Origin of the sequence: Streptomyces sp. NPDC101191, assembly GCF_044767915.1 — a bacterium.
Classification (GTDB): Bacteria; Actinomycetota; Actinomycetes; order Streptomycetales; family Streptomycetaceae; genus Streptomyces.
The window spans coordinates 97141-151544 of the sequence record NZ_JBIWOU010000010.1; the positions used below are offsets into that span (position 1 = coordinate 97141).

Annotated in this window: 55 protein-coding genes (2 of these 55 only partly in view); 35 read left to right on the top strand and 20 right to left on the bottom strand. The window is 72.1% G+C overall.

Translation table 11 applies throughout. The features are described from left to right. From ACIRQF_RS32130 to ACIRQF_RS32145, 4 genes are all read left to right on the top strand, one after another. Window positions 1–393, top strand: partial view of a 16S rRNA (uracil(1498)-N(3))-methyltransferase gene (locus ACIRQF_RS32130; protein ID WP_376630327.1) — the 3' portion only. The gene continues 351 nt to the left of window position 1, outside the view; the window shows 393 of its 744 coding nt (coding positions 352–744); its start codon lies off the left edge, out of view; it ends in the stop codon at window positions 391–393. Window positions 394–712: 319 nt separating this feature from the next. Beyond that, complete coding sequence (locus tag ACIRQF_RS32135; RefSeq protein ID WP_376630679.1) at window positions 713–1072, top strand: histidine triad nucleotide-binding protein; 360 nt, start codon at window positions 713–715, stop codon at window positions 1070–1072. A gap of 15 nt (window positions 1073–1087) precedes the next feature. After that, entirely contained in the window at window positions 1088–2002 is a 915-nt protein-coding gene (locus ACIRQF_RS32140; RefSeq protein ID WP_404097692.1) for a ribonuclease Z, read from the top strand. Next, window positions 2002–3000: an adenosine deaminase gene (locus tag ACIRQF_RS32145; RefSeq protein ID WP_404097695.1), complete on the top strand. Its 999-nt coding sequence runs from the start codon at window positions 2002–2004 to the stop codon at window positions 2998–3000. The genes ACIRQF_RS32140 and ACIRQF_RS32145 overlap by 1 nt, the downstream gene beginning before the upstream one ends. A gap of 207 nt (window positions 3001–3207) precedes the next feature. On the opposite strand, the gene ACIRQF_RS32150 is transcribed toward ACIRQF_RS32145, so the two are convergent. Beyond that, the gene (locus tag ACIRQF_RS32150) at window positions 3208–4554 is read right to left on the bottom strand and encodes an MFS transporter (protein ID WP_404097698.1); all 1347 of its coding nucleotides are present in this window, start codon (window positions 4552–4554) and stop codon (window positions 3208–3210) included. A gap of 252 nt (window positions 4555–4806) precedes the next feature. On the opposite strand from ACIRQF_RS32150, the gene ACIRQF_RS32155 reads away from it, so the two are divergent. The 5 genes from ACIRQF_RS32155 (at window position 4807) to ACIRQF_RS32175 (ending at window position 9352) form a co-directional block, all read left to right on the top strand. Continuing rightward, entirely contained in the window at window positions 4807–5925 is a 1119-nt protein-coding gene (locus tag ACIRQF_RS32155; RefSeq protein ID WP_404097700.1) for a carbohydrate kinase family protein, read from the top strand. A 177-nt stretch (window positions 5926–6102) separates the two neighbouring features. Next, entirely contained in the window at window positions 6103–7176 is a 1074-nt protein-coding gene (locus ACIRQF_RS32160; RefSeq protein WP_389750106.1) for a PhoH family protein, read from the top strand. Window positions 7177–7188: 12 nt separating this feature from the next. Then, a complete protein-coding gene (gene ybeY, locus ACIRQF_RS32165; RefSeq protein WP_382479829.1) occupies window positions 7189–7686 on the top strand; it encodes an rRNA maturation RNase YbeY in 498 nt (165 codons plus the stop codon). Between the two features lie 8 nt (window positions 7687–7694). Further along, window positions 7695–9002, top strand: coding sequence for a hemolysin family protein (locus ACIRQF_RS32170; protein ID WP_376630313.1), 1308 nt, complete (start codon window positions 7695–7697; stop codon window positions 9000–9002). Further along, the gene (locus tag ACIRQF_RS32175) at window positions 8999–9352 is read left to right on the top strand and encodes an MmcQ/YjbR family DNA-binding protein (RefSeq protein WP_376630311.1); all 354 of its coding nucleotides are present in this window, start codon (window positions 8999–9001) and stop codon (window positions 9350–9352) included. The genes ACIRQF_RS32170 and ACIRQF_RS32175 overlap by 4 nt, the downstream gene beginning before the upstream one ends. Before the next feature lie 3 nt (window positions 9353–9355). On the opposite strand, the gene ACIRQF_RS32180 is transcribed toward ACIRQF_RS32175, so the two are convergent. Next, window positions 9356–10795 carry an MFS transporter gene (locus ACIRQF_RS32180; protein ID WP_404097704.1) on the bottom strand — a complete coding sequence of 480 codons (1440 nt, stop codon included), beginning with the start codon at window positions 10793–10795 and terminating at the stop codon, window positions 9356–9358. A gap of 188 nt (window positions 10796–10983) precedes the next feature. On the opposite strand from ACIRQF_RS32180, the gene ACIRQF_RS32185 reads away from it, so the two are divergent. From ACIRQF_RS32185 to era, 7 genes are all read left to right on the top strand, one after another. Continuing rightward, window positions 10984–11805, top strand: a complete 822-nt coding sequence (locus tag ACIRQF_RS32185; RefSeq protein ID WP_376630677.1) for a helix-turn-helix transcriptional regulator — start codon at window positions 10984–10986, stop codon at window positions 11803–11805. 164 nt (window positions 11806–11969) lie between these two features. After that, complete coding sequence (locus ACIRQF_RS32190; RefSeq protein ID WP_389750104.1) at window positions 11970–12704, top strand: hypothetical protein; 735 nt, start codon at window positions 11970–11972, stop codon at window positions 12702–12704. Between the two features lie 26 nt (window positions 12705–12730). Further along, window positions 12731–13093 (top strand): cytidine deaminase, encoded by a 363-nt coding sequence (locus ACIRQF_RS32195; protein ID WP_376630305.1) that lies wholly within the window; start codon window positions 12731–12733, stop codon window positions 13091–13093. Window positions 13094–13305: 212 nt separating this feature from the next. Beyond that, complete coding sequence (locus ACIRQF_RS32200) at window positions 13306–13785, top strand: hypothetical protein (RefSeq protein ID WP_382479836.1); 480 nt, start codon at window positions 13306–13308, stop codon at window positions 13783–13785. Window positions 13786–13974: 189 nt separating this feature from the next. Further along, a complete protein-coding gene (locus tag ACIRQF_RS32205) occupies window positions 13975–15324 on the top strand; it encodes a beta-xylosidase (RefSeq protein WP_382479838.1) in 1350 nt (449 codons plus the stop codon). Window positions 15325–15362: 38 nt separating this feature from the next. After that, window positions 15363–16325: a WxL protein peptidoglycan domain-containing protein gene (locus tag ACIRQF_RS32210; protein WP_404097708.1), complete on the top strand. Its 963-nt coding sequence runs from the start codon at window positions 15363–15365 to the stop codon at window positions 16323–16325. Between the two features lie 21 nt (window positions 16326–16346). Next, window positions 16347–17297 (top strand): GTPase Era, encoded by a 951-nt coding sequence (gene era, locus ACIRQF_RS32215; RefSeq protein WP_376630298.1) that lies wholly within the window; start codon window positions 16347–16349, stop codon window positions 17295–17297. Window positions 17298–17461: 164 nt separating this feature from the next. On the opposite strand, the gene ACIRQF_RS32220 is transcribed toward era, so the two are convergent. Both ACIRQF_RS32220 and ACIRQF_RS32225 read right to left on the bottom strand, forming a co-directional pair. Then, entirely contained in the window at window positions 17462–17728 is a 267-nt protein-coding gene (locus ACIRQF_RS32220; protein WP_376630296.1) for a protealysin inhibitor emfourin, read from the bottom strand. Between the two features lie 20 nt (window positions 17729–17748). After that, window positions 17749–18813 (bottom strand): M4 family metallopeptidase, encoded by a 1065-nt coding sequence (locus ACIRQF_RS32225; protein WP_404097712.1) that lies wholly within the window; start codon window positions 18811–18813, stop codon window positions 17749–17751. Window positions 18814–19145: 332 nt separating this feature from the next. Between ACIRQF_RS32225 and leuA the strand changes: the two genes are divergently transcribed. The 3 genes from leuA (at window position 19146) to ACIRQF_RS32240 (ending at window position 22236) form a co-directional block, all read left to right on the top strand. After that, window positions 19146–20909, top strand: a complete 1764-nt coding sequence (gene leuA / locus ACIRQF_RS32230; RefSeq protein WP_404097715.1) for a 2-isopropylmalate synthase — start codon at window positions 19146–19148, stop codon at window positions 20907–20909. Window positions 20910–21254: 345 nt separating this feature from the next. After that, entirely contained in the window at window positions 21255–21410 is a 156-nt protein-coding gene (locus tag ACIRQF_RS32235; RefSeq protein WP_404097717.1) for a hypothetical protein, read from the top strand. A gap of 103 nt (window positions 21411–21513) precedes the next feature. Then, window positions 21514–22236 (top strand): TerB family tellurite resistance protein, encoded by a 723-nt coding sequence (locus ACIRQF_RS32240; RefSeq protein WP_376630288.1) that lies wholly within the window; start codon window positions 21514–21516, stop codon window positions 22234–22236. 229 nt (window positions 22237–22465) lie between these two features. Here ACIRQF_RS32240 and ACIRQF_RS32245 read toward each other — a convergent pair whose 3' ends face one another. Beyond that, complete coding sequence (locus tag ACIRQF_RS32245) at window positions 22466–23998, bottom strand: LuxR family transcriptional regulator (protein ID WP_404097720.1); 1533 nt, start codon at window positions 23996–23998, stop codon at window positions 22466–22468. 61 nt (window positions 23999–24059) lie between these two features. After that, entirely contained in the window at window positions 24060–25433 is a 1374-nt protein-coding gene (locus ACIRQF_RS32250) for an FAD-dependent oxidoreductase (protein ID WP_376630284.1), read from the bottom strand. A 199-nt stretch (window positions 25434–25632) separates the two neighbouring features. On the opposite strand from ACIRQF_RS32250, the gene ACIRQF_RS32255 reads away from it, so the two are divergent. Then, complete coding sequence (locus ACIRQF_RS32255; protein ID WP_404097722.1) at window positions 25633–26103, top strand: hypothetical protein; 471 nt, start codon at window positions 25633–25635, stop codon at window positions 26101–26103. A gap of 71 nt (window positions 26104–26174) precedes the next feature. On the opposite strand, the gene ACIRQF_RS32260 is transcribed toward ACIRQF_RS32255, so the two are convergent. Beyond that, window positions 26175–26909 (bottom strand): helix-turn-helix domain-containing protein, encoded by a 735-nt coding sequence (locus tag ACIRQF_RS32260; RefSeq protein WP_376630280.1) that lies wholly within the window; start codon window positions 26907–26909, stop codon window positions 26175–26177. Between the two features lie 248 nt (window positions 26910–27157). Between ACIRQF_RS32260 and ACIRQF_RS32265 the strand changes: the two genes are divergently transcribed. The 4 genes from ACIRQF_RS32265 (at window position 27158) to ACIRQF_RS32280 (ending at window position 30636) form a co-directional block, all read left to right on the top strand. Then, complete coding sequence (locus tag ACIRQF_RS32265; RefSeq protein WP_404097724.1) at window positions 27158–27829, top strand: DUF4097 family beta strand repeat-containing protein; 672 nt, start codon at window positions 27158–27160, stop codon at window positions 27827–27829. 116 nt (window positions 27830–27945) lie between these two features. Further along, window positions 27946–28749, top strand: coding sequence for an alpha/beta fold hydrolase (locus tag ACIRQF_RS32270; protein WP_404097727.1), 804 nt, complete (start codon window positions 27946–27948; stop codon window positions 28747–28749). Between the two features lie 451 nt (window positions 28750–29200). After that, window positions 29201–29959 carry a TOPRIM nucleotidyl transferase/hydrolase domain-containing protein gene (locus ACIRQF_RS32275; RefSeq protein WP_404097730.1) on the top strand — a complete coding sequence of 253 codons (759 nt, stop codon included), beginning with the start codon at window positions 29201–29203 and terminating at the stop codon, window positions 29957–29959. A 56-nt stretch (window positions 29960–30015) separates the two neighbouring features. Next, complete coding sequence (locus ACIRQF_RS32280) at window positions 30016–30636, top strand: ClpP family protease (protein ID WP_404097732.1); 621 nt, start codon at window positions 30016–30018, stop codon at window positions 30634–30636. Here the strand turns inward: ACIRQF_RS32280 and ACIRQF_RS32285 are convergent. The 3 genes from ACIRQF_RS32285 to ACIRQF_RS32295 are packed head-to-tail and all read right to left on the bottom strand — an operon-like array spanning window position 30599 to window position 32513. Continuing rightward, complete coding sequence (locus ACIRQF_RS32285; RefSeq protein ID WP_404097734.1) at window positions 30599–31432, bottom strand: hypothetical protein; 834 nt, start codon at window positions 31430–31432, stop codon at window positions 30599–30601. The genes ACIRQF_RS32280 and ACIRQF_RS32285 overlap by 38 nt on opposite strands. Beyond that, window positions 31429–31698: a DUF397 domain-containing protein gene (locus tag ACIRQF_RS32290; RefSeq protein ID WP_404097736.1), complete on the bottom strand. Its 270-nt coding sequence runs from the start codon at window positions 31696–31698 to the stop codon at window positions 31429–31431. Before ACIRQF_RS32290 ends, ACIRQF_RS32285 begins: the two co-directional genes overlap by 4 nt. Beyond that, window positions 31680–32513, bottom strand: coding sequence for a Scr1 family TA system antitoxin-like transcriptional regulator (locus ACIRQF_RS32295; RefSeq protein WP_404097738.1), 834 nt, complete (start codon window positions 32511–32513; stop codon window positions 31680–31682). Before ACIRQF_RS32295 ends, ACIRQF_RS32290 begins: the two co-directional genes overlap by 19 nt. An 84-nt stretch (window positions 32514–32597) precedes the next feature. Here ACIRQF_RS32295 and ACIRQF_RS32300 point away from each other — a divergent pair, with 84 nt between their 5' ends. Beyond that, window positions 32598–32852, top strand: coding sequence for a hypothetical protein (locus ACIRQF_RS32300; RefSeq protein ID WP_376630266.1), 255 nt, complete (start codon window positions 32598–32600; stop codon window positions 32850–32852). Then, complete coding sequence (locus ACIRQF_RS32305; protein WP_376630264.1) at window positions 32849–33064, top strand: hypothetical protein; 216 nt, start codon at window positions 32849–32851, stop codon at window positions 33062–33064. The genes ACIRQF_RS32300 and ACIRQF_RS32305 overlap by 4 nt, the downstream gene beginning before the upstream one ends. A 33-nt stretch (window positions 33065–33097) precedes the next feature. Here ACIRQF_RS32305 and ACIRQF_RS32310 read toward each other — a convergent pair whose 3' ends face one another. Next, window positions 33098–33763 (bottom strand): hypothetical protein, encoded by a 666-nt coding sequence (locus ACIRQF_RS32310; RefSeq protein ID WP_404097741.1) that lies wholly within the window; start codon window positions 33761–33763, stop codon window positions 33098–33100. A gap of 74 nt (window positions 33764–33837) precedes the next feature. Here ACIRQF_RS32310 and recO point away from each other — a divergent pair, with 74 nt between their 5' ends. Genes recO through ACIRQF_RS32325 form a run of 3 tightly spaced genes read left to right on the top strand, consistent with a single transcriptional unit; the run spans window position 33838 to window position 35954 of the window. Continuing rightward, window positions 33838–34587: a DNA repair protein RecO gene (gene recO, locus ACIRQF_RS32315; RefSeq protein WP_376630260.1), complete on the top strand. Its 750-nt coding sequence runs from the start codon at window positions 33838–33840 to the stop codon at window positions 34585–34587. 13 nt (window positions 34588–34600) lie between these two features. After that, the gene (locus ACIRQF_RS32320) at window positions 34601–35425 is read left to right on the top strand and encodes an isoprenyl transferase (RefSeq protein WP_376630258.1); all 825 of its coding nucleotides are present in this window, start codon (window positions 34601–34603) and stop codon (window positions 35423–35425) included. Window positions 35426–35447: 22 nt separating this feature from the next. After that, complete coding sequence (locus ACIRQF_RS32325) at window positions 35448–35954, top strand: YcxB family protein (RefSeq protein WP_404097745.1); 507 nt, start codon at window positions 35448–35450, stop codon at window positions 35952–35954. Window positions 35955–36044: 90 nt separating this feature from the next. On the opposite strand, the gene ACIRQF_RS32330 is transcribed toward ACIRQF_RS32325, so the two are convergent. From ACIRQF_RS32330 to ACIRQF_RS32345, 4 genes are read right to left on the bottom strand one after another with little or no spacing between them, the layout of a single operon-like run. Then, a complete protein-coding gene (locus ACIRQF_RS32330) occupies window positions 36045–36455 on the bottom strand; it encodes a Fur family transcriptional regulator (RefSeq protein ID WP_376630254.1) in 411 nt (136 codons plus the stop codon). Window positions 36456–36515: 60 nt separating this feature from the next. After that, window positions 36516–37409, bottom strand: coding sequence for a metal ABC transporter permease (locus ACIRQF_RS32335; RefSeq protein WP_376630252.1), 894 nt, complete (start codon window positions 37407–37409; stop codon window positions 36516–36518). 1 nt (window position 37410) lies between these two features. Beyond that, window positions 37411–38187: a metal ABC transporter ATP-binding protein gene (locus ACIRQF_RS32340; protein WP_376630250.1), complete on the bottom strand. Its 777-nt coding sequence runs from the start codon at window positions 38185–38187 to the stop codon at window positions 37411–37413. A 35-nt stretch (window positions 38188–38222) separates the two neighbouring features. Continuing rightward, on the bottom strand, window positions 38223–39221 hold the full coding sequence (locus ACIRQF_RS32345) for a metal ABC transporter substrate-binding protein (RefSeq protein ID WP_404097749.1): 999 nt from the start codon (window positions 39219–39221) through the stop codon (window positions 38223–38225). A 74-nt stretch (window positions 39222–39295) separates the two neighbouring features. Between ACIRQF_RS32345 and ACIRQF_RS32350 the strand changes: the two genes are divergently transcribed. Both ACIRQF_RS32350 and ACIRQF_RS32355 read left to right on the top strand, forming a co-directional pair. Further along, complete coding sequence (locus tag ACIRQF_RS32350) at window positions 39296–40765, top strand: hypothetical protein (RefSeq protein WP_404097752.1); 1470 nt, start codon at window positions 39296–39298, stop codon at window positions 40763–40765. Between the two features lie 66 nt (window positions 40766–40831). After that, window positions 40832–42211, top strand: coding sequence for a glycine--tRNA ligase (locus tag ACIRQF_RS32355; protein ID WP_404097754.1), 1380 nt, complete (start codon window positions 40832–40834; stop codon window positions 42209–42211). Between the two features lie 142 nt (window positions 42212–42353). Here ACIRQF_RS32355 and ACIRQF_RS32360 read toward each other — a convergent pair whose 3' ends face one another. The 3 genes from ACIRQF_RS32360 to ACIRQF_RS32370 form a co-directional block, all read right to left on the bottom strand. Further along, window positions 42354–42947, bottom strand: coding sequence for a TetR family transcriptional regulator (locus ACIRQF_RS32360; protein WP_376630242.1), 594 nt, complete (start codon window positions 42945–42947; stop codon window positions 42354–42356). Window positions 42948–42978: 31 nt separating this feature from the next. Continuing rightward, the gene (locus ACIRQF_RS32365; RefSeq protein WP_404097757.1) at window positions 42979–44013 is read right to left on the bottom strand and encodes an aldo/keto reductase; all 1035 of its coding nucleotides are present in this window, start codon (window positions 44011–44013) and stop codon (window positions 42979–42981) included. Between the two features lie 87 nt (window positions 44014–44100). Further along, a complete protein-coding gene (locus ACIRQF_RS32370; protein WP_389750087.1) occupies window positions 44101–45543 on the bottom strand; it encodes an MFS transporter in 1443 nt (480 codons plus the stop codon). A 101-nt stretch (window positions 45544–45644) separates the two neighbouring features. On the opposite strand from ACIRQF_RS32370, the gene ACIRQF_RS32375 reads away from it, so the two are divergent. Continuing rightward, window positions 45645–46640, top strand: coding sequence for a helix-turn-helix domain-containing protein (locus ACIRQF_RS32375; RefSeq protein ID WP_404097761.1), 996 nt, complete (start codon window positions 45645–45647; stop codon window positions 46638–46640). Between the two features lie 41 nt (window positions 46641–46681). On the opposite strand, the gene ACIRQF_RS32380 is transcribed toward ACIRQF_RS32375, so the two are convergent. Next, on the bottom strand, window positions 46682–48154 hold the full coding sequence (locus tag ACIRQF_RS32380) for an MFS transporter (RefSeq protein ID WP_404097763.1): 1473 nt from the start codon (window positions 48152–48154) through the stop codon (window positions 46682–46684). A gap of 52 nt (window positions 48155–48206) precedes the next feature. Here ACIRQF_RS32380 and dusB point away from each other — a divergent pair, with 52 nt between their 5' ends. The 3 genes from dusB (at window position 48207) to ACIRQF_RS32395 (ending at window position 54383) form a co-directional block, all read left to right on the top strand. Further along, on the top strand, window positions 48207–49343 hold the full coding sequence (gene dusB, locus ACIRQF_RS32385) for a tRNA dihydrouridine synthase DusB (protein WP_404097766.1): 1137 nt from the start codon (window positions 48207–48209) through the stop codon (window positions 49341–49343). 730 nt (window positions 49344–50073) lie between these two features. After that, window positions 50074–52785, top strand: a complete 2712-nt coding sequence (gene ppdK / locus ACIRQF_RS32390) for a pyruvate, phosphate dikinase (protein WP_376630231.1) — start codon at window positions 50074–50076, stop codon at window positions 52783–52785. Between the two features lie 569 nt (window positions 52786–53354). Then, window positions 53355–54383: an ArsR/SmtB family transcription factor gene (locus ACIRQF_RS32395; protein WP_376630229.1), complete on the top strand. Its 1029-nt coding sequence runs from the start codon at window positions 53355–53357 to the stop codon at window positions 54381–54383. Here the strand turns inward: ACIRQF_RS32395 and ACIRQF_RS32400 are convergent. Continuing rightward, window positions 54353–54404, bottom strand: the 3' portion of a protein-coding gene (locus ACIRQF_RS32400; protein WP_376630227.1) for an alkaline phosphatase PhoX. It continues 1109 nt past the right edge of the window; only the last 52 of its 1161 coding nucleotides appear in the window; its start codon lies off the right edge, out of view; the stop codon is at window positions 54353–54355. The two genes, ACIRQF_RS32395 and ACIRQF_RS32400, sit on opposite strands and share 31 nt — an antisense overlap.

A 54404-nucleotide genomic window follows, 5' to 3' on the forward strand; every position in this document is an offset into this window, starting at 1 on the left:
TGGAAGGGCGACCGCGGTCTGAAGGCGCTCGCGAAGTGGCGGGCGACCGCGCGCGAGGCCGGCAAGCAGTCGCGCCGCACCCGCTTCCCCGAGGTGGCCGACCCGATGTCGTCCAAGCAGGTCGCCGCGCTGCTCGCGGAGGCCGACTTCGCGGCCGTCCTGCACGAGGACCGGGACCACCCGAGCGGTGCGCTCGCCACCGCCGGGCTGCCGGACAAGGGGTCCATCGTGCTCGTCGTGGGGCCCGAAGGCGGGGTGTCCCCGGAGGAGTTGGCGCTCTTCGAGGGCGCCGGCGCCCGGCCGTACCGCCTCGGGCACAGCGTCCTGCGCACCTCCACCGCGGGGACGGCGGCCGCGGCGCTGGTGCTCGGCCGCACGGGACGCTGGTCCTAACGGTCGTCCCCGGTCAGGCCGCACCCGGCGCGTGGCGCGGTCCGGTGTTCGTCCCCCGGTCAGGCCGCACCCGGCGCGCGTGGCGCGGTCCGGCGGTCGTCCCCCGGTCAGGCCGCACCCGGCGCGCGTGGCGCGGTCCGGTGTTCGTCCTGCCGGTCAGGCCGACCCGGCGCGCGTGGCACCGCCCGGCGTTCGTCCTCCCGGTCAGGCCGCACCCGGCGCGTGGCGCGGCCCGGGCGGCGGGCGTCGGCGGGGAGCTCGTGGTGCCCGATAGCATGCGCGTGTACGGATGATCGACGGAGGCGAGGAGGCCCGGGCCATGGCCGGAGAGCCGCAGAGCGACTGCCTGTTCTGCAAGATCGCGGAAGGGGAGGTCCCGGCGACGATCGTGCGCGAGACGGAGACGACCCTCGCGTTCCGCGACATCAACCCGCAGGCGCCGACCCACGTCCTGGTCATCCCGCGCCTGCACTACCCGGACGCCGCCTCCCTCGCGGCCGCCGCGCCGACCGTCGCCGCCGACGTGCTGCGCGAGGCCGGCGAGATCGCGGCTCAGGAGAAGGTCGACGGAAGCGGCTTCCGCATCGTCTTCAACACCGGCGCCGGTGCCGGCCAGACCGTGTTCCACGCGCACGCCCACGTCCTCGGCGGCCGCGGCCTCAACTGGCCGCCCGGATAGACCGGGACGCCCCCCTTGTCCGTACGCGAACTGGTCGTCCTCGGCACGGCCAGCCAGGTACCCACCCGGCACCGCAACCACAACGGCTACCTGCTGCGCTGGGACGGGACCGGCATCCTCTTCGACCCCGGTGAGGGCACCCAGCGGCAGATGCTCCGGGCCGGGGTCGCGGCGCACGACCTGAACCGGATCTGCGTCACGCACTTCCACGGCGACCACTCGCTGGGGCTGGCCGGGGTGATCCAGCGGATCAACCTCGACCAGGTCCCGCACCCGGTCACCGCGCACTACCCGGCGAGCGGGCAGCAGTACTTCGAGCGCCTGCGGTACGCGACGGCCTACCGCGAGACCGTGCTTCTGGTCGAGGAGCCGGTCGCCGCCGACGGGGCGCTCGCCGTCACGGACGCGTACACGCTCGACGCGCGCCTGCTCTCGCACCCCGTGGAGTCGTACGGCTACCGGCTCACCGAGCCCGACGGGCGCCGGCTGCTGCCGGAGCGGCTCGCCGCGCACGGCATCAAGGGCCCCGACGTGGGGCGGATCCAGCGCGAGGGCGTCCTCGGCGGCGTCACGCTGGAGGACGTGAGCGAGGTGCGGCGCGGGCAGCGGTTCGCGTTCGTCATGGACACCCGGCTGTGCGACGGGGTGTACGCGCTCGCCGACGGCGCCGACATGCTCGTCATCGAGTCGACCTTCCTCGACGAGGACGTCCGGCTCGCCACCGACCACGGACACCTGACGGCCGGTCAGGCGGCGGCGGTCGCCCGGGACGCGGGCGTACGGCACCTCGTGCTGACGCACTTCTCGCAGCGGTACGCCGAGCCGGAGGAGTTCGAGCGGCAGGCGCGGGCGGCCGGGTTCGAGGGGGAGCTGAGTATTGCCCAGGACCTGATGAGGGTCCCCGTACCGAAGAGACAGAACGTTTCCTGATGCCCGTACCCAAGGCCGAACTGCACCTCCACATCGAAGGCACCCTCGAACCCGAGCTGGCGTTCGCGCTGGCCGCGCGGAACGGGGTGACGCTGCCGTACGCCGACACCGAGGAGTTGCGTGAGGCGTACCGCTTCAGCGACCTCCAGTCCTTCCTGGACCTGTACTACGCGCTGATGGCGGTCCTGCGCACCGCCGACGACTTCACCGAGCTCGCCGACGCGTACCTGGTGCGGGCCGCGCGGCAGGGCGTGCGGCACGCCGAGATCTTCTTCGACCCGCAGGCGCATACGGCGCGCGGCGTGCCCTTCGGGGTGGTGGTCGAGGGGCTCTCCGCGGCCCTCGACCGTGCCGGGGAGCGGCACGGGATCTCCACCCGGCTCATCATGTGCTTCCTGCGCGACGAGTCGGCGGAGTCGGCGATGGCGACGCTGGAGGCCGCTAAGCCGTACCTGGACCGGATCACGGGCGTCGGGCTGGACTCGGCCGAGGTCGGGAACCCGCCGGCCAAGTTCCGCGAGGTCTACGAGGCGGCCGCCCGCCTCGGCCTGCGGCGGGTCGCCCACGCGGGGGAGGAGGGGCCCCCGTCGTACATCCGCGAGGCCCTCGACGTCCTCGGCGTCGAGCGGGTCGACCACGGCCTGCGGTGCCTGGAGGACCCCGAGCTCGTGGAGCGCCTCGTCCGGGAGCGGATCCCGCTGACGCTGTGCCCGCTGTCGAACGTGCGACTGCGGGCCGTCGACACGATCGAGGACCACCCGCTGCGGGCGATGCTGGGCGCGGGGCTGGTCGCGACGGTCAACTCCGACGACCCGGCGTACTTCGGCGGCTACGCCGACGACAACTTCACGGCGGTCCGCGAGGCGCTCGGGCTGTCCGCCGACCAGCTGCGGACCCTGGCCCGGAACTCCTTCCTGGCGTCCTTCCTGGAGGACGAGGAGGAGCGGCGGGCGGGGTACCTGGCGGAGGTCGAGGCGTACGACTTCGCGGGGGAGTAGACCCCGGGCCTGTGCCGGGTACGCGGGCTCCGCACGTACGCAGGTGGCGGGCGTGGTGCGCCCGCTTCGCCAGGTCCGCGGACCACGTCCGCGGACCGCGTCCGCTGACTCCGGCGCGCCGGGCCCGCTGAGGCCCCCCGCCCGCCCGTCCGACCCTCGCCGTCCCCCCGTTCTCCGCCCCGCAAGGGGGGAGGAGCGGGGGAGAGCCTAGGCGCGGTCCGACGGGCGGGCCAGGTCGTAGGCCGACCTGGCCGCCTGCCGGGCCGGGGCGTCCAGGTGGATCGGGGCGATGTCCTGTTCCGGAGCGCCCAGTTGGGGGACGAGGGCCGGGGTCGGGGTGGTGGTCGCGGCCAGGAGCGCCGCCGGTGCGCCGCCGCGGCGACGGACGGAGCCCGGGACCAGCGGTCGACCCGAGACATGGCGGGCCACGGCCGTCATGGGGACGGCGATGAGCAGGAGCAGAGCGCAGAGGGTCACGCCCATGCCCGGGTAGCCGGCCGCCTCCGACAGGACGCTGCCGGTGACCGGGCCGCACGCCACGCCCAGCGACGACGCCGAGCCGACCAGGACCGCCCAGCGGCCCCGGGGGTCCAGGGAGGCGGCCAGGCCGAGGAGGTAGGACAGGACGACGGGGTAGAGGGCGTTCCACGCGATCTCGCCCGTCGCGAAGGTGGTGGGGGTCGCCGCGGCCGAACTCAGCAGGACGCAGCCGGCGATGAGTGCCGTGCCCGCGCCGATCGGTACCGCCCGGCCCAGCCGTGAGCCCAGGGCTCCCGCCACCACGACGCCGGCCAGGCCCGCGCCGAGGGCGACGGCGAAGACGGCGCCGAGGGCGACCTCCGAGAGACCGGCCTGGGTCAGGCCGATCCGGCCGCTGACGCCCCACAGCGCGTTCTGCGCCATCGACCAGAGCAGGATCGCGCCCGCGAGGACCGCGCCCGCCCGGCGGTGCGGGAGGGGCCCGGTGACGGGCGGCTCCTGCCCGGCCCGCGGGCCGGGCCCGGTCGCGGGTGCGAGGGCCTTCGTGGCCGGCCATACGGCCACGGCCGTCGCGGCGATCGCCGCGAACGGCAGCGTGTGGCCGCCGCCCAGCCGCGGCAGCGTCAGATACAGCGCGCCCGCCGCCGCCGACACCGACAGCAGGCCGAGCGCCGAGGCGCGGTGCGGGTCGGGGCGGCCCGCGATGCCCGCCGCGGCGACCGCCGTGGACGTGCCCGAGCCGAAGCCGCCGACGACCGCGCCGAGTACCACCAGCGGGAGTTCGTGCGTGGCGGCGGCCGTGCCGTAGCCGACCGCCATGGCGGTGAGGCCCAGCCGTGCCGCCCGGCGCGGGCCGACGCGGTCCACGCGGGCGGCGAGCGTGAAGCCCGCCGACGCCGAGCCGAGGAGGAGGATCGAGCCGACCAGGCCGGCTTGGGACGGGCCCAGGCCCAGGCCCGCGGACAGGCGGCCGACGAGGGTCGGGAGGAGGTAAGGGGCCAGGTATCCGGCCGTGAAGAGGGCGACGAGAGCGGTGTGCGGTGCCACCAGGGCACGCGCAGAGCGCGACGGCATGGGCGTTCCAGGAACTGAACAGGGAGATGAGAGGGCGCCCGGGGATTCACGGGGTCGCGGCACCATGTGTATCAAGCATCCGAGTGGGCGGAGAAGCTGGTGTCCCTCGATTCGGTATGTGATGTGGGTCACGATTGGTTTGGATGGTGGTCGGGTGGGTATTAAGGCGCGGAATCGTCGCGCCCACCCCGCCTCACCGTTCCCTTCGGGCACACTGTCCGGATCAGCACCACGATGCCGATCCGCCGCACCATGACCGGGGAGCCTGCCGTGACCGAACGCGACAACGACGTCGACCCGCTGGTGTGCCTCCGCGAGCCCACCGATCCCGAGTGCGACGTCTTCCTCACCGGCACGGTGTTCCTCGACATCATCTTCACCGGGCTCGATTCCGCCCCCGTCCGCGGAACCGAGTCCTGGGCCCGCGGCATGGGATCCAGCCCCGGCGGCGTCGCCAACATGGCGACCGCGCTCGCCCGGCTCGGGCTGCGGACCTCGCTGGCCGCCGCGTTCGGCGACGACCACTACGGCGAGTACTGCTGGGACGCCCTGGAGCAGGGCGAGGGCATCGACCTCTCGCTGTCGCGGACCGTGCCCGGATGGCATTCGCCGGTCACCGTCTCCATGGCCTACGAGGGCGAGCGCACCATGGTGTCGCACGGCCACGCCGCCCCGCCCCTCGACGGCGCCCTGCCCGCCTACCCGCCCCACGCCCGCGCCGCCGTGGCCTCCCTGGTCCCCGGCCGCAACGAGGAGTGGGTGGCCCGGGCGGCCGGCTCCGGGGCCAAGGTCTTCGCCGACGTCGGCTGGGACGACACCGGGCGCTGGGACCTCGCCGGGCTCAGGGACCTGGAGCACTGCGAGGCCTTCCTGCCCAACGCCGCCGAGGCGATGCGGTACACCCGCACCGACTGCCCGCGCGCCGCCGCCCGGGCGCTCGCCGACAAGGTGCGGTACGCGGTCGTCACGCTCGGTTCCGAGGGCGCCTACGCCGTGGACGGGGCCACCGGCGAGACCGCCGAGGTGCCCGCCATCCAGGTCTCGGCGCTCGACCCGACCGGCGCCGGGGACGTCTTCGTCGCCGGGTTCGTGACCGGGACCCTCGCCGGCTGGCCGCTCGCCGACCGGCTCGCCTTCGCGGGGCTGACCGCCGCCCTCTCCGTACAGGAGTTCGGCGGGTCGCTGTCCGCGCCGACCTGGGGCGAGATCGCCGCCTGGTGGCAGCACGTCCAGGGGCACGAGGGCCAGGACCCGGCCGCCCTGCGCGACCGCTACGCCTTCCTGGAGCGCCTGCTGCCCGCCCCGGCCCGCCCGTGGCCGCTGCGCCGGGCCGTCCCCACCATCGGCTTCCGCGCCGCCCCGGCCTCCTAGCCACCGGTGAGGAGGGCCGCCCGTGCGGCCTGAGGGGCGCCGCCTCCCGGCCGCCCGGGCCGTCCCCGAAATTCCGTTCAGGTCTGTCGGGGGCGAGTCGTAGGCTTGGTATCCGAGAGGTTGTCGAGCAGCGAGAACCCTGCAACAGGAGGTATGCGCAGGCCCCAGTGCCGGCCCATGACTCAGACACCCACAGCCGACGCCCCCGCCCTCGGGCCGGGACAGGCACGCGCCAGGTTCACCGTCCCCGCGAAGCACCCGATGGTGATGATGCTGGGTTCCGGCGACTCCCTGCTGCGCGTGATCGAGGAAGCGTTCCCGACGACGGACATCCACGTACGGGGAAACGAGATCAGCGCGACCGGTGAAGCGCGGGAAGTCGCGCTGATCCAGCGCCTGTTCGACGAGATGATGCTGGTGCTCCGCACCGGTCAGCCGATGACGGAGGATGCCGTGGAACGTTCGATCGCGATGCTGCGCGAGGAGAACGGGGAGGGCGGAGCGGCGGCCGAGACCCCCTCCGAGGTGCTCACCCAGAACATCCTGTCGAGCCGCGGCCGCACCATCCGCCCCAAGACCCTCAACCAGAAGCGCTATGTCGACGCCATCGACAAGCACACCATCGTCTTCGGCATCGGCCCCGCCGGCACCGGCAAGACGTATCTGGCCATGGCCAAGGCGGTCCAGGCCCTGCAGTCCAAGCAGGTCACCCGGATCATCCTGACCCGGCCGGCGGTCGAGGCGGGCGAGCGGCTCGGCTTCCTGCCCGGCACGCTCTACGAGAAGATCGACCCCTATCTGCGGCCGCTCTACGACGCGCTGCACGACATGCTCGACCCCGACTCGATCCCCAAGCTCATGGCGAACGGGACGATCGAGGTCGCGCCGCTGGCGTACATGCGCGGACGCACGCTCAACGACGCGTTCATCATCCTGGACGAGGCGCAGAACACGAGCCCCGAGCAGATGAAGATGTTCCTCACCCGCCTCGGCTTCGACTCGAAGATCGTCATCACCGGTGACGTCACCCAGGTCGACCTCCCGGGCGGCTCGAAGAGCGGTCTGCGGCAGGTCCGGGACATCCTCGAAGGGGTCCCCGACGTGCACTTCTCGACGCTCACGTCGCAGGATGTCGTACGGCACAAGCTCGTCGGCCGTATCGTCGACGCGTACGAGAAGTACGACAGCCGCAACGACAGCCGCAACGACAGCCGCACCGGCGGCCGTCAGGACGGCCGTAACGGGAAGTAGAAGCAACCGCACATGTCGATCGACGTCAACAACGAGTCCGGCACCGAGGTCGACGAGCAGTCGATCCTCGACATCGCCCGCTACGCGCTCGCGCGCATGCGTATCCATCCGCTCTCCGAGCTCTCGGTGATCGTGGTGGACGCCGAGGCGATGGAGCAGCTCCACATCCAGTGGATGGACCTGCCGGGTCCGACGGACGTCATGTCCTTCCCCATGGACGAGCTGCGCCCGCCGTCGAAGGACGACGAGGAGCCCCCGCAGGGGCTCCTCGGCGACATCGTGCTCTGCCCCGAGGTCGCCACGAAGCAGGGCGAGGACGCGCCGACGCGGCACTCCATGGACGAGGAGCTCCAGCTCCTGACCGTCCACGGGGTGCTGCACCTGCTCGGCTACGACCACGAGGAGCCGGACGAGAAGGCCGAGATGTTCGGCCTCCAGGCGGCCATCGTGGACGGCTGGCGCGCGGAGAAGGGCCTGACCGGCCCGTCGCCGGCGCCGACCGTCTCCTGAGGGCGGCCATGAGTGCTCAGCTGATCCTGGGCGCCGTCGCCCTGGTCATCGTCGCCTGGCTCGCCGCCTGCGCCGAGGCCGGCATCGCCCGGGTCTCCAGTTTCCGCGCCGCCGAGGCCGTCAGGTCCGGGCGGCGCGGCGCCGAGAAGCTCGCCCAGGTCGCCTCCGACCCGACCCGCTACCTCAACGTGGCACTGCTCGTGCGCGTCGCCTGCGAGATGGCGGCGGGGGTGCTCGTGACGTACGCGTGCCTGGAGGAGTTCTCGGAGACCTGGCAGGCGCTGCTCGTCGCGATCGTCGTGATGGTGCTCGTGTCGTACGTCGCCGTCGGCGTCTCGCCGCGCACCATCGGCCGCCAGCACCCGCTCAACACGGCGACCGCCGCCGCGTACGTGCTGCTGCCGCTGGCCCGCGTCATGGGCCCGATCCCGCAGCTGCTCATCCTCATCGGCAACGCGCTCACGCCCGGCAAGGGCTTCCGCAAGGGCCCGTTCGCCTCCGAGGCCGAGCTGCGCGCGATGGTCGACCTGGCCGAGCAGGAGTCGCTGATCGAGGACGAGGAGCGCCGCATGGTGCACTCGGTCTTCGAGCTCGGCGACACCCTGGTGCGCGAGGTGATGGTGCCGCGCACGGACCTCGTCTGCATCGAGCGGTACAAGACCGTCCGCCAGGCCCTCACCCTCGCGCTGCGCTCCGGCTTCTCCCGGATCCCGGTGACCGGGGAGAACGAGGACGACATCGTCGGCGTCGTGTATCTGAAGGACCTGGTCCGCAAGACGCACATCAACCGGGAGGCCGAGGCCGACCTGGTGTCCACGGCGATGCGCCCGGCGGCCTTCGTGCCCGACACCAAGAACGCGGGCGACCTGCTGCGCGAGATGCAGCAGGAGCGCAACCACGTCGCCGTCGTCATCGACGAGTACGGCGGCACGGCCGGGATCGTCACCATCGAGGACATCCTGGAGGAGATCGTCGGCGAGATCACCGACGAGTACGACCGGGAGCTGCCGCCCGTCGAGGAGCTCGGCGAGGACCGCTACCGGGTCACCGCCCGCCTGGACATCGGCGACCTCGGCGAGCTCTACGGCTTCGGGCCGGACGAGTACGACGACGAGGACGTGGAGACGGTCGGCGGACTGCTCGCCAAGGCCCTCGGCCGGGTGCCGATCGCCGGCGCCAACTCGGTCGTGGAGCTGCCGGACGGGCGGACGCTGCGGCTCACCGCCGAGTCCCCGGCCGGCCGCCGGAACAAGATCGTGACCGTGCTCGTCGAACCGGTCGGCACCGCCGGCCCCGGGGAGGGAACCGACTCGTGACGCCCGACCAGCTGCGCGCCTTCTGCCTGGACTTCAACGACGCGAGCGAGGAGTTCCCCTTCGGCCCCGACGTCTCCGTCTTCAAGGTGGCCGGGAAGATGTTCGCGCTGTCCTGGCTGGACGCCGACCCGCTGACGGTCAATCTGAAGTGCGATCCGGACGAGGCCGTACGGCTCCGCGAGGAGTATCCGGCGGTCGCCCCCGGCTATCACATGAACAAGCGGCACTGGAACACCGTGACCGTGGGAGAGCTCCCGGACCGGATGGTCCGGGAGCTCGTCGAGGACTCGTACGACCTCGTCGTCGCCGGTCTTCCGAAGGCGGTACGGCTCCGCCTCGACCGGCCCTGACCGTCAGGCACGCTTCCGCAGGCCGAACGCGACCAGGACCGCCGTCGCCAGGACGATCGCCGCGTCCAGGGCGAGGACGGTGCGCACACCTCCGTACAGGCTGTCGCCGGTGGTGGCGAGGACGCCGAGCAGCGGGATGCCGACCGTGAGGCCGACCTGCTGGGTCGTGGTCACCAGACCGGTGGCCAGGCCCTGCTCCTCGTCCGGGACGCCGGAGGTGACGGTCACGCCGTACGAGATGATCGCGCCCAGGTGGCACATGGAGGCCAGCGAGACGGCGACCGTCGCCAGGATCGCGCCCGACCCGGTGCCGATGGCGAGCAGCCCGGCGGTCAGCACGCCCTGGCCGGCGAGTCCGGCGACCAGGGTGCGGCGGGCGCCGAAGCGGCCGATCACCCGGGCGGCGAAGGAGCCGGCCAGGACCGACATGACGCCCTGGACGCCGAAGACCAGACCGGTCTGGAAGCCCGACAGGCCCAGCGTCTCCTGCAGGTAGAGGGTCAGGACGAAGACGACGGTGGACATCATCCCGAAGGTGACGAGCCCGCCCAGGTTCCCGAAGGCGACCGTGCCCCGCTTCAGCATCGGCAGCGACACCAGCGGGGCCTCGTGCCGGGACTCGACGACCACGAAGGCGGCCAGCAGTGCCACGCCCGCCACCAGGGTGACCAGGACGTCCGCGCCGCCGAAGCCGCGCTGGGCCGCCGTCGACAGGGCGTAGATCAGGGAGAGCAGGCCCCCGGTGACGGTCACCGCGCCGGGCACGTCGAGGCGGGGCCGCTCGGGGGTGCGGGACTCGGGCAGCAGACCCGGGGCGAAGGGCAGCACCAGCACGCTGAACAGGGTGAGCAGGCCCATGGTGGAGCGCCAGCCGAAGGTGTCGGTCATGACACCACCGAGGACCATGCCCACGGTGAAGCCCAGCGACAGGATGGTGCCGGAGATGCCGAGCGCCCGGTCACGCTGCGGGCCCTCGGGGAAGGTGGTGGTCAGCAGGGCCATGCCGGTCGGCACGATGGCCGCCGCACCCAGGCCCTGCAGGGCGCGGCCGGTGAGGAAGGCCGCCGGGCTCCAGGCGAAGGTGGCGAGCAGCGAGGCCGCGCCGAAGAGCGCGAGGCCCGTGAGGAACAGCTTCTTGCGTCCGTAGAGGTCGCCGATCCGGCCGGAGAGCAGCAGGAAGCCGCCGGACGGCAGGGCGAAGGCGGTGACCGCCCACTGGAGGGCGGAGGTGCTGAGCCCGAGGTCGGCGCCGAGCACGGGCAGGGCCACGTTCAGGACGGAGAAGTCCAGCGACACCATGAACTGGGCGGCGCACAGCACGATCAGGATCAGCCGGGCGCGGCCGGTGAGCGCCGGCGCCGCGCCGGTCGCGGGGGCCGGGGGAGCGGGAGGGACCGGGGCGGTTCCGGTCGGGGAGGTCTCGGGGGAGGTGACGGTTGCCATGGCAACGACTCTCGTGGTCCGGGAATGCCCGTGGGGAGCGGGAACTTATCCTGTTGGTCGCACCACCAGGCACCACCAGGCACCACCAGGCACCGCCATGCGTCCAGGGGGAGGAAGCACACGTGGCCACGGCAGTGGAGAACACGGACGGCAAGGCCCACCGACTCGCCGAACTGCGCGAGTTCCTGATGAGCCGACGGGCCCGGGTGAGCCCCACCGAGGCGGGCCTGCCGGACGGCGGCGCCCGGCGTCGCACGCCCGGACTGCGCCGCGAGGAGGTGGCCGTCCTCGCCGGGGTCGGGGTCTCCTGGTACCAGTGGCTCGAGCAGGGCCGCGACATCACCGTGTCCCCGCAGGTCCTCGACTCCGTCGCCCGGGTGCTGCGGCTCAGTCCCGTCGAACGGCGCCATCTGTACGTCCTGGCGGGGCTCAACCCGCCGGCGCCCGAGGCCGCGCCGGAGGACCGGGACATGTGCCACGGGCTGCGGCGCCTCATCGACACGTGGATGCCCTTCCCGGCACACATCATGGACGTGTACTGGAACACGGTCATGTACAACGAGGCGGCGGCGATCGTCCTCGGCATGCGCCCGGAGATCGTCCAGAACTGCCTGGTCGCCTTCTTCACCGACCCGCTGTACCGCGCGCGGTCGAACTGCTGGGAGCAGCTGGCCCCGCAGGTCGTCGCCCAGTTCCGCGCCGCCTGCTCGGAGCATCCGGGGGACGACGGCTTCCGCTCCGTGGTCGAGGAGGCCAAGGAGGCGAGCCCGGAGTTCACGGAGCTGTGGGAGCGGCGGGACATCCGGCCCGGCGGCCTCAACCGCAAGGAGATGGAGCACCCGCTGGTCGGCCCGCTCTTCGTCGAGGCCACCCAACTGCGGGTCCCTGCCCGGCCGGACCTGGTGATCGTGCTGCACACCCCGCTCCCGGAGGCGGACACGGCGGCGAAACTGGAGTGGCTGGTGTCGCCGGAGGGGCGACGCGGGGCGATGTTCCCGGTGGCGGGCTAGGTGTTCCGTCCCGGGCCGACCGGGTCTTCGAGGCACGTACGTGTCACCGGCCCCGTATATGCTCCCGCCCGTTCGATTCGTTCGTGATCATGTCGGGCCGGTGGCCGCGGTCTTCGCGACCGGCGTCCTGCGTTCGACTCCCTACCCTCAAGAGGCACTTCACCATGCGCACTCGCATCAGCCGCGGTCTGGCCGCCGCCCTCGCCGTATCCGCGCTCTCGCTGACCGCCGCCTGCGGTGGCGGGGAGAAGAAGGACGACGCGGCGAAGAGCGGCACCGACAAGCCGGCCGCCGGCGCGACGACGTCCGCCGCACCCACGTCCGCGGCGCCCGCCGCGTCGCTGACGGACGCCCAGATGAAGGCCGCCCTCCTGGAGCTGAAGGACCTCCCGTCGGGCTGGAAGGTCACGAAGCACGCGGACAGCCCGAGCGCCTACAAGACCGACAAGCCCGCGTGCAAGGGCTTCGCCGACATGATGGGCAGCGGCGACGTCGCCGGTGCCACGAAGGGCCCGAGCGCCGACTTCGCTCTCGGCAACAACGACTCGGAGATCAACGAGCAGGTCGTGAGCTTCACCGGCACCGGTGCGGCCGACTACCTCAAGCAGCTCTCCTCCGCGCTGGACACGTGCGGCGACATGACCGTCGAGGCGGACGGCCAGAAGATGAAGCTCTCGGCGAAGAAGCGCACCGCCCCGCAGGGGACGGAGGAGGCGCTCGCCTTCACGCTGGGCCTCGAGGTCGCCCCCGGGATGACGATCGAGCCGAACTTCGTGTTCGCCCGCCAGGGCAACGGGGTGGTCCGCTTCATGCTGCTCGCGGACGCCGCCGGCAAGAAGGACTTCGACTCGCTCGCCAAGAAGGCCACCGACAAGTTCGCCAAGGCCGCTCAGGGCTGAGCCCGGCCCCGACCTATCCTCGGATCATGACACTCAACCGCGAGCACGACGACCTCGGCGCCGAGGACCTCAAGATCATCACGCTGGCGCGCAGCGCCCGCGCCCGCAACGGGGTGCCGGAGGGCGCGGCGGTACGGGACGAGACCGGGCGCACCTACGTCGCGGGGACCGTCGACCTGGAGTCGCTCAAGCTGAGCGCGCTGCAGACCGCGGTCGCCATGGCCGTGGCCAGCGGCGCCCAGTCGCTGGAGGCCGCGGCTCTCGTCTCGGCCGCGGAGGCCGCGTCCGAGGAGGACCGCGCGGCGGTCCGGGACCTGGGCGGGCCGGAGACCCCGGTGTTGCTGGCGGGTCCCGACGGGCGGCTGCGCGTGGCGGTCACCGCGGGCTGAGGCCCGGCCTCGTGCGGGCGGGGCCCGGCGCGGGCGGGATGCGCCGGGCCTCGTGGTACCGCTCCCGCATGGGCCTTGTGCTCTTGTGAAGAATGCGCATCAATAGCTGCGAACGGTCCGACGGGCCGTCAGATCTCCGCCTGTCTCGCGGAGTCTCCTTGACGCAGTGTCCGCACCCCTGCGTTCGTCATCGGAAGGGGTACGACCTCGCCATGGGAACCAGAAGCAGCTTAGGGATCGTCGCGGTGCTCTCCGGGGCGCTCGCCGCCTCGGCCCTCGTGTTCGCGCCGGGAGCCGCCGCCGTGTCGCCGGGGACGGCCACGGCCACGTACGACTGCGGCTCGTGGGGCGGTGGCGGTGCCACGCTCACCGCCACGCAGAGCGGCACCGCCGCGACGATCACCCTCACCTCCGCCGTGAAGACGCCGATCGCGGTCGGCGCCGACCAGATCAACGCCACGCTCACGCTGGCCAAGGCCGGTGGCGGCACCCGGGTGTTCACCGGCAAGAAGAACCCGCCGATCGCCGCGAACCAGTCCGTCACGATCGGCCCGCTCAGTGGGACCGTCGCCTCCGGTGACAGCCTCAACTCCTACTTCGCGGGCACCGCGCTCAAGATGGTGATCTTCGGCGTCACCGTGAACTGCGACGCGCTCACCTCGCAGTCGCCCGGGCCCTTCGTGTTCAGCTGAGCTCCTTCCGCACGGCCGACCGGTACCGCCGAGGGCGGTACCGGTCCTTGTTGTGGCCTGGGGAAATGCACCGGATGTACTGATCTTGCCATGATCTGATGGCCCATCAGTCGGTGCATTTCGATTCCATTGACTTCTCTTGGCCCGCAGCCGTCAATGGCGCCCTCTCATCCCTCAGGAGGGGCCCACATGGCACTCGACAGAAGCCGCGCGGCGGCACGAAGACGGCGTCGCTGGTCCGCCGCCCTCGGCGCCACCGCGCTCGCCCTCACCGCCGGCGGAGCGCTCGCCGCCCCGGCCGGCGCGGTCACCGCGGCCTCCGCGCCCGTGGAGTTCGCGACCCACTGCGTACCGCCGCCGATCGCCGGCATCCCGCCCATCGACGGGACGACCACGGCGCAGATCACCGTCGACAACGCCGCGCCGAAGGTCGGCGACACGGTCACCGTCACCTACACCGTCACCAAGCCCGCCGCCTCGAACCCGGTGGACCTGGCGCTGCCGGAGAACATCATGACTCCGAGCGGCAAGGTCGCCCTCGGCGGCGCCCAGGCCGGCTCCGTCACGGTCACCGGCGAGAAGAAGAACCCGCCCGTCCCCGGCAAGGGCACCTTCCCGCCCTTCTCGATGAAGGGCACCTTCACCGTGACCGCGCCCGGCGCGATCACCCTCTCGCCCGGCGACTACAACATCCACACCAGCTACATCATGGAGCTGGACACCCCCTGTACCGTCACCAACCCGCCCGCGCCCGTCTCCGAGACGGTCACGGCGGCCCCGCAACCCGGGGCCAACGAGCGTGCCCTCCAGCTCGACAACGCCTCCGGGGCGCCGGGCGTCCGCGTCACCGTCAGCGGGACCAGGTTCACCCCGCTCGCCGAGGTCACCGTCGTCGGCCGGGCCGGTGCGGCCGAGACCGCCGACAGGATGACCGTCACCACGGACGGCGAGGGCGGCTTCGCGGCGCGGCTGAAGGTCTCCGACCTGGCGACCACCGGGATCGTGGCGTACGAGGGGACGGCCTGGGACCCCGACAAGGGCGCGGGCCCCGTCGCGTACCAGGTCATCGACGACACCCCGGCGCCGCCGAACAGCCAGAAGATCACCGCCACGGTCAAGGCGGGCACCCTGTCGATGACCCAGGCCGGTGACGCCGTCCAGCTGTCGGCCGTCGACTTCGGCCAGGGCGGCGCGGCCACCGGCGCCCTCCGGACGGTGACCGTCAAGGACTTCCGCGGCGGCCCCGCGGGCTGGTCCCTGACCGGCAAGGTCAGCGACTTCACCGGTCCCGGCGGCGCCGCCATCGGCGCCGGGAAGCTCAGCTGGAGCCCGGCCTGCGCCACCAAGCCCGGCAGCCCCAGCACCTGCGCCGCGGGCAGTGCCGGTGCCGTCGGCAGCACCGGCGCGACGCTCGCGTCCACGCCCAACGGCACCGTCACGGGCGGCGAGTTCACCGTCGACGCCGGGCTCTCGCTCGACGTCCCGGCGTACACCGCACCCGGCAGCTACGCGGGCGTGCTCACGCTGACGCTGTCCTGACCGTTCCGAGAGAACCGAGCCAAAAGGGGTCCGCACCCGTGCGCAAGCCGTACGTCCTCCTGATGAACCTTCTCGGCCTCCTGGGCGCCGCGCTGCTCCTCGGCGTCCAGGGGGCACCCCCCGCATCCGCCGCCGACAACGGCGAGTGGGCCGTCTACCCGGCCGCCTCGCAGCTCGGCAGCCGCCCGTACTTCTACCTCTCCGCCGACCCGGGGACCACCGTCACCGACAAGGTCACCGTCGCCAACAAGACCGCCGCCCCGCTCACCTTCCTCCTCTACGGCGCCGACGCCTACAACACCGAACGCGACGGCGGCTTCGCCGTGCGCACCCGGCAGGAGAAGCAGACCGGCGCGGGCGCCTGGATCAGGCCGGACCGCGACCGGGTCACCGTCCCGCCCCGGTCCGCCGTCACCGTGCCGTACACCCTCACCGTCCCCGCCGACGCCGAGCCCGGCGACCACCCCGGCGCCCTCGTGGCCCTCGACGAGCGGATCGCCAAGGGCGGGGGCTCCGTCGCCCTCGGTGTGCAGCGCGCGGTCGGCGCCCGGGTCTATCTGCGGGTCGGCGGCCCCACCGTCCCCGCCCTCTCCGTCGAGGACGTCACCCTCGACCAGGACCGGCCGCTCGTGCCCGGCACCCGCGCCGGCAACGCCGTCATCTCCTACACCCTGTACAACCGCGGCAACGTCACCCTCAACCCCAAGGTCGCGCTCAGGGCCCAGGGGCTCTTCGGCCGCACCCTGCTCGCCCGCGACCTGGAACGGCTGCCGGCCGAGCTGCTGCCCCGGCAGCGGATCCGGCTCTCCGAGCGCTGGACGGGCTCGCCGCAGTTCGACTGGGGTGACGTGACCCTGACCGCCACCGCCAAGGACGTCCGCGAGACCGGGCGGGTGTCCTTCCTCGCCCTGCCCTGGCTGCCCGTCGCGGTGCTCGCCGTGGGGGGTCTCGCCGGGCTGGCCGGCCTGCGGATACGCCGCCGACGGGCACTGAGTACGTGAGGCGGGCGCTCATCGGGGACAATGGCCCCCATGAGCGTTCGTACAGATGAGAACACCGCCCCCCACCGGGCCGGCTTCGCGTGCTTCGTCGGCCGCCCCAACGCGGGCAAGTCCACCCTGACGAACGCTCTTGTCGGGCAGAAGGTGGCCATCACCTCCAACCGGCCGCAGACCACCCGGCACACCGTCCGCGGCATCGTGCACCGCTCCGAAGCGCAGCTGATCCTGGTCGACACCCCCGGCCTCCACAAGCCGCGCACCCTGCTCGGCGAGCGCCTCAACGACGTCGTGCGCACCACCTGGGCCGAGGTCGACGTGATCGGCTTCTGCCTGCCCGCCGACCAGAAGCTCGGCCCCGGCGACCGCTTCATCGCCAAGGAGCTCGCCGAGATCAAGAAGACCCCGAAGGTCGCGATCGTCACCAAGACCGACCTGGTCGACTCCAAGACCCTCGCCGAGCAGCTGATCGCCATCGACCAGCTCGGCAGGGAGCTGGGCATCGAGTGGGCCCAGATCGTGCCGGTCTCCGCCGTCGGCGACAAGCAGGTCCAGCTCGTCGCCGACCTGCTCATCCCGCTCCTGCCGGAGTCCCCGCCGCTGTACCCCGAGGGCGACCTCACCGACGAGCCCGAGATGGTCATGGTCGCGGAGCTCATCCGCGAGGCCGCGCTCGAAGGCGTCCGCGACGAGCTGCCGCACTCCATCGCCGTGGTCGTCGAAGAGATGATCCCGCGCGAGAACCGCCCGGCGGACCGCCCGCTGCTCGACATCCACGCCAACGTGTACATCGAGCGCCCCAGCCAGAAGGGCATCATCATCGGCCCGAAGGGCAGCCGCCTCAAGGAGGTCGGCATGAAGTCCCGCAAGCACATCGAGGCGCTGCTCGGGACCCCGGTCTTCCTCGACCTCCACGTGAAGGTCGCGAAGGACTGGCAGCGGGACCCCAAGCAGCTCAGGAAGCTGGGCTTCTAGGCCGGTTCTTCCGGCTCAGGCCTTCCGGCTCAGGCCTTCCGGACCAGGCCTTCCGGGCCTCGCCCGGCGGGGTCGGCGCCCGCACGGAGAGGCGGGCCCCGTCGCGCGCGCAGCCGAAGGCGCCGGCAGTCCGTAGCGGGCTGCCGACGCCTTCGTGAGGTGGGTTACGCGCCTTCCTTGAGGACCCGTTGGATGAGGGCCCGTTGCGCCTCCGTCAGGTCCGGGTCGTCGCAGTGGACGGTCCGCCCGTCGACGGTGATCTCGTAGGAGAAGCCGTCGGGCACGCCGCGCCGCCCCTCCCGCTCACCGTCGGAGAGCACCGTCTCGGCCAGGGACGCCAGCTCGCCAGCGTCCGGGTGGTCCGAGGTGTCGATCTCGGCCGACCGCTCCCTGCCCGCGAAACCGCCTGTGCGTCGCACTCGAATCCGCATGGGACCTGTCTACCAGCGGCTCAGGAGGTCGGCACGCCGACGAGCGACCAGGCCTTCAGGACGGCCTGCAGCTCCTCGCCCTCGCCGAACAGCTTCCGCGCCGAGGCCGCCGTCGCCCGCGCGAACTCGGAGAAGCGGGCCTCCTCGGCGAGGGTGCCACCGGTCATCACGTCGTACCAGATCTTGCCCGCCCGCTCCCAGGCGTAGCCGCCGAGCTCCCTGGCCACCTGGTAGAAGGCGTGGTTGGGGATGCCCGAGTTGATGTGCACACCGCCGTTGTCCGAGCTGGTGCGGACGTAGCCGTCCATCGTCGCCGGCTGCGGGTCCTTGCCGAGGACGTCGTCGTCGTAGGCCGTGCCCGGTGCCTTCATGGAGCGCAGCGCCACCCCGCGGTCGATGGCGGGACCGAGCAGCCCCTCGCCGATCAGCCAGTCGGCGGCGTCGGCCGTCTGGCCCAGCGCGTGCTGCTTCACGAGCGAGCCGAAGACGTCCGAGACGGACTCGTTGAGCGCGCCCGACTGCCCGAAGTAGGCGAGGTTGGCCGTGTACTGGGTGAAGCCGTGGGTCAGTTCGTGGCCCATGACGTCCACGGGGATCGTGAAGTCGAGGAAGAGCTCGCCGTCGCCGTCGCCGAACACCATCTGCTCGCCGTTCCAGAAGGCGTTGTCGTACTTCTCGTCGAAGTGCACGGACGCGAGGAGGGGCATCCCCGCGCCGTCGATGGAGCTGCGGCCGAAGGCCTGCGAGAACAGCTCGAAGGTGGCGCCGAGCCCGGCGTACGCCCGGTTGACGGTGATGTCCTGCACGGCGGCCGCGCCCTCGGCGCGCACCTCCCTGCCCGGCAGGGAGGTGCCGTTCCGGGCGTCGTAGATCGTGCGCCGCGGCTTGTCGGACGCCTCGCCGCCCGCGCGCGCCCCGCGCACCTCGGGCGCCTCGGCGCGGAGCCTGCGCTCCGTGCGCTGAGTCGCGTCCACGGTGAGCGTGCGCCGCGCGGCCTCGGCGTAGGCCGGATTGTCCGACTCGGCGAGCCGCTCCAGGACGTGCGGCGGGACGATCGAGCAGAAGACAGACGTGTGGGGAGTCATAGGGGAAATGTGGCACTGTGTGGCCTTGCTGTCACGGCCTGCGACGATGATTGGCGAAATGGAGTGATGAGTCACCTTTCTCCCTTGACGCGGCGGCCGTCCCGCATACTGAAACGGGACGTCCGCTCCCGCCGCACCTGGGCTACAGTGACGCGCATCATGCGTTTCGGGCTGCTTCTCCTTAGCTGCCGCGGCGAGGGCCTGTAGTCGTAGGCCGACCCCCTCCCCGCGGGATTCGGTGTTGCGTTCGACAGTCGGCCTCCCCCAAGCGCTCGGCTTCGCTCGAGCAGGGGGACCCCCACTCCCTCAGGACCTCCGAGGAGCCCCACGCAATGTCTCAGTCGCCGTTCATCAGCCGCCCGACGCCCGTCACCTCCGCGACGCACCTGCAGAAGCCGTCCGGGATGCCCGTCCACAAGTACGGGCAGTACGAGGCCGTCGACATCCCGGACCGCACCTGGCCCGAGCGGCGCATCACCAAGGCGCCCCGCTGGCTGTCGACCGACCTGCGCGACGGCAACCAGGCCCTGATCGACCCGATGAGCCCGGCCCGCAAGCGCGAGATGTTCGACCTGCTGGTCCGGATGGGCTACAAGGAGATCGAGGTCGGCTTCCCGTCCTCCGGCGAGACCGACTTCGCCTTCGTGCGCTCGATCATCGAAGAGGGCGCGATCCCGGACGACGTCACGATCTCCGTACTGACCCAGGCCCGCGAGGACCTGATCGAGCGGACCGTGGAGTCCCTGAAGGGCGCCAACCGCGCCACCGTGCACCTGTACAACGCGACCGCGCCCACCTTCCGCCGGGTGGTCTTCCGCGGCTCGAAGGACGACATCAAGCAGATCGCGGTCGACGGCACCCGCCTGGTGATGGAGTACGCGGAGAAGCTGCTGGGTCCGGAGACCACCTTCGGCTACCAGTACAGCCCGGAGATCTTCACCGACACCGAGCTGGACTTCGCCCTGGAGGTCTGCGAGGCGGTCTGTGACGTCTGGCAGCCCGGCCCGGGCCGCGAGATCATCCTCAACCTGCCCGCCACCGTGGAGCGTTCGACGTCGTCCACGCACGCGGACCGTTTCGAGTGGATGTCCCGCAACCTGACCCGTCGCGAGTACATCTGCCTGTCCGTCCACCCGCACAACGACCGCGGTACGGCGGTGGCCGCGGCCGAGCTGGCCGTCATGGCCGGCGCCGACCGCATCGAGGGCTGCCTGTTCGGCCAGGGCGAGCGCACCGGCAACGTCGACCTGGTGACCCTGGGCATGAACCTGTTCAGCCAGGGCGTCGACCCGCAGATCGACTTCTCGCAGATCGACGAGATCCGCCGGACCTCCGAGTACTGCAACCAGATGGAGGTCCACCCGCGCCACCCGTACGCGGGCGACCTGGTCTACACGGCCTTCTCCGGCTCCCACCAGGACGCCATCAAGAAGGGCTTCGACGCCATGGAGGCCGACGCGGCCGCCCAGGGCAAGACCGTCGACGACATCGAGTGGGCCGTCCCGTACCTGCCGATCGACCCGAAGGACGTCGGCCGCTCCTACGAGGCCGTCATCCGCGTCAACTCGCAGTCCGGGAAGGGCGGCATCGCGTACGTCCTGAAGAACGACCACAAGCTGGACCTGCCCCGCCGGATGCAGATCGAGTTCTCGCGGATCATCCAGGCGAAGACCGACGCCGAGGGCGGCGAGGTCACGCCGAAGGAGATCTGGTCCGTCTTCCAGGACGAGTACCTGCCCAACCCGGACAACGCCTGGGGCCGCATCCAGCTGCGTTCCGGTCAGTCGACCTCCGACACGGACGGCACCGACACCCTGAAGGTCGAGGCCGTCGTGGACGGTGTCGAGACCGTCCTGACCGGCTCGGGCAACGGTCCGATCTCCGCCTTCTTCGCCGCCCTGCAGGCGATCGGCGTGGACGCCCGCCTGCTGGACTACCAGGAGCACACGATGAGCGAGGGCGCCTCCGCGCAGGCCGCCTCGTACATCGAGTGCGCCATCGACGGCAAGGTCCTGTGGGGCATCGGCATCGACGCCAACACGACCCGCGCCTCCCTGAAGGCGGTCGTCTCGGCGGTCAACCGCTCGGCCCGCTGACCTCGCGTCCTCCTGAACCGCCCCGCACCCTTCCGAGGGTGCGGGGCGGCTTCTTTCGTGCGGCCCCGGGCACGTCAACGGGTCCGTGATCGCCGAGAGCCCGATCACCGCGCCTGACGCGGAGACCCACCCACCAGAGGAACTTCACCGGCTGCCTCCCCGGCGGGAACCGGCCCGGCCCGGTCGTCCCACCGGAGAAGCCGAAGCCGACCGAGACCCCCCGGTCCCCCCGGTCCCCCCGGTCTCCCCGGTCTCCCCGGTCCCCCCGGTCTCCCCGGGACCACCGCCCCGAAGCCCTCCTCCCCGGCCACTTCCGCCCCGGCCCCCTCGCAGTCCACATCGGCCGTGGCGCCGGTGCCCGCGCCGTGGTCCACTCCGGAGGGTGATCTCGCCCGGACCGGTTCGGCCTTCGGACCTGGCGCGATGCGGGCCGCCGGGGCGGCCGTCCTCGTCGGCGGCGGCTTCCTGGCCTTCGCGAAGCCGCGCAAGCGCGCTTCCTGAGGCCCGGCCGGCCCCGGCGGGTCTCGGCCATCTCCATGGCGTTCTGCTGACGAGGTGCTGACGCCGCATCATCGATGTGGCTAACATCACGCCACGGCCGGCAGTGTTGCCGGGACGTCAAGGGAGGTGCGGCGTGCGGTCAGCGCGGAAGTCACGGGACCGGAGCAGAGTTCTCTGCGGAATTCGCACTTCCTGGAACACGATCGGCGACGGCGAGTTCTTCTGCGAGGAGTGCGGCGGCGACCGCAACTACCGCCGTCGCACGGGCCGCCGCCGGTTCGCCGTCCTGGGCGTGCCGCTGCTGCCCCGGGGCGACGCGGGCCCGGTCGTCGAGTGCGCCGCCTGCCACACCCACTTCGGTACGGACGTGCTGACGCACCCGACGACCAGCAGGTTCTCCGGGATGCTCCGGGACGCGGTGCACACCGTCGCGCTCGCCGTGCTCGCGGCGGGCGGCACCTCGTCGCGCACCGCGGTCGACACCGCCGCCGCCGCGGTGCGGGCGGCCGGCTTCGCCGACTGCACCGGGCTCCAGCTGGTCGAACTGGTGGAGGCCCTCGCCGCCGACACCGGCCGCTTCCTGCCGGACGTGAGCAGCGGGGGAGCGGCCCTCGCCATCGAGCTCCACGAGGCGCTCGAACCGCTCTCCCCGCACCTGGCCCCGTCGGGACGCGAATCGATCCTGCTGCAGGGCGCCCGGATCGCCCTCGCGGACGGTCCCTACACCCCCGCCGAGCGGGAGGTCCTCGGGACGGTCGGCAACGCGCTGGCGCTGTGCGCGGACGACACGGCCCGGCTGCTGGCCACGGCCCGCACGGTGAGCTGAGGCCGCGGGACTTCCGGACGGTTTACGGCGCGCCCCTGGCCTTGTGGGCCTTCGCTAAGGCTCGGGGCGTGGTGCGGCGGTGCGGGGGGCTCCGGGTCTCTGGGTCTTCGGTACGGCTCGGGGCGTGCTGCCGTGGTGCGGCGGGCTCTGGGCCTCCGGGTCTCCGGTACGGCTCGGGGCGTGCTGCCGTGGTGCGGTTGGCTCTGCGCCTCCGGGTTTTCGGTACGGCTCAGGGCGTGGCGCCGTGGTGCGGCGGGTGCTGCGCACCCGCGAGGAGGGCGGCGGCGCGACGGGCGTCCGGGGCGGCGCCCAGGCGCTCGAAGGCCGTTCGGGCGGCGTCCAGTGAGAGCCGGGCGGCCGCCTCGTCGCCGGCCGCGCGGTCGGCCGCCGCGAGCAGCATCCGCGCCCGCGCCGCCTCGTAGGGCACGCGCAGTTCCCGCCACAGCACGAGGGCCCGCCGCAGCGGCGGGTGGGCCGGCTCGCCCCGGGCGAGGGCCAGCGCCCCGCGCGCGGTGGCGGCGACGGCGGCGAGCAGCGGCGCTTCCGGGGCGGGCGCCAGCCCCTCCAGCTCCAGGACCGCCTGCTCGGCGGCGCCGGTCGCGCCGACCGCGAGGGTCACCTCCGTGAGCGCGGCGAGCAGCCGGGCCCGGCCGAGGAGGTCGTGCCGCGGGTCGCTCTGGCAGTCCAGGGCCAGTCGCAGCCCGGCGAGGGCGGTGTCCGCACGGCCCTCGGCGAGCCGGAGCAGGGCGAGCCCCGGTTGCGGGACGCGCCCGAGTTCGTGGGCGCGGGCGTACGAGCGGGCCGCCTCGACGCCCCGGCCCTGGCGCCGCTGGACCTCGCCGGCCGCGTACGAGGCTGCGGCGGCGGCGTCGAGCGAGTCCTCCAGGACCTCCTGGAGGACCAGGTGCGCCTCCTCCTCGGCGCGCGCCCACTCGCCGAGCAGGTCGAGCACCTCGACGTGGTGGACGCGGCACGCCCCGCGGAAGGGGTTGTCGGCAACGGGTGCGGCCCGGGCCGGAGCGGGGGTCCGGGGCGTGGCTCCGGGGGAGGGGGCGACGTGCTGCGCACGCGGCACCGAGCACCACGCCATCGCCGCGTCCGTCCACTCGACCGCCCGCCGGAGATCGGCGGCGCCCATGCACTGGTCGAGGGCCAGGGCGAACAGCCGCCCCGTGTACAGGGAGCTCAGTTCGCCGGCCGTCACCGCGCGCATCGCGTCGTCGAGGAGCGCGAGCCCCTCGGCCCGGCGCCCCTGCGCGAGCAGGACGGAGGCCTCGGACTGGCGGCTCAGGGCGACGAGGTCCGGGTTGGCGCAGAGCTCGGCGAGCCGGGTCATGCGCCGGGCGGCGGCGAGGGCCGCGGCCGGGTCGTGGTGCTGCTGTGCCTCCTCCGCGTCCGCGAGGGCGAGGAGGCACTGCTCGGGGCAGTCGGGCCGGCCCTCCAGATGGTGCCGGGCCCGGTGCAGCCAGCCCGCGGCGGCCGCGGGCCTGCCCAGGCGGCGGTACTCGGAGGCCAGCCACCACGCGGTGGCTCCCGCGCCGCGCGGGTCGCCCGCCGCCACGTGGGCGGCGTGGGCCCGCAGCCGGGCGGTGACGGACTCCTCGACCCGGCCGGACCACCAGGCGGAGTCGGCGAGGGCGTCCAGGTCGCCGGGCCCGAGGGGCGCGGTGGGGTGGCGGTCCGCCTCGTGCAGAAGGGCGTACGCGCCGGCCCAGTCCTCGCGGGCCGCCGCGTCCCTGGCCTGCGTGAGCGTGACGGCCATGACGGGCTCCTTCCCGGCCCTTTCAGGGTAGGGCCGGGAAGGGTGCGCGGCAGGCGGGGCGTCAGCCCTGCTCGACGCCGCTGGCGCGGAGCATGTCCTCGCGCTCGACGATCTTCACGCGCTCGCGGCCCTCGGGCTCGCCGAGCGCCTTCTCGGCGGCGTCGAGCCGGTACCAGCCCTCCCACGTGGTGTACGTGACGCCCTTGCCCTCCAGGAAGGACACGACCGCGTCCTCCTCCGGCGAGGCGGGGGTGAGCAGCCGTCCGTTGGCGTGGTCGTCGAGCAGGTTGGCCACGGTCTCGTTGGCGTCGCCCTTGGTGTGGCCGATGAGACCGACGGGGCCGCGCCGGATCCAGCCGGTGACGTAGGTGGAGGCCATGTGCGTGCCGCCCTCCTCGATGACCCGGCCGCCCTGGTCGGGGACGGTGCCGCTGACGGTGTCCCAGGGGAGCTTGGGCAGCTCGTCGGAGAGGTAGCCGACGGCGCGGTAGACGGACTGGACGTCCCAGTCGGTCGTCGTGCCGGTGCCCTTGACGTTGCCGGTGCCGTCGAGCTCGGTGCGCTCGGTGCGCAGACCGACGACCTTGCCGTCCTCGCCGAGGATCTCGACGGGGGACTCGAAGAAGTGCAGGAAGAGCTTGTGCGGGCGGTCGCCTATGTCGCGGATCGCCCAGTTCTCCAGGGTCTTCGCGACCATGTCGGTCTGCTTGTTCTTGCGCCGCTCGGCGATGGAGCCCTCGTCGTAGTCGATGTCCTCGGGGTTGACGATGACCTCGATGTTGGGGCTGTGGTCCAGCTCGCGCAGCTCCATGGGGCTGAACTTGGCCTGGGCCGGGCCCCGGCGCCCGAAGACGTGGATCTCCACGGCCTTGTTGGCCTTGAGGCCCTCGTGGACGTTCGGCGGGATCTCGGTCGGCAGCAGCTCCTCGGCGGTCTTGGCGAGGATGCGGGCGACGTCGAGGGCCACGTTGCCGACACCGAGGACGGCGACCTTCTCGGCGGAGAGGTCCCAGGTGCGCGGGACGTCCGGGTGGCCGTCGTACCAGGACGCGAAGTCGGCGGCGCCGAAGGAGCCGTCGAGCTCGACACCGGGGATGCGCAGCTCGCGGTCGTACATGGCGCCGGTGGAGAAGACCACCGCGTCGTAGAAGGAGCGCAGGTCGTCGAGGTGCACGTCGGTGCCGTAGTTCACGTTGCCGAAGAGGCGGACCTGCGGCTTGTCGAGCACCTGGTGGAGGGCGGTGATGATGCCCTTGATGCGGGGGTGGTCGGGCGCGACGCCGTAGCGGATGAGGCCGAAGGGCGCGGGCATCCGCTCGAAGAGGTCGATGGACACACCCGGTTCGGCGGCGGCCTCGGACTTCAGCAGCGCATCAGCGGCGTAGATCCCGGCGGGGCCGGCGCCGACGATCGCGACCCGGAGGGGGCGGGGCATGACGGGTTTCCCTTCGCAAGCGAGTGACGGCGAGGGATCGCCGCGCTTAGGTCACCCTAAATAACACCGGAAATGATCCGGTACCCGCCCCCGGTCTATGGCCTCATAAGGCGGGCTTATGAGATCCCAAAGAAGCACCTGGGTGTGGAGCGGCTCCGCCGTGCGGGTGGTGGCTATTCGTCCCTTAGGGTGGGTTTTCATGCGAAATTGGCTCTTTGGAGGCATCTACGGCACCGTCCTGGCGAGCGCGCTGCTGGCCGCCCTGCAGAGCGAGGGGGAGCCGTTCACGCCCGTCTACGACGCGCTCTGGATCCTGGTCACGGCGATCGCGGCGGGTCTCGTCCACGGCTACGCGCACCACATGGCGACCCATCACACCGGCAGCGCCGCGGTGCGCTGGCGGCGGCTCGGCACCGCGCTCGGGGAGGAATGGCCCCTGGTGGTCGCCGCCCTCCCTACCGTCCTGCTGCTGCTCCTGGCGGGCGCGGCGGACTGGAGCGAGGGTCCGGTCACCACGGCCGGCCTGACGCTCAACACCCTGCTGCTCGGGGCCTGGGGCACCTTCGCCGCGCTGAAGTCCGGCTACCGGCGCGGCTCGGCCGTGCTGGTGGGCCTCGCGGACGCGACGATCGGTCTGGCGATCGCGGTCGCCAACGCGCTCATCAAGTAGGACCGGGGGAAGCCCGGCGCGCGTGCGCCGCGAGGTGCGCCCGCGCCGCCGGGCGCCGGGGCGCCGACTGATCACTCCCCGGAAGGAGCGTCCGGCTCGCTCCGCGAGGAGAGGATGTCGCGGGCCTGTTCCGCGGAGCGCATGATGCTCTCCGCGACGAAGTCGACGAAGCGCGCGATGTTCTCCAGCCGGACGGCGGCGGGGCTGTCGGCGCCGAGGACGTCGACGCCCTGGCGGGCGGTCCTGGCGAGCTGCAGGTTGGACTCGGCCGCGGAGACCATCGACTGGTACCAGACCTCGTCGTCGACGGTGTAGCGCTCGCGCCGGCCCTCGCCCTGCTCGCGCCGGAGCAGGCCCTGCTGTTCGAGGAAGGCGACCGCCTTGGAGACGGACGCCGGGCTGACCTCCAGGCGCTGGACGAGTTCGGCGGCGGTCAGGCTGCCCTCGTCGGTGGTGAACAGGCAGGTCAGCACCCTGGACATCATCTTGGGCAGGCCCTGCTGCATGAGGAGGGTGGTGAACACCTCCTCGTACTCGCGGACGGCCTCGGCGTCGCGGCCGTGGGCGAGTTCGGGCGCCCGTGTCGTACGCGAGGCGGCGGGCTTGCGCCGGTGGGCGCGCCGCTCGGTCGCGCGGTGGGCGAGGTCGGCGCGGTAGCCGGTGGGGCCGCCGTTGCGCATGACCTCGCGCGTGACCGTCGAGGTGGGGCGGTCCAGGCGCCTGGCGATCTCCGCGTAGGCGAGCCCGTCGGCCACTCCCAGCGCGATCTGCTGGCGTTCCTGCTGGGTGAGTCGGCCTCCCGGCATCGCGATCTCCCTTTCGTCGGTCGGTGACCCGGGCAGCATAGCGTTCACACCTCGTCCAATGCAACGTTTGTGGCGGTCGATGTTGCATTAGAGTCACTTTCGTTGCAACGATTTTAGCTGTGTGAGCTGGGTAAACGATGCTCCTGTGCAACAGGTACGTTGCCGTACTTTGGAAAGCAACGTAGCGTTTCCGGTGTCAGAAACGGCGAACGCACGTCGTCGGACACACGATTCCCGAGGAGCGCACCATGCAGAAGTTCGCCACCACCGCCCCGATCTCCGCCGTCGTCGACTTCCCCGCCGGGCGCGTGCAGTTCATCGCCGCCGACCGGGCCGACGCCACCGTCGAGGTGCTGCCCGCCAACGCCGCCAAGGGCCGCGACGTGAAGGCGGCCGAGCGGACCGAGGTCGCTTACGCCGACGGCGTCCTGCGGATCGCGGCCCCGGCGGGCAGGAACCAGTACTTCGGCCCCTCCGGGTCCATCGAGGTCACGGTCCAGCTGCCGGCCGGTTCGCAGGTCGGGATCACGTCCTCCTGCGCCGAGTTCCGGGGCGTCGGACGCTTCGGAGAGGTCGCCTTCAAGGGCGCGCAGGGCGCCATCAAGATCGACGAGGCGGCGGGCCTCAGCGTCGCCACCTCCGGCGGCGACGTGACCGTCGGCCGCCTCACCGGCCCCGCCGAGATCAGCACCGGCAAGGGCGACATCCGGATCACCGAGGCCCGCCGCGGCGCGGTCGTGCTGCGCACGCAGATGGGCGACATCTCCGTCGGCGCCGCCGCCGGAGTCTCCGCCTCCCTGGACGCCGGCACCGGCTACGGCCGCGTCCGCAACGCGCTCAGGAACACCGAGGGCGCCGCCGCCGGCCTGAACATCGAGGCCACCACCGGCTACGGCAACGTCGAGGCCCGCAGCCTCTGATCCGCCACGACCGGCACGCCACGCCACGACGCGCCGCACCCGACGGCCCCGCCACCCCACACCCTCGCCCCGCCCCTTCCCGAACCCCGTCCGCATCCAGCCCCGGAGGGCACGTCATGACCGGCAACGACACCGCATGGACCGGCATGGTGCCGGTGGACGACACCGCACTCGCCGTCACCGACACCGGTGGCCCGGGCATCCCCGTGATCTACCTCAACGGCCAGTTCGCCACCCAGGGGTACTGGCGGCGCGTCCTCGCCGAACTGGGCCCGGAGTGGCGGCACATCACCTTCGACGAGCGCGGCCGCGGCCGGAAGTCGGGCCGCTCGGCGGACTACTCCTTCGAGGCCGCAGTCCGTGACGTCGACGCGGTCCTCGCGGCCCGCGGCGTGGACCGGGCGCTGCTGGTGGGCTGGTCCTACGGCGCCTACGTCGGGGCCCACTGGGCCGCCCGGAACCCGAAGCGCACCATCGGCGCGGTCCTCGTCGACGGCGCCTGCCCGTACGACTGGATGGACGAGGCCATGGAGGTGCGGATCCGGAAGATGTTCCGGCGGATGGGCTGGTTCCTGCCGCTGCTCCGCCCGACGGGACTGGCCCCGCGCCTGACCGCCGAGGAGCAGGCGGAGAGCAACATCGAGCTCGGCCGTCTCGGCGGGGAGCGCGAACTGGGCGCCGTCCTCGACTCCGTCGTCGTTCCCACCCGTTACGTGATCGCCTCGGGCACGTCCCTCGGCAGCCGCGGGGACGAGCAGGAGCGGATCCGCGCCGGCCTGGACGCGGTGACCGCCCGCAACCCGCACATCGAGGTCAGCGCGAAGGTCGCGAGCAACCACGGCGCCATCCTGCGCAAGGACTTCCGCGCGGTCGCCGACGCGGTGCGCGAGGTCGACGCCCTCGACCGCGCCGCGCGCTGAAGGTCCCGGGTGGCGCCCGCCCGTCCCGTCGCAGTCCGCCGGGCAGGCCGAAGTCTCGTCGTCCAGGCCGGTGGCGCTTCCCGCTGCGGGACGTGCCGGAGCTGAGCCGACACCGATGACGGGCCGGCCCGACGGTGATCGAGGGGCACCGGCCGTTCGTTCGCCGAGGACCGATGGCACCCGCCGCCGGTCGCGCTCACGGCGCGGCCCGAACGACCCGGGGCCCGGCGCGCCCCGGGGAGCCGGGTCACCACGCCTCGGCCCGCGACAGCTGCCGGACCCGGAACTCCGCCTCCCCGTCCCGTAATCGGGCTGCTCCCCCGGGACACGGAGGTGCCTGCTCCCCGAAGCGCGGGGCGGAGGTGCCCCACGCACGCCGAGGAAGCTTCCCGAGTGCCTGCGAGCGGATATCCGATGGCCCACGCGCCGGGTGAGGGCGGAGACTCGCCTCATGGATGACATGGGGGCGTTCCGGGAAGCGGTTCTCGCGTGGGCGGCGCGTGACGCCGCGGCAGGGGAGCGGGCCGCTGCCGGGCGCACGGCGGGACGCGGAGTCATGAGCGACTTCGTGGCCGGGGACCCCGACGGCCCCGCGCGCGAGCTCGCCGCGCGCCTGCCCGTACGGACCGTGGTCCTGCTCGAAGGGCTGAGCGACGTCGCCGCGGTCGACGCCCTGGCCGAGCGCCGCGGCCGCGACCTCGCGGCCGAGGGGGTCTGCGTCCTGCCGATCGGCGGCGCGATGAGCATCGGGCGCTTCGCCCGCCTGCTCGGGCCGTCGGGCCTGGGCCTCCGGCTGGTCGGCCTGTGCGACGAGCGCGAGCGCGACTACTACGCCCGCGCCCTGACCGGTGCGGGGGAGCAGGGCCGTACGGCAGGGCCGTCGGGTGCGGGGGAGCACGGCCGTGCGGAGGAGGGGGCCGGATCGGGGGAGCCGGGCTTCTTCGTCTGCGCGGCCGATCTGGAGGACGAGCTGATCCGCGCGCTGGGCGTGACCCGGGTGACGGAACTCGTCCGGGCGGAGGGCGAGGAGCGGCCCCTGCGGACCTTCCTGCGCCAGCCCGCGCAGCAGGGCCGGCCGCCGCACCTGCAGCTGCGACGCTTCTTCGGCACGAAGAAGGGGCGCAAGATCCGCTACGGCCGGGTCCTCGTGGAGGCCCTCGACCCCGACCGCGTGCCCGCGCCGCTCGAAAGGCTCTTCGCGGGCCTGTGAGCCGATCGGCGGCACGGCCCGTGAGGGCCGGGGCGCCCGATGGAAGGCATGTCCCCATGCCCGCCGACTCCCAGGACACCAACGCCCCTCACCGCGCCGACGCCGAGGCGGACGCCGCTGCCGCCGTCGTCATCGAGCGGCTGCTGCGGCACCGCATCCTCCACATCGCCGCGCCGATCACCCACGAGACCGCGGACCGCGTCACGGCGCAGCTGCTGCTCCTGGCCGCCGAGAGCGACCGTCCCGTCACCCTCTACGTCAACTCCACGGGCGGATCGGTGGCGGCCGGCCTGGCGATCTACGACACGATGCAGCACATCAGGAACGACGTCGTCACGATCGGCCTCGGATACTGCGCCTCGATGGCCCAGTTCCTGGTCGCCGCCGGCACCCCGGGCAAGCGGTACGCGCTGCCGAACACGCGCATGATGCTGCACCTGCCGTCCTTCGCCGACGCCGCCGCGTCCGACGCCGACGCCGTCGGGATCGCCGAACTGCACCACACCCGCGCCCGCGTCACCGACCTCCTCGCCCGGCACACCCACCGGGACGCCGCCCGGCTCGCCGCCGACTTCGCCGACGACCGCTGGCTCACGCCGGAGGAGGCCAAGGAGTACGGCCTGATCGACGACGTGCTGGTCACACGTTCAGACCCACGAGGATCATCAGGCAGATGACCCCGATCGTCGCGGCCCACAGGACGAGGCTCGACAGCGCGACCAGCACGCGGACGAAGACGGGATACACGCCGACCTTGGTCAGGGGGTTGTCCGGGTGGTAGCTGATCTCGATCTCGCTCGCGTACGCCTGCCGGAAGTAGTGGTGGGTCGTGCCGTCCCGGTCCGTGAAGGCGTACGTCCCCGACTTGCCGTACGGGCTGGTGCGCACCGCCATCACCGTGATGCCGCGCCGGGGGAGGAGTGACATCTGCACGGCCCGGTCCGCCGTGTAGCCGCTCAGGAGGTTGAAGACGATCACCACGAGCCCCATCAGCAACGAGAGGACGAGGGCGCCCGGCTCGTCGTTGACGACGACCAGCACGCTCATCGTGATGAACGCCGCGAGGCCGGGCCCGAGGGCCAGCGCCGCCCAGGCCAGGCCCCTGGCCTTGTGCCCCGCGCTGACGGCGGGCTTGGGGCTGCCGGGCGTACGCAGGGACCGGGTCGTCACGAGCGCGGCGCCGTCGAGGGACGGGTCGGGCTCCGGCAACCCGGCCAGGGCCGAGCCGACCGCCGTCGCGAACAGGTCCGCCGAGGCGCCGTTGACTCCCTCGACCCGATGGACGACCGGTGTCGCCCCTTCCGGTACCCGGAGCTCGACCACCACGGCACGGCCCTCCGGCACGACGGCCCGAACGGCCCGCAGGGGTATGCGTGTCTCCTCGTCTCCGCGCCGCAGCGTCAGTGCGTCGTCCTCGTGTCGGAGGACGGCGCCGCCGCTGCCGCGCAGGACGGGGGTGGAGGCGGTCGTCATCTCGTCACCCCTGCCACGAACGCGGCCCAGGCGGCGGCCGGGACGACGAGCGCGGGGCCGTCGGGGACCTTGCTGTCGCGGACGGGGACGACGCCGTGGACTCCGTCGAGGACTTCGAGGCAGTTGCCGCCGTCGCCGTCGCTGTACGAGCTCTTGCGCCAGGCGGCGCCGGCGAAGTCGTACGACACCTCTACGCAGTTGCCGCCCTCGCCATTGCTGTAGGAGCTCTTGAACCAGTGGGCGTTGCTCAGGTCGTACTCGCGCATCGTCTGAAGTCCTCCGCCGCCGACTCGATCAGGGCCAGGGACGCCTCTGGCGACAGCGCGGCGGCCCTGAGCAGATCGTAGGTCTGCTGTGCCCGCTTCACCACGGCTGGATCGTCGAGGAGGTTGCCTGAATACACCCCTTCCGTATAGGCCGTTGGGGGCGCGTCCGTGAACTCCATGAGCTTGAGCGGTTTGCCCATCTGGGGATAGGCGCCGACCGCGTACGGCAACACCTGGAGCAGCGCCCTGCGCTCGTGCGCATGCGACAGGAGGTGGCCGAGCTGCTCCACCATCACCGCGGGGCCGCCGACAGGGATCCGTAGCGCCGTTTCGTGCACGATGGCCCAATACATCGGCCGTGTCGGCTCGCTGAGGATGGCCTGCCGATCGAGCCTGGCGAGGACCTTCTCCTCGACATAGGCATCCGATGCGAGCGGGTTACTGGCTCGGGTGACGGCGCGCGCGTACTCGCGCGTCTGGAGCAGCCCGGGGATGGAACTGGACTCGAACTCGCAGATCTTCGACGCAAGGTCCTCCAGTTCCGCGGCGGCCTGGAAATATTCCGCGTACGGCGACCTGTCGATGAGTTTCCGCCAGGTTCGTTCGAAAATACCGCCGGTTTGTAGTACCTCGTCGATTCTCTTCGCCACGTCCGGTTGCGGCTTCCGTACCCCCTGCTCGAAGAGGCCGATGTACGCCCCTGAGACGAACACCCGCGCGCCCAGGTCGTTCTGCGAGAGCCCCGCCACCTCCCGGCGTTCCTTCAGCAGCTCTCCGAAGAACTCCCACGCGGCCTGTTGTCTGCCTTTGGCCATGGATTGACTCCCGAATCCCACACCGCGGTTGTTGCCCCAAACGGCTGTCGATTCTATGGATTCGCCACCGGGGATGGATGTGGAATGCGCGAAATGGATTCGGGAAGGAGTGCGTTGGTGAAAGAAGACAGCATGCGGCCGGTGGAAGAGGCGCGAGAGGCGGTGAGGGAATTGCGGGAGGCGCTCGGACGGGCCGGAATCACGCTGCCCTCGCTCGGGCTCGACGCCGTGACCCTCGCCGCCGATCCTCCTCGGCCGCTGATCGAACTGGGGCGCTGCACGGCGGCGACCGCCCGTCTGCTCACGGCGGCGCTCACGAACGAAGGGGGACGCGGATGAAGCCGCCCGTCGGTGCGTACGTCGTCGACATCGGTACGGGAAGGATCGGCACGGTCATGGGATACGAGGGCCCCTACCTCCAGCTCCGCCCCATCGGCGGCGGGCGCGAGTGGGACTGCGACCCGGACGGGATCCGGGTCGCGACCGTCGCCGAGCGGCTGAGCGCCGCGACCGCGCACGCGAACGCCCGGAGCCGCGGCGAGGTGCCCTGACGCGGCGGCGGGCGCTCGGCCTTGAGGAGGTGCTCAGTCCTCGAAGTAGTTCGTCAGGACGCAGCCCTCCACCAGGGCCGGGTCCTTCCGGTAGCCGCTCGGCGGGGCGAAGTCGGGGTGGCAGTTGAGGATCATCAGGCCGCCGGGCTGGATCGCGGCGCGGATGGCCGCCTTCTGGGCGGGCAGGACCGCGAAGTCCTGGCCGAGGAGGAACTTGCCGCGGTGGCCCTTGTTCGGGCTCTCCTTGCGGTCCTCGTCGAGGTCGGCCTTGTACGCGGCCTGGAAGGTCTGCGGGTCCGTGAACATGAAGATGCGGGTGCCCCTGCCACAGGCGCCGCGCTCGGTGACGCCCCACTGCTCGTCGTAGGTCTCGTCGCCGGGGAAGAAGTCGTCGTCGTCCGGGTCGGTGGAGAGGTCGGCGCAGTCGGTGTAGGTGCCGACGATCTCGGCGGCCCTCGCCATCGAGCCGGCCTTGGGCAGCTCGAAGGCGACGCCGGCCGTGCCGTCCCCGTCGGAGCCACCGGAGCCGTACGTTCCGCCGTTTCTCGCCGGGGCCTGGTTGTTGCCCAGCGCGTCGTCGAGGGTCGTGTCACCGCCGCCTCCGCACGCGGTCACGGTGGCCAGGGCGAGGAGGGAGGAGGCTAGGGCGAGCAGAGGCTTGGTGCGCATGAGTTCGGTGACCCCCGTGGAAACGATCATGGATGGCGGCGACTCTAGATTTGCTGCCGTGCACATGGCAAATGGTCGACTCCCGCATGCGGGAGAATGGCTCCATGAGTCTGTTCCGCGACGACGGCATCGTGCTGCGCACCCAGAAGCTGGGTGAAGCGGACCGCATCATCACCATCCTCACGCGCGGTCACGGACGCGTACGCGCCGTCGCGCGCGGGGTGCGCCGGACCAAGTCGAAGTTCGGGGCGCGGCTCGAACCGTTCTCGCACGTGGACGTGCAGTTCTTCGCCCGGGGGAGCGAACTGGTCGGGCGCGGCCTTCCGCTGTGCACGCAGAGCGAGACCATCGCCGCGTACGGCAGCGGGATCGTGACCGACTACGCCCGCTACACCGCGGGCACCGCGATGCTGGAGACGGCGGAACGCTTCACCGACCACGAGGGCGAGCCGGCCGTGCAGCAGTACCTGCTGCTGGTGGGCGGGCTGCGCACGCTCGCGCGCGGGGAGCACGCCCCGCACCTGATCCTGGACGCGTTCCTGCTGCGCTCGCTGGCCGTGAACGGCTACGCGCCGAGCTTCGACGAGTGTGCCAAATGCGGACTCCCCGGCCCGAACCGCTTCTTTTCGGTCGCTGCGGGCGGAGTCATATGCGGGGACTGCCGGGTCCCCGGAAGCGTCGTACCCTCAGCGGAGGCCGTAGGCCTGCTCGGCGCGCTGCTCACGGGTGACTGGGAGACGGCGGACGCGGCCGAGCCGCGTCACGTCAGGGAGGGCAGCGGGCTCGTGTCCGCCTATCTGCACTGGCACCTGGAGCGCGGACTGCGCTCGCTGCGGTACGTAGAGAAGAGCTAGGAGAGACCACGTCATGGCCATCGCACGACTCCTCGGGCGGCAGCGGCGGGAGTACAGCACCCCCGAGCCGCACCCGTCCGGTGCCCGCCCGCCGAAGCTCCAGTCGGAGCTCGTGCCCGAGCACGTCGCGATCGTCATGGACGGCAACGGGCGGTGGGCCAAGGAGCGCGGTCTGCCGCGCACCGAGGGCCACAAGGTCGGCGCCGAGCAGGTGCTCGACGTGCTCCAGGGCGCGATCGAGATGGGCGTGGGCTCGATCTCGCTGTACGCCTTCTCCACGGAGAACTGGAAGCGCTCGCCAGAGGAGGTGCGCTTCCTCATGAACTTCAACCGGGACTTCATCCGCAAGACGCGCGACCAGCTGGACGAGTTGGGCATCCGGGTGCGCTGGGTGGGCCGCATGCCCAAGCTGTGGAAGTCGGTGGCCAAGGAGCTCCAGGTCGCCCAGGAGCAGACCAAGGACAACACGAAGCTCACGCTGTACTTCTGCATGAACTACGGCGGCCGGGCGGAGCTCGCGGACGCGGCGCAGGCACTGGCGGAGGACGTCAAGGCGGGCCGGCTCGACCCCGCGAAGGTCAACGAGAAGACCATCCAGAAGTACCTCTACTACCCGGACATGCCGGACGTCGACCTCTTCCTGCGGCCCAGCGGCGAGCAGCGCACGTCGAACTACCTGATCTGGCAGAGCGCGTACGCCGAGATGGTCTTCCAGGACGTCCTGTGGCCCGACTTCGACCGCCGCGACCTGTGGCGCGCCTGCGTCGAGTACGCCCAGCGCGACCGCCGCTTCGGCGGGGTGGACCCGGCCGACCTGGCCGTCCTCGACAAGGCCTGAGCAGCGTCCGGGGGGACACGTGATGGAACTCGTCTACACGCCGACGCGTGAGGACGTCGCCGACGCCGTACGCGTCCAGCTGCGGCACGGCGCGTTCCGGGCGCTGCGGCGGCTGCTGCCCGTGGCCGCCGCGGTCGCGGGCCTGGTCGTGGTCCTGGAACTGTTCGTCGCCGGAGAGCCGGACCCGGTCTTCGTGGCGCTGATGACGGGGCTGGGGCTGCTCTGCGCCGTCCTGCCGTGGCTGGCCGTCCGGGCCACCGCCCGGCAGGTGTACGCCCTGGTCGGGCGGCAGGGCGAGTTCCGCGCCCGGGTGGACGAGGACGGCGTCCGCCTGGTCACCCGCGACAGCGAGGCCGTGAGCCGCTGGCCGATGCTGCCCCGGTACACGGAGACGCCCACCCAGTTCGTGCTGCTGTCCGCCGACAAGGGCCGTGTCGGCGTGGCCGCCCTGCCCAAGCGCGGTCTCGCCGACCCCGCCGACGTCGACCGGCTGCGCGCGCTCCTGGACCGGAACCTCGACCGGCTCTGAGCTCCGCGGGGGCCCGCGCTCCCACGCGACGGGGCCCGTACCGGAATCGTCCGGTACGGGCCCCGTCCGTATGTCACCTCGTGCGTCAGGTCACTTCGCGGCGCAGTCCGCGCAGGTGCCGAAGATCTCCACCGTGTGGGCCACGTTGACGAAGCCGTGCTCCGAGGCGATCGTCTCGGCCCACTGCTCCACGGCCGGGCCCTCGACCTCCACGGCCTTGCCGCAGACGCGGCAGACCAGATGGTGGTGGTGGTCGCCGGTCGAGCACCGGCGGTAGACCGTCTCGCCGTCGCTGGTGCGCAGGGCGTCGACCTCGCCGGCGTCGGCCAGGGACTGGAGCGTGCGGTAGACGGTGGTGAGGCCGACGGAGTCGCCGCGGTGCTTGAGCATGTCGTGCAGCTCCTGGGCGCTGCGGAACTCGTCGACCTCGTTCAGCGCCGCCGACACGGCGGCCCGCTGCTTCGTCGAGCGGCCGCGTACGGGGGGTCCTGCCGTCGTCACGGGGCCTCCTTGAATCCTTGTCTGCCCCCGCCATTCTGCCAGCCCCCCGCTGCCCCGCCGTCAGACCTTCACGTCGTCCGAGGGGCGCCGGGTGGCCGGAAGCGGCGCGTCGCAGCTCTGGGTGGCCGCCTCGGCGGCCTTGGCACGTCGGCGCGCCAGCGGGGTCGCGAGGGCCGTCAGGGCGATGAAGACGCCGATCGCGAGCAGCACGATCGTCGCGCCGGGCGGCGCGTCGACGTAGTAGGTGGTGATCGTGCCGGTCAGGGTGACGCCGACGCCGATCAGCACCGCGAGCGCGAAGGTCGTACGGAAGGAGCGGGACAGCGACTGGGCCGCCGCGACGGGGACCACCATCAGCGCGCTGACCAGGAGCAGGCCGACGACCCGCATGGCGACCGTGACGGTCACGGCGGCCGTGACGGCGATGAGCAGGTTCAGCGCGCGCACCGGCAGGCCGGTGACGCGGGCGAAGTCCTCGTCCTGGCTGACGGCGAAGAGCTGCCGGCGCAGACCCACCGTGACGAGGATGACGAAGGCGGCCAGGATCGTGATCGTGACGGTGTCCTCGCGGGACACCGTGGTCAGCGAGCCGAAGAGGAACGAGGTCAGGTTCGCGTTGGAGCCGGTGTCCGAGAGGTTGATCAGCATGACGCCGCCGGCCATGCCGCCGTAGAAGAGCAGGGCGAGGGCGAGGTCGCCGCGGGTCTTGCCGTACGCGCGGATGAGTTCCATGACCACGGCGCCGACGACGGCCACCAGGGTCGCCATCCACACCGGGTTGGCGGACATCAGGAAGCCCAGGCCGACACCGGTCATGGCGACGTGGCCGATGCCGTCGCCCATGAGCGCCTGGCGCCGCTGGACGAGGTAGATGCCGACGGCGGGCGCGGTGATGCCGATGAGCAGGGCGGCGAGCAGGGCCCGCTGCATGAAGGGGTCGTTCAGGAATTCCATGTCAGCTCAGCAGTCCCGTACGGAGCGGCTCGTCGGCCGCGTGCGGATGGACGTGGTCGTGGCCGGGCAGCGCGTGCTGGCCGACGGCCTGCGGCGGCGGGCCGTCGTGGACGACGCAGCCGTCGCGCAGCACGACCGCGCGGTCGATGAGGGGCTCCAGCGGGCCCAGCTCGTGCAGCACGAGGAGGACGGAGGTGCCGCCGGCGACCTGCTCGCGCAGGGTCGAGGCGAGGATCTCCTGGCTGGCGAGGTCGACGCCGGCCATCGGCTCGTCCATGATCAGCAGCTCGGGCTCCGAGGCGAGCGCCCGGGCGATGAGCACGCGCTGGTGCTGGCCGCCGGAGAGCGCGGAGACGGAGTCCCGGGCACGGTCGGTGAGTCCGACGAGCTCGATGGCGCGGTCGACGGCGGCCCGGTCGGCCCTGGTGGCGAGACCGAACCTGCGGCGGGAGAGCCGACCGGAGGTGACGACCTCGCGGATGGTGGCGGGGACGCCGCTCGCGGCGGTGGTGCGCTGGGGCACGTAGCCGACCCGGGCCCAGGCGCGGAAGCGCTTCTGGGGAGTGCCGAAGAGCTCGATGGTGCCGCCGGTCAGCGGCACCTGGCCGATGACCGAGCGGACGGCGGTGGACTTGCCCGAGCCGTTGGCGCCGAGCAGCGCGACGACCTCGCCGCGCCGGACGGTGAGGTCGACCCCGCGCAGGACGGGCCGCGAGCCGAGGGCCGCGGTGGCGCCGCGGACGGAGATGACGGGCTCGTCGCTCACGAGTGAGCTCACGGGTTCCTCCTGCTGGAATGCGCTTGCCGGGGTGGTCACTTGGCGCCGAGGGCCTTCTTCAGCGCGGCGAGGTTGGACTGCATGACCTCGAGGTAGTCAGCGCCCTTGGACCTGTCCGTGATTCCCTCCAGCGGGTCGAGCACGTCGGTCTTCAGGCCGGTGTCGGCCGCGAGGGTCCGGGCGGTTTTGTCGCTGGCGAGGGTCTCGAAGAAGACGGTGCCGACCTTGTCCTGCTTCGCGATGTCCTGCAGCTGCCTGATGCGGGCGGGGCTGGGCTCCGCCTCGGGGTCGATGCCGGAGATGCCCTCCTGCTCCAGGCCGTAGCGCTCGGCGAGGTAGCCGAAGGCGGCGTGGGTGGTGATGAAGGTCCTGGTGGTGGTGTCCTTCAGGCCGGTCTCGAAGGCGGTGTTCAGGTCGCCGAGCTTCTTCACCAGGGCGTCGGTGTTCTTCTTGTAGTCGGCGGCGTGCGCCGGGTCGGCCTTCTCGAAGGCGGCGCCCACACCCTTGGCGACCTCGGCGTATTTCACGGGGTCGAGCCAGATGTGGGGGTCGGCGCCGGCCTCGGAGCCGTGGTCGTGGCCCTCGGGGCCCGCCTCCTCGGAGCCGTGGGCCGCGTCGCCGTGGCCGTGCTCGTGGCCGCCGGCCTCGGTACCGTGCTCCTCGAGCTCGGTGAGGGTGGCGGCGTCGATGGTGTTCTTCACGCCGGCCTGCTGGATGGCGTCGTCGACGGCGGGCTGGACGCCCTTGAGGTAGACGATGACGTCCGCGTCGGTGAGCCGGCCGATCTGCCGGGGCTTGAGCTCCAGGTCGTGCGGCTCGACGCCGGGCTTGGTGAGCGTCTCGACGGACACATGGCCGCCGCCTATCTGCTCGGCCAGGTACTGCATGGGGTAGAACGACGCGACGACCCCCAGCTTCCCGTCACTCTTCTTGTCGGCCGCGTCCGAGATGCCGCCACAGGCGGAGAGGGTGACGAGACCGAGCGCGACGGCTCCGGCGACGGCGGTCGGGGGTATCAGTCGGCGTACGTTCATGACACTCATTTTCAACAAAGATGGAAACGGTTGTCAATTGCCGCACGTGTGTCCCGCCGCACTACTGTTCGGCCATGCGGCGCACGGAGATCAACGGCATCCCCCTGTACTGGGACGACGTCCCCGGCCCCTTCACGGCCCACCTCCTGCTCGCGACGGGGATCGAGCACGAGCCCTTCCCGCGCCGTGGCGTCACCGCGCTCGCCGAACAGCTCGCACTCGCCGCCGCCGACGACGCCGGGTCCGCCTGCGACGAACTCGGCTCCACCGTCGAGGGCGACCACACCCGCTTTTGGGTCACCGGCGCTCCCGAGCGGGTCGCCGAGGTCGTGAACCGGCTCTGCCGGGCGCTCGCCGAACCCCCGGTCGACGGGCTCGCCGGGGCCGTGCGCCGGGTCGGGGCGCGACAGCGGCGCGAGGCGCGCTGGGAGGAGTTCCAGGAGCGGGAGCTCGGCTTCCGCTACGGCCTGCGCGGACCCGGCAGGGCCGGCTGGGCCGCGATGGCGGTCGAGCACATCGGCGCCGACGCCGTGCGCGCCTGGGCCGCCGAGCGCTTCACCCGGGCCGGGGCGGCCCTCGTGCTCACCGGCCCGCCCCCGGAGGCCCTCGACCCGCGCCTGCCGGACGGGCCAAGCCCCGAGCGGCCCGAGGTGGAGCCCCTGCCCGGGACCTCGGGCTGCTGGCTGGAGGCGCCCCACGCGTACGGCGAGCACGTGATGCTCTCCTTCGAGGTGCCCGCCGCGCCCGTCGGCCTTCTCGCGGCGGACGTCGCCCGGGCCCGGGTCCAGGGCGATCGGCGCCTCGCCCCGGAGCTGACCGGCGAGGTCGAGCTCCACTCCTCCTACGTGGGCGGCGGGCGCATGCGCTTCTGGCTGGTCGCCCCCACCGACGAGCTGGGCACCCAGGCCGTCGCCGACGGCCTCGACGCGGTGCTGCGCGAGCTGGCCGGGCAGGGCCCCGCGGAGGAGGAGGTGCGCAGGGCCGCCCGCGCCCGGTCGGAGCGGCTCGACACGGCCGACGGCCGGCACGGCCTGCTGCTCGCGGCCGGCCTCGACCGCCTCTCCGGCCAGGAGGTCCTCGACGACCCGGCCGTACGGGCCCGTCTCGCCTCCGCCGGCACCGACGACGTCCGCGCGGCCCTCGCCGACTACGCCGCGACCGCCCTGCTCACGCTCCCCGCCCACTGCGCCCCGGGACCGGACAGCCCCTTCGTGCCGGAGCCGGACCGCTTCGGACAGGGCCTCCACGAGGCGTACGCGTACCGGCCGCGGCTGTTCGGGCCGGCCGGCCGCCGGGAGCGGATGTATCTGGGCGACGAAGGGCTGGCCCACTGGACCGGGTTCTGCCATCACCTGGTGCGCTGGCACCAGGTGGCCGGGCTCGGGGTGTTCCCGTCCGGGAGGCGGATCCTGTACGGGGAACTCGGCGCCGTCATCGATATCCAGGCAGACTGGTACAAGTCGGGAGGTGACCTGATCGCCGCCGTCGACACCCGCGTACCCCCTTCCCTCCGCTTCCCGATGAGCGAGGGAGAACCGATTTGAAAGAGGGGGTGCGGGCGCCGGTAACCTGAGGCATTCGCACTTCGTCGTCGTAATGAAGAGAGCACCGTGGCCGCCGACAAGATCGACACCATCGTCAGCCTGAGCAAGCGCCGTGGCTTCGTCTACCCGTGCAGCGAGATCTACGGTGGCCAGAAGGCCGCCTGGGACTACGGACCGCTGGGTGTCGAGCTGAAGGAGAACATCAAGCGTCAGTGGTGGCGTTACATGGTCACCGCGCGCGAGGAGGTCGTCGGCCTCGACTCCTCCGTCATCCTGGCCACCGAGGTCTGGGAGGCGTCCGGCCACGTCGCCACCTTCACCGACCCGCTGACCGAGTGCACCTCCTGCCACAAGCGCTACCGGGCCGACCACCTGGAGGAGGCGTACGAGGAGAAGCACGGCCGCCTCCCCGAGAACGGCCTCACCGACCTCAACTGCCCCAACTGCGGCAACAAGGGCACCTTCACCGAGCCCAAGCAGTTCTCCGGCCTGCTCTCCACGCACCTCGGCCCGACCCAGGACACCGGCTCCGTCGCGTACCTGCGTCCCGAGACCGCCCAGGGCATCTTCACCAACTTCGCCCAGGTGCAGACCACCTCGCGCAAGAAGCCCCCGTTCGGCATCGCGCAGATGGGCAAGTCCTTCCGGAACGAGATCACTCCGGGCAACTTCATCTTCCGCACCCGCGAGTTCGAGCAGATGGAGATGGAGTTCTTCGTCAAGCCGGGCGAGGACGAGCAGTGGCACGAGTACTGGATGGAGCAGCGCTGGAACTGGTACACCGGCCTGGGTCTCCGTGAGGAGAACATGCGCTGGTTCGAGCACCCGAAGGAGAAGCTCTCCCACTACTCGAAGCGCACCGCCGACATCGAGTACCGCTTCCAGTTCGGCGGCAGCGAGTGGGGCGAGCTCGAGGGCGTCGCCAACCGCACCGACTACGACCTGAAGGCCCACTCCGAGGCCTCGGGCGCCAACCTGACCTTCCTGGAGCAGGAGGGCGAGCGCTACACGCCGTACGTCATCGAGCCGGCGGCCGGTGTCGGCCGCGCCATGCTGGCCTTCCTGCTCGACGCGTACACCGAGGACGAGGCCCCCAACGCCAAGGGCGTCATGGAGAAGCGCGTCGTGCTGCGCCTCGACCACCGCCTGGCCCCGGTCAAGGTGGCCGTCCTGCCGCTGTCCCGCAACGCGCAGCTCTCGCCGAAGGCCAAGGGCCTCGCGGCCGACCTGCGGCAGAACTGGAACATCGAGTTCGACGACGCCGGCGCCATCGGCCGCCGTTACCGTCGCCAGGACGAGATCGGTACGCCGTACTGCGTCACCGTCGACTTCGACACCCTCGAGGACAACGCGGTGACCGTGCGCGAGCGCGACACCATGAAGCAGGAGCGCGTCTCCCTGGACCAGATCCAGGGCTACCTGGCCAGCCGCCTCATCGGCTGCTGAGTCCGCTTCGCACGCACGGGAGAGCCCCCGGTTCCGTCTCGGAACCGGGGGCTCTCCCGTACCCGGCGGGCGCGTGCCGCGGCGTCGGGCGCGGGCGGGCATGTGCCGCGGCGTCGGGCGCGTGCGGGCACGTGCCGCGGCGTCAGGCCTTGAGGGCGCGCTGCACCAGGGAGACGACCGCCGTGAACGCCGCCTCGCTGTCAGGGGCGGACCACTCGGCGGAGTGCGCCGGGTTGTGGAAGCGGTCCGTGGCGTGGAAGACCGCGCGGGCCGTCGTCGCGGCGTCGGCCTCCGGGGCGGCGAACACGCCCTCGCGGACGCCGTCCTCCAGGATCCGGGCGATCTGCTCGACCAGATGGTCCTCGTGCCGGTCGACCACGGCGCTGTTCTCGCCGATCAGCACCTGGAAGGTCGCCATCAGCTCCGGATCGCCGCCCGCCTTCTTGCGCTTGAGGGCGAAGAGGGCCGTGAGCCAGCCGGTCAGGCGCTCGTCGGCGGGCTCCGCCGTCGTCACGTACGGCTCCAGGGCGATGATCGTCCGCTCCAGCCAGCGCTCCGTCACCGCCTCACGCAGCGCCGCCTTCGTACGGAAGTGGCGGTAGACGCTGCCGTGGCTGACCCCGAGGACCCGGGCCACGTCCACGACGGTCGCCTTCGCGGGGCCGTAGCGCCGGAGGACCTCCTCGGTGGCCTCGAGGATGCGCTCCGCGGTCAGGGTTTCGGTGGTGGCGGCCATGGAATGACAGTACCTGTCATCCGCAGGCCGCTCACTGCTCGCTGTCGAGGTGGGCCATCTGGTTCTCCGGGTAGCGCGCACCGGCCGCCGCGCCCGCCGGGACGGCCGCCTCGATGGACGCGAGTTCGGCCGTGTCGAGCGTGACGTCCAGCGCGCCGAGGGCCTCCGCGAGCCGGTCCCGGCGCCGGGCGCCGATCAGCGGGACGATGTCGGCGCCGTGACGAGGCCCTTGGGCCAGGACCCAGGCGATCGCGGCCTGGGCCACGGTGACGCCCTTCGCCGCGGCGACGTCGCGCAGCCGGTCCACCAGGTCCAGGTTCCGGCCCAGGTTCTCGCCCTGGAAGCGCGGGGACATCCCGCGGAAGTCGCCCGGGGCGAAGGCCTGGTCACGGGTGACGTGCCCGCTGATCAGGCCGCGCGAGAGGACCCCGTACGCGGTGATGCCGATGCCCAGCTCGCGGGCGGCCGGCAGGATCCGGTCCTCGATGCCGCGGGAGAGCAGCGAGTACTCGATCTGGAGGTCGGCGATCGGGGCGACGGCGGCGGCCCGGCGCAGGGTGTCGGCACCGACCTCGGAGAGGCCGATGTGCCGGACGTGGCCCGCCTCGACCAGTTCGGCGATGGCGCCGACGGTCTCCTCGATCGGCACGTCCGGGTCGACGCGGGCGATCCGGTAGATGTCGATGTGGTCGGTGCCGAGGCGGTGCAGCGAGTACGCGGCGAAGTTCTTCACCGCGTCCGGGCGCCCGTCGTAGCCGAGGAAGTCTCCCTCGACGGCGCGCAGGGCACCGAACTTCACGCTGGTCAGGGCCTGTTCCCGGGCGGCGGCCGGAGCGGTGCGCAGCGCCTCGTTGATCAGCAGCTCGTTGTGGCCCATCCCGTAGAAGTCGCCGGTGTCGAGAAGCGTGACGCCGGCGTCCAGGGCGGCGTGGATCGTCGCGATCGACTCGGCGCGGTCGGCCTCGCCGTAGAGCGCGGACATGCCCATGCAGCCGAGGCCGAGGGCGGAGACCCGGGGGCCGGTGGTGCCGAGGGGGCGGGTCGGAAGGGCGGTGGTGGTGGTCATGGGGGGCTCCTGGGAGGGGAGGAAGGGTGCCCGTCGGACCGGGCACCCTTCAACCATGACATGTGCGATGACAGATTTCAATATTTGTCACTTCACTGTCCGGGGGAGGCGCAGACTCAGCAGCACCGTCAGCGCGATCACTCCCAGCTGGACCAGCAGCGTCGTCGTCACCGCCGAGCCCGTCCCGGCCGGTGAGGAGCTCAGCGACAGGAACAGCGAGCCCAGCGTCGCCACCCCCAGCGCCAGTGCCGACTGCTGGGTGGTCACCATGACCCCGCTGCCGACGCCGGCCCGCTCCGCCGGCACCTCCGACAGCACCAGCCGGAAGAGCACCGGCAGCTGCAGACCCTGGCCGAGGCCGGCGATCGCCATGCCCGGCACCAGGTGCCACACCGACAGGTCCGCCCAGCCCCGCCACGCCACCCAGGCGATCAGGGCGATACCGAGCCCCTGGAGCAGTCCGCCCGCCGTCACGATCCGGGTGCCCCAGCGCCGTACGACCCGAGGACCGGCGAGCGAGGCCCCGAAGAAGGCCACCGCCATCGGCACCAGCGCCAGGCCCGAGGCCACCGCCCCCATGCCCAGGCCCTGCTGGAGCGCGACCGCGATCACGAACATGAAGCCGCTGAAGCCCAGAGACAGCGGCAGCACCACCGCCAGCCCCCGGCGCAGCGAGACCAGGGCGAGCAGGCTCGGCGGAACCAGCGGCACCCCGCCCCGGCGGTCGGTCCGCAGCTCGACCCACCAGAAGGCGCCGGCCGCGAAGGGGAACGCCGCGAGGGCGAGCCAGGTCCACAGCGGCCAGCCCGCCGCCCGGCCCTCGGTCAGCGGGGCGAGCAGCGTGATCAGGGACAGTGCGAGCAGCAGCGTGCCCGGCACGTCGACCGGCGCGGGCCGGTCCGAACGGGTCTCCGGGACGGTGCGGACCGCGAGCAGCAGACCGACCAGCGCCACCGGCACGTTGACCAGGAAGACCGCGCGCCAACCGGTGCCCGCGACATCGGCGGCGACGAGCACGCCGCCGAGGATCTGGCCCGCGACCATCGACAGGCCGGCGGTCGCCCCGTACAGGCTCAGCGCCTTCGCGTGCCGGGCGCCCGAGGTCGAGGAGTGGATGGTCGCGAGGACCTGCGGCAGCATCAGCGCCGCCGCGACCCCCTGGGCCACCCGGGCGCCGACCAGCGTCCAGGCGTCCGGGGCGAGACCGCAGGCGAGGGAGGTCGCGCCGAAGGCGGCCATGCCGACGAGGAAGAGCCGGCGGCGTCCGAAGAGGTCGCCGAGCCGCCCGCCGAGGACGAGCAGCACGGCGTACGCCAGGCCGTATCCGGCGACGACCAGTTCGAGGAGCGCCGGTCCGGCGGCCAGGTCGTGGTCGATGGTGGGCAGGGCGACGTTGACGATGAAGAAGTCGATCAGTGGCAGGGCCGCGCCGAGCAGCACGGTGAACAGCCCGAGGGAACCGAGCGCCGGCCGGGAGTGGTCGACGACCGGGACGGCGGCGCGGGTGGACGGGGAGGTTGTCGTAGTCACGCAACCGAGCCTCGGTCCATCCCCAGCCTGGTACCAGAGCGTCTTTATCCTGGTACAAGGAGTACCTGGCAATGGGCTGAGCGCCCCGGCACCCTGGGAGCATGACAGTCATGACGGCGCACGCGACCACCGAGCCGGACGACCGGCGGCACGAGCTCGCCGCGTTCCTGCGCAGCCGGCGCGAGCGGATCAGCCCCGAGCAGGCAGGGCTGCCGCGCGGCCGGCGCCGCCGCACCCCCGGACTGCGTCGCGAGGAGGTCGCGCAGCTCTCCGCCGTCGGCGTCACCTGGTACACGTGGCTGGAGCAGGCCCGCCCCATCCAGGTCTCCCCGCAGGTCCTGGACGCGCTCGCCGCCGCGCTGCTGCTCGACCCCACCGAGCGGACCCACCTCTTCGCGCTGGCCGGACAGTCCGACCCGCACCCCGAGACGCCCTGCCCGACGGTCACGCCCGCGCTCCGGCAGCTCCTCGACCAGCTGGAGCCGGTCCCGGCCGCCGTGCAGAACAGCCGCTACGACTTCCTCGCCTACAACCGCACCTTCGGACGCCTCTTCTGCGACCTGGACGCGCTGCCCCGCGAGGACCGCAACAGCCTGTGGCTGGCCTTCACCGACGAGGACTTCCGCGCCGCCGTCACCGACCTGCCCGAGGTGCTCCGCTCACTGGCCGGCAAGCTGCGCGCCGCCATGGCCGAGCACCTCGCCGAACCCGCCTGGAAGGCGCTGCTGCACCGGCTGCAGGACGCCTCCCCGGAGTTCCGGGAGATCTGGGCCCGGCACGACGTCGTCGACCAGTCCGGGCGGACGAAGCTCATCCGCAACGCCAAGGTCGGGCTGCTCCGCCTCGAACACACCAACCTCTACCTCGGCCCCCAGTCCGGACCGCGCCTGGTGACGTACGTACCGCTCGACGAGGCCTCGCGGGCGGGTGTCGAACGGCTCCGGGCGCTGATCCTGGCGGAGGAGCGGCGGGCGGACGACCAGCGGGCGGAGGAGGTCCCGGCGCACGCGGCGGAGGGCGCGGACGGGCCGCCCGCGGCCCAGGGCGCCACGGCCGTGCGGGCGGCTCAGGAGGACGGGGCCTTCGCCGCCGTCTGAGGGCCGGCGGTGTCTTCCAGGAGCCTGGCCGGGCGGGCGGCTCAGGAGGACCGGGTCTTGGCCGCCGTCTGAGGGCCAGCCGCCTCTTCCAGGAGCCTGGCCGTGCGTTCCGCGGTGCGGCGCGCCCACGCGCCGCTGGTGAGCGCGCCGGCGAGCAGCACGCACAGTCCGCACGCCGTGATGATCCAGTAGACCGCCCTGCTCGCGTCCACGAAGCCCGCCAGGGGGTCCGCGCCGCCGGCCCCGTCCACGCCGTACGCGGCCGTTCCCAGCCCCGCGGTCAGGACGGCGCCGGCCACCGCGACCCCGAGGGTCTGGCCGATCTGGCGGCTGGTGGAGGCCACGGCCGCCGCCACGCCCGCTTGGGCACGCGGCATCCCCGACACGGCCGTGTTGGTGATCGGCGCGTTCACCAGGCCGAAGCCGATGCCGAACACCACGTAGCCGGTGAAGAGCAGCGGCGTGCTGGTCTCCGCGTCGAAGGCGGCGAAGAGCAGCGGCCCGCCCGCCATGCCCGTGCCCGCGAGCAACAGCGAGGGCCGCGGGCCGCGCGCTGCCACCAGTCGCCCGGAGAGCGGCGCGAAGACGAAGGTCATCGCCGCCATCGGCAGCATCGCGAGCCCCGCCTGCAGGGCGGACAGCCCCCGGACGTCCTGGAGGTAGAGGGTGTTCAGGAAGAGGAAGCCGCCGAGCGCGGAAAAGGCGCAGACCGCGATCACCGTCGCCCCGCTGAACGGCGCGCTGCGGAAGAACCGCAGGTCGATCAGCGGCTCGCGGCGCCTCGGCTCGTAGAAGAGGATCCCGGCGAGGGCGAGCGCCGCCACTCCCGCGAAGGGCAGGCTGGACTCGATGATCGCGTACGTGAGGCAGCCGAGCAGCGCCGCGACCAGGACCTGGCCCACCGGGTCGGGGCGCCGGGGGCGGGGCGCGCGGGACTCGGGGACGTAGCGCAGGGTGAGGAGCAGGGCGGCGAGGCCGATCGGCAGGTTCAGCCAGAAGATCGCGCGCCAGCCGACCGACTCGACGAGGAGACCGCCCACCAGCGGGCCCGCTGCCATGGAGACGCCGACCACCCCGCCCCAGACGCCGATGGCACGGGCGCGGGCCGCCGGCTCGGTGAAGGTGTTGGTGATGATCGACATGGCGACCGGGTTCAGCATGGAGCCGCCCACCGCCTGCACCATCCGGAAGACGACCAGGGTCTCCAGCGTGGGCGCGAGGGAGCAGAGCAGCGAGCCGAGGACGAAGACCACGAGCCCCGTGGCGAAGACCCGGCGGCGGCCGATCCGGTCGGCGGTGGAGCCCGCGAGCATGAGCAGCGAGGCCAGCACCAGCGTGTAGGCGTCGATGGTCCACTGCAGACCGGAGACGGAGGCGCCCAGGTCGCTGCGCAGGGCGGGCAGGGCCACGTTGAGCGCGGTGTTGTCCAGGCTCACGATCAGCAGGCTCATGCAGCAGATCGCGAGGACGACCCGTCGGCGGCCGGGGGTGAGCTCCTTCGTGTCCTCGGCCATAGCCGGATAGTACGGCTGTCTAAAGACTTGCGCAGTGCGCGACAATAGGCGAATGACCGCGTTCTCCCCCCTCGCCATCGGGCCGCACATCGTGCAGCCGCCGGTGGTGCTCGCGCCGATGGCCGGCATCACCAACGCCCCCTTCCGCACCCTGTGCCGTGAGTTCTCCGGCGGGAAGGGGCTGTTCGTCAGCGAGATGATCACGACGCGGGCCCTGGTCGAGCGCAACGAGAAGACCATGCAGCTCATCCGCTTCGACGAGACCGAGAAGCCGCGGTCGATCCAGCTCTACGGCGTGGACCCGGTGACCGTCGGCAAGGCCGTGCGGATGATCGTCGACGAGGACCTCGCCGACCACATCGACCTGAACTTCGGCTGCCCGGTGCCGAAGGTCACCCGCAAGGGCGGCGGCTCCGCCCTCCCGTACAAGCGGCCGCTGCTGCGGGCGATCCTGAACGAGGCCGTGAGCAACGCGGGCGACCTGCCCGTGACGATGAAGATGCGCAAGGGCATCGACGACGACCACATCACCTACCTCGACGCCGGCCGGATCGCCGTCGAGGAGGGCGTCACCGCCATCGCCCTGCACGGCCGCACCGCCGCCCAGCACTACGGCGGCACCGCCGACTGGGACGCCATCGCCCGGCTCAAGGAGCACGTGCCGGAGATCCCGGTGCTCGGCAACGGCGACATCTGGTCGGCGGACGACGCGCTGCGCATGATGTGCGAGACCGGCTGCGACGGCGTCGTCGTGGGCCGCGGCTGCCTCGGCCGGCCCTGGCTCTTCGGCGACCTCGTGGCGGGCTTCGAGGGGACGGGCGCGTACGCGCAGCCCTCGCTGCGGGTCGTCGCCGACGCGATGGTCCGGCACGCCCGCCTGCTCGGCGAGTGGCTGGGCGACGAGTCGCGCGGTGTCATCGACTTCCGCAAGCACGTGGCCTGGTACCTCAAGGGCTTCTCGGTCGGCTCCGAGATGCGCAAGCGGCTCGCCGTCACGTCCTCCCTGGACGCGCTGCGCTCCGGCCTCGACGAGCTCGACCTCGACCAGCCGTGGCCGGTCGGCGCGGACGGCCCCCGCGGCCGCACCTCCGGGAACAACCGGGTCGTCCTGCCGGACGGCTGGCTGAAGGACCCGTACGACTGCGCCGGCGTGAGCGAGGACGCGGAACTGGACACGTCGGGCGGCTGAGCCGGCCTCGCTCTCCGCAGCCGGTCCGCCCCCCCCCGCGGGCACCGCCTCCGGCAAGGGAACGGAAGGACGGTGCCCGGGTGGATCGTGCGGACGCTTCTTGAATGATCGAGCGTCCGCAAAGGCGCCGCGCATCCCCGTTCGACACTTCGGGCCCGCTCACGTGAGCGGGCCCGAAGTGTCGAACGGGTGGACACACCGTGTCCCTTCCGTCGCCCTGGCGAGTTACCCGTCGTCCCAGGGCGCCGTGGGCAGCTGGCCCGGAGTGGCACCGCGTGCACAAGATCGCCGGTGCGGACACAGGGTGACGTGCACGAATGGGCCGCCGCCGCGCACGGGAGGCCGGATCGTCCCGCGGACGGTCCGGATCGTGGGAATCGGACCGCCCTTACGGAGTGATTCTCGCCACCCCTGATAGGGGTACTGCTCAGATGAGCGGTATACGGTCGCCTGTGGCGGTTGAAGGGTGGCACGGAGTGCCACCCGTTTTGCGTTCAAGAGTTGAACGCATATGCCGAATAGCGCGCTCATGTGAGCGCTCTAGGCCTACTTTGAGTCAAACGAGCTTCGGGGCCTGAAAGCGCAAGCTACCTGACAGTTACTTTCGATGTGCTGGCGGACGGGTGGTTAAGACAGGGTGACCGGTAGGCGTACCTCCCCAGACGCCTTCGATCTGGGTATGTTCCTCGCCGTCAGGGCAGCCAACCGAGTCGTCGAGGAGTCGGGACCCGTGTCGGAAAACAATGATCAGAAGTTCGTGTACGACTTCACCGAGGGCAACAAGGACCTCAAGGACCTCCTTGGTGGCAAGGGTGCGAACCTGGCCGAGATGACCAACCTCGGTCTCCCGGTTCCCCCCGGCTTCACGATCACGACCGAGGCGTGCAAGACGTACCTCGACAGCGGCTCCGAGCCGGTGGAGCTCCGCGACGAGGTCAGCGCGCACCTCGACGCACTCGAGAGCAAGATGGGCAAGAAGCTCGGCCAGGCCGACAACCCGCTGCTCGTCTCCGTCCGCTCCGGTGCCAAGTTCTCGATGCCCGGCATGATGGACACGGTCCTCAACATCGGTCTCTCCGACGCCTCCGTCGAGGGTCTCGCCGCGCAGGCCGACAACGAGCGCTTCGCCTGGGACTCGTACCGCCGCCTCATCCAGATGTTCGGCAAGACCGTCCTCGGTGTGGACGGCGAGCTCTTCGAGGACGCCCTCGACGAGGCCAAGGCGGCCAAGAAGGTCGCCAGCGACACCGACCTGGACGCCGGCGACCTGAAGAAGCTCGTCAAGCAGTTCAAGAAGATCGTCAAGAGCGCGACCGGCCGCGACTTCCCGCAGGACCCGCGCGAGCAGATGGACCTGGCCATCAAGGCCGTCTTCGACTCGTGGAACGGCGACCGCGCGAAGCTGTACCGCCGCCAGGAGCGCATCCCGCACGACCTCGGCACCGCCGTCAACGTGTGCTCCATGGTCTTCGGCAACCTCGGCCCGGACTCCGGCACCGGCGTCGCCTTCACCCGCGACCCCGCCTCCGGCCACGCCGGCGTCTACGGCGACTACCTGCAGAACGCGCAGGGCGAGGACGTCGTCGCCGGTATCCGCAACACCGTGCCGCTCGCCGAGCTCGAGTCGATCGACAAGACGTCGTACGACCAGCTCATGCAGATCATGGAGACGCTCGAGACGCACTACAAGGACCTGTGCGACATCGAGTTCACCATCGAGCGCGGTCAGCTGTGGATGCTGCAGACCCGTATCGGCAAGCGCACCGCCGGCGCCGCCTTCCGCATCGCCACCCAGCTGGTGGACCAGGGCCTCATCGACGAGGCCGAGGCGCTGCAGCGAGTCAACGGCGCCCAGCTCGCCCAGCTGATGTTCCCGAAGTTCGACGAGAACGCCAAGGTGGAGCAGCTCGGCCGCGGTATCGCCGCCTCCCCGGGTGCCGCCGTCGGCAAGGCCGTCTTCGACTCGTACACGGCCGTCAAGTGGTCGCGCTCGGGCGAGAAGGTCATCCTGATCCGCCGGGAGACCAACCCGGACGACCTGGACGGCATGATCGCCGCCGAGGGCATCCTCACCTCCCGCGGCGGCAAGACCTCGCACGCCGCCGTCGTCGCCCGGGGCATGGGCAAGACCTGTGTCTGCGGCGCCGAGGAGCTCGAGGTCGACACCAAGCGCCGCCGCATGACCACCGCCTCCGGTGTGGTCATCGAGGAGGGCGACGTCGTCTCCATCGACGGCTCCACCGGCAAGGTGTACGTCGGTGAGGTGCCCGTCGTACCGTCCCCGGTCGTCGAGTACTTCGAGGGCCGGATGCACGCCGGTGCCGACGACGCCGACGAGCTGGTCCAGGCCGTGCACCGGATCATGGCCTACGCCGACCGCGTCCGCCGCCTGCGGGTCCGCGCCAACGCCGACAACGCCGAGGACGCCTCCCGTGCCCGCCGCTTCGGCGCCCAGGGCATCGGCCTGTGCCGCACCGAGCACATGTTCCTCGGTGAGCGCCGCCAGTACGTCGAGCGCCTGATCCTCGCCGACACCGACGAGGAGCGCGAGGAGTCGCTGAAGGCCCTCCTCCCGCTGCAGAAGAAGGACTTCGTCGAGCTCTTCGAGGCGATGGACGGCCTGCCGGTCACCGTGCGCCTGCTCGACCCGCCGCTGCACGAGTTCCTGCCCGACATCACCGAGCTCTCGGTGCGCGTCGCCCTCGCCGAGGCCCGCAAGGAGCCGCACGAGAACGACCTGCGGCTGCTCCAGGCCGTGCACCGGCTGCACGAGCAGAACCCGATGCTGGGTCTGCGCGGTGTCCGCCTCGGCCTGGTGATCCCCGGTCTGTTCACCATGCAGGTCCGTGCCATCGCCGAGGCCGCCGCCCAGCGCATCGACGCCAAGGGCGACCCGCGCGCCGAGATCATGATTCCGCTCGTCGGCACCGTCCAGGAGCTGGAGCTGGTCCGCGAGGAGGCCGAGGCGGTCATCGCCGAGGTCGTGGCGCAGACCGGCGTGGAGCTGAAGCTGGCCCTGGGCACCATGATCGAGCTGCCGCGCGCCGCCGTGACCGCCGGTCAGATCGCCGAGGCCGCCGAGTTCTTCTCCTTCGGCACCAACGACCTGACCCAGACGGTGTGGGGCTTCTCCCGCGACGACGTGGAGGCCAGCTTCTTCACCGCCTACCTGGAGAAGGGCATCTTCGGCGTCAGCCCCTTCGAGACCATCGACAAGGACGGCGTCGGCTCGCTGGTCCGTCAGGCCGTCGAGGCCGGCCGGGCCACCCGCCCGGACATCAAGCTCGGCGTCTGCGGCGAGCACGGCGGTGACCCGGAGTCGGTGCACTTCTTCCACGAGGTGGGCCTCGACTACGTCTCCTGCTCGCCGTTCCGGATCCCGGTGGCGCGTCTGGAGGCCGGCCGCGCGGCGGCCGAGTCGAAGGGCAGCGACAGCCGCTGACCCACCGCCGGCGGCGCCGCTGAACATCGGTTCAGTAGCGAAGTCGTGCGAAGACCACCGGAGCCGTCGCTCGTCCCCGACCCTCAAACCGATGGGCGGCGGCTCCGGTTTCCAAAGGAGACGGGGCGGACACCTTGTGCGGAGGTGTCCGCCCCGTCGTATTTCGTCCGGGCGTACCGTTGCATGATCGTTGGGGAAATGTGAGTTCCTGTTCAACTCCCCACGCAATATGCGCGTTGAATTATTGGGCGTTGAACTTCTTGCGCTTTCGCAAAGAATGAGACGGGCGCGACCCCCGGATCCCCACCCGGAGGCCGCGCCCATTGGGTTCGTCGGGCGGGTGAGCCGCAACCTCGCCGACCGCCGCCGGACGCGACTAAGCCCCCCACGGTCTTCGCCGCGTCACCTCGGTCCTGAAGGTTTCCCGTCCGACACGCACAGCTTTTCGGTTCCCGGCCGTTCGCCGCGAGGCTTTTCAAGTGTGGCTGAAACACCCTGGTAACGTGCAGTGATGCTGTGCATACTCGTCGTCGGGGGTGGTTGCGAGTGCACAGGTGGGGGTTCGGCATATGCTGCGGATTCATTTCACCGGAAACGACTTGGCCGGGGTGCGTATGGCTGCCCGGCCGGACGTTCTGTGGGAAACGATTCTCAGTTTTCACCGTTTAAGGGACCGGCGCGGCTCCGTCGTGTACGGAGAATGGCGCTCCGAGGCGCGCAGACGCCTGGGCGCCGAGACCCGGCTGCTCGGCGCCCTCGTGCCGAGTCGCGGCTATTTCCCCGACTTCCTGACGCCGCCCCAGGGCATCCTCGGGCTCGACGAGGGGCTGGACGCCGTCGGCGCCACACCGCCCGGCCGGCTGCACACCGAACTGGCCCTGATCGGCGCGGCCCGCGCCGGGCACCCCGCCGTGCCGCCCGCGCTGCGGACCCTCGCCGACGGCGGCACCAAGCCCCTCGGCCGGCTCCTCTCGGCGCTGAGCAGCTATCACCGGGCCGCCGTCGAGCCGTACTGGACCCACATCCAGGCCCAGGTCGAGGCCGACCGGGCGCGCCGCGGCCGGGCCCTGCTCGACGGGGGCGCGGACGAACTCCTCGCCTCCCTGCCGCCGATGCTCCGCTGGCACAGCCCGGTCCTGGAGGCCGACTACCCGGTCGACCGGGACGTGCACCTCGACGGGCGCGGGCTGCTGCTCCAGCCGTCCTGGTTCTGCCGCGGTACGGCGGTCGTGCTGCGTGACCCGGAGCTGACGCCGGTGCTGGTCTACCCGATCACCCACGGCGAGTCGCCGACCCTGCGCGCCCCCGGCCTGCCCTCGCTGGCGAAGCTCGTCGGGCACACCCGCTCCGCGGTGCTCAGCGCCATCGGCGACGGCGGCACGACGAGCGAACTGGCCCGCAGGGCCGGGGTGTCCCTGGCCTCCGCGAGCCAGCACGCCGGCGTCCTGCGCGAGGCCGGCCTGGTCGCCACGCTGCGGCACGGCAACGCGGTCCTGCACACCCTGACGCCGTTGGGCGCCGCCCTCCTGGGAGGCGGCGGCGCCCACGGCCGGGTCGGTCACCGGTGCTACGCGCGGAACGGGCCGGTCACCTCGTAGGTGATGCCGCCCGAGGAACTG

What these genes read in the sequence shown, in the direction of transcription:
- ACIRQF_RS32260 (WP_376630280.1), bottom strand. Translation starts at nt 26,909, where the DNA reads ATGCCGGGAGGCCGACTCACCCAGCAGGAACGCCAGCAGATCGCGCTG.
- ACIRQF_RS32305 (WP_376630264.1), top strand. Translation starts at nt 32,849, where the DNA reads ATGAAGCCGCCCGTCGGTGCGTACGTCGTCGACATCGGTACGGGAAGG.
- ACIRQF_RS32270 (WP_404097727.1), top strand. Translation starts at nt 27,946, where the DNA reads ATGACCGGCAACGACACCGCATGGACCGGCATGGTGCCGGTGGACGAC.
- leuA (WP_404097715.1), top strand. Translation starts at nt 19,146, where the DNA reads ATGTCTCAGTCGCCGTTCATCAGCCGCCCGACGCCCGTCACCTCCGCG.
- ACIRQF_RS32275 (WP_404097730.1), top strand. Translation starts at nt 29,201, where the DNA reads ATGGATGACATGGGGGCGTTCCGGGAAGCGGTTCTCGCGTGGGCGGCG.
- ACIRQF_RS32320 (WP_376630258.1), top strand. Translation starts at nt 34,601, where the DNA reads ATGGCCATCGCACGACTCCTCGGGCGGCAGCGGCGGGAGTACAGCACC.
- ACIRQF_RS32245 (WP_404097720.1), bottom strand. Translation starts at nt 23,998, where the DNA reads ATGGCCGTCACGCTCACGCAGGCCAGGGACGCGGCGGCCCGCGAGGAC.
- ACIRQF_RS32255 (WP_404097722.1), top strand. Translation starts at nt 25,633, where the DNA reads ATGCGAAATTGGCTCTTTGGAGGCATCTACGGCACCGTCCTGGCGAGC.
- ACIRQF_RS32290 (WP_404097736.1), bottom strand. Translation starts at nt 31,698, where the DNA reads ATGCGCGAGTACGACCTGAGCAACGCCCACTGGTTCAAGAGCTCCTAC.
- ACIRQF_RS32170 (WP_376630313.1), top strand. Translation starts at nt 7,695, where the DNA reads ATGAGTGCTCAGCTGATCCTGGGCGCCGTCGCCCTGGTCATCGTCGCC.
- ACIRQF_RS32195 (WP_376630305.1), top strand. Translation starts at nt 12,731, where the DNA reads ATGACACTCAACCGCGAGCACGACGACCTCGGCGCCGAGGACCTCAAG.
- ACIRQF_RS32135 (WP_376630679.1), top strand. Translation starts at nt 713, where the DNA reads ATGGCCGGAGAGCCGCAGAGCGACTGCCTGTTCTGCAAGATCGCGGAA.
- ACIRQF_RS32335 (WP_376630252.1), bottom strand. Translation starts at nt 37,409, where the DNA reads ATGGAATTCCTGAACGACCCCTTCATGCAGCGGGCCCTGCTCGCCGCC.
- dusB (WP_404097766.1), top strand. Translation starts at nt 48,207, where the DNA reads ATGACCGCGTTCTCCCCCCTCGCCATCGGGCCGCACATCGTGCAGCCG.
- ACIRQF_RS32250 (WP_376630284.1), bottom strand. Translation starts at nt 25,433, where the DNA reads ATGCCCCGCCCCCTCCGGGTCGCGATCGTCGGCGCCGGCCCCGCCGGG.
- ACIRQF_RS32265 (WP_404097724.1), top strand. Translation starts at nt 27,158, where the DNA reads ATGCAGAAGTTCGCCACCACCGCCCCGATCTCCGCCGTCGTCGACTTC.
- era (WP_376630298.1), top strand. Translation starts at nt 16,347, where the DNA reads ATGGCCCCCATGAGCGTTCGTACAGATGAGAACACCGCCCCCCACCGG.
- ACIRQF_RS32375 (WP_404097761.1), top strand. Translation starts at nt 45,645, where the DNA reads ATGACAGTCATGACGGCGCACGCGACCACCGAGCCGGACGACCGGCGG.
- ACIRQF_RS32155 (WP_404097700.1), top strand. Translation starts at nt 4,807, where the DNA reads ATGACCGGGGAGCCTGCCGTGACCGAACGCGACAACGACGTCGACCCG.
- ACIRQF_RS32350 (WP_404097752.1), top strand. Translation starts at nt 39,296, where the DNA reads ATGCGGCGCACGGAGATCAACGGCATCCCCCTGTACTGGGACGACGTC.
- ACIRQF_RS32220 (WP_376630296.1), bottom strand. Translation starts at nt 17,728, where the DNA reads ATGCGGATTCGAGTGCGACGCACAGGCGGTTTCGCGGGCAGGGAGCGG.
- ACIRQF_RS32395 (WP_376630229.1), top strand. Translation starts at nt 53,355, where the DNA reads ATGCTGCGGATTCATTTCACCGGAAACGACTTGGCCGGGGTGCGTATG.
- ACIRQF_RS32225 (WP_404097712.1), bottom strand. Translation starts at nt 18,813, where the DNA reads ATGACTCCCCACACGTCTGTCTTCTGCTCGATCGTCCCGCCGCACGTC.
- ACIRQF_RS32190 (WP_389750104.1), top strand. Translation starts at nt 11,970, where the DNA reads ATGCGCACTCGCATCAGCCGCGGTCTGGCCGCCGCCCTCGCCGTATCC.
- ACIRQF_RS32360 (WP_376630242.1), bottom strand. Translation starts at nt 42,947, where the DNA reads ATGGCCGCCACCACCGAAACCCTGACCGCGGAGCGCATCCTCGAGGCC.
- ACIRQF_RS32205 (WP_382479838.1), top strand. Translation starts at nt 13,975, where the DNA reads ATGGCACTCGACAGAAGCCGCGCGGCGGCACGAAGACGGCGTCGCTGG.
- ACIRQF_RS32345 (WP_404097749.1), bottom strand. Translation starts at nt 39,221, where the DNA reads ATGAACGTACGCCGACTGATACCCCCGACCGCCGTCGCCGGAGCCGTC.
- ACIRQF_RS32160 (WP_389750106.1), top strand. Translation starts at nt 6,103, where the DNA reads ATGACTCAGACACCCACAGCCGACGCCCCCGCCCTCGGGCCGGGACAG.
- ACIRQF_RS32200 (WP_382479836.1), top strand. Translation starts at nt 13,306, where the DNA reads ATGGGAACCAGAAGCAGCTTAGGGATCGTCGCGGTGCTCTCCGGGGCG.
- ACIRQF_RS32145 (WP_404097695.1), top strand. Translation starts at nt 2,002, where the DNA reads ATGCCCGTACCCAAGGCCGAACTGCACCTCCACATCGAAGGCACCCTC.
- ACIRQF_RS32295 (WP_404097738.1), bottom strand. Translation starts at nt 32,513, where the DNA reads ATGGCCAAAGGCAGACAACAGGCCGCGTGGGAGTTCTTCGGAGAGCTG.
- ACIRQF_RS32325 (WP_404097745.1), top strand. Translation starts at nt 35,448, where the DNA reads ATGGAACTCGTCTACACGCCGACGCGTGAGGACGTCGCCGACGCCGTA.
- ACIRQF_RS32365 (WP_404097757.1), bottom strand. Translation starts at nt 44,013, where the DNA reads ATGACCACCACCACCGCCCTTCCGACCCGCCCCCTCGGCACCACCGGC.
- ACIRQF_RS32380 (WP_404097763.1), bottom strand. Translation starts at nt 48,154, where the DNA reads ATGGCCGAGGACACGAAGGAGCTCACCCCCGGCCGCCGACGGGTCGTC.
- ACIRQF_RS32280 (WP_404097732.1), top strand. Translation starts at nt 30,016, where the DNA reads ATGCCCGCCGACTCCCAGGACACCAACGCCCCTCACCGCGCCGACGCC.
- ACIRQF_RS32300 (WP_376630266.1), top strand. Translation starts at nt 32,598, where the DNA reads ATGCGCGAAATGGATTCGGGAAGGAGTGCGTTGGTGAAAGAAGACAGC.
- ACIRQF_RS32180 (WP_404097704.1), bottom strand. Translation starts at nt 10,795, where the DNA reads ATGGCAACCGTCACCTCCCCCGAGACCTCCCCGACCGGAACCGCCCCG.
- recO (WP_376630260.1), top strand. Translation starts at nt 33,838, where the DNA reads ATGAGTCTGTTCCGCGACGACGGCATCGTGCTGCGCACCCAGAAGCTG.
- ACIRQF_RS32185 (WP_376630677.1), top strand. Translation starts at nt 10,984, where the DNA reads ATGAGCCGACGGGCCCGGGTGAGCCCCACCGAGGCGGGCCTGCCGGAC.
- ybeY (WP_382479829.1), top strand. Translation starts at nt 7,189, where the DNA reads ATGTCGATCGACGTCAACAACGAGTCCGGCACCGAGGTCGACGAGCAG.
- ACIRQF_RS32150 (WP_404097698.1), bottom strand. Translation starts at nt 4,554, where the DNA reads ATGCCGTCGCGCTCTGCGCGTGCCCTGGTGGCACCGCACACCGCTCTC.
- ACIRQF_RS32310 (WP_404097741.1), bottom strand. Translation starts at nt 33,763, where the DNA reads ATGATCGTTTCCACGGGGGTCACCGAACTCATGCGCACCAAGCCTCTG.
- ACIRQF_RS32285 (WP_404097734.1), bottom strand. Translation starts at nt 31,432, where the DNA reads ATGACGACCGCCTCCACCCCCGTCCTGCGCGGCAGCGGCGGCGCCGTC.